The following is a 57,671-nucleotide window of genomic DNA, read 5'->3' on the forward strand; positions in this document are numbered from 1 at the left end:
TGACGGCTCTTTATTCTGTTAATCTCTCTTTAATGGGACGTTCTAATATACCTCTATTAAATAGACCGACTTTTTTTTCATTTTCTATCATACCAGATACAGAACTCAACATATTTCTTATAACAATATTAATCATATCAATACTCATCGTTGGGTTAAATTACCTGTTAAAAAGTGATTTTGGTTTGGCCATGCGCGCAACAGGAAATAATGAATTAATGATCCGATCTTTAGGTGTGAATACAGCGAGTATCAAAATAATAGGGCTGGCGATCACTAATTCTTTAGTAGCTTTTAGTGGCGCTTTGGTAGCGCAATTCCAAGGATTTACAGATATAAATATGGGAATAGGGATTGTAATCAGTGGTTTGGGGGCCGTGATGATTGCTGAAACAGTTATTCGTCTCTTTCGTATTGAGAGTATGGTTCTGAATTTATGTTGCATCATCATTGGCGTATGTTTGTTTCAACTGGTTTTGGCATTCACACTTAGCATCGGAATTGACGCCAATCTGTTAAAGTTATTAACCTCATGTTTTGTTTTATTCATTGTTGCCCTTCCAAATAGTAAATGGTTTAAATTCTTAAACGTTAAGTAAGATGTTGACGCTGCAGAATGTTACGAAAGTGTTTTTTAAAGATAAACCTAATGAAATTATTGCTTTAGATAGTTTTTCTATAACAATGCACCAAGGTGAATTTATAACAGTTGTGGGCGCAAATGGATCGGGGAAAAGTACTTTGCTTAATGTTATATCGGGCAGTGAAATAATAGATGACGGTGAATTATTATTGAATGAAAAATCGATAGAGACCTTACCAGACTATAAGCGTAGTAAATGGATTGCCCGTGTATTTCAAAATCCGCTTCAGGGAACCGCTTCGGAGCTTAGCATTTTGGATAATTTCAGATTAGCTTCTTTAAGAGGTAAATCTAAAACGTTAAAAATTGGCGTTGATGATAAATTTAAATCTCATGTAAAGGAACATCTACTTTTATTGGGTATGGGACTTGAAAACAAGATAAACCAGCCAATGGGTGTACTCAGCGGTGGCCAACGACAGGCATTAACCATGTTAATGACCGTTATGAGCGACGTAAAAGTACTTCTATTAGATGAACCAACAGCAGCGCTAGATCCACGATCTGCTGCTAAGGTAATGGAACTTGCAGATCAACTCATAAACGAATATAGATTGACCGTTGTATTTATAACCCATAATATGAAGGAAGCAACTATTTATGGTGATCGGCTTATACAATTATCACATGGAAAACTAAAACGTGATCTGGGAAAGGACGAAAAAAGGGAGCTAAAACCTCAAGATTTGTATGAGTGGTTCAATGAGGATTAAAGAAAACTTGTATATTCGCTCCCATGTTAAGCGCAAAAGGAATACATAAGTCGTACGGAAGCTTACAGATTTTAAAAGGTGTCGATCTGGAGGTTGAGAAGGGGGAAATTATCAGTATCGTTGGTGCTTCTGGAGCTGGAAAAAGTACCTTTTTGCATATTCTAGGCTCCTTGGATATGCCTGATAACGGAAGTGTTCTGTTAAATGGTACAGATCTAGCTAAACTTTCTACTAATAAATTGAGTGCTTTCAGGAACGAACATATTGGTTTTATATTTCAGTTTCATCATTTGTTGCCAGAGTTCACTGCCCTTGAAAATGTGTGCATTCCTGCGTTTATTGCTGGAAAAGGAAGGTCTGAAAGCGAAAAACGTGCTCAATACTTGCTCGGACTACTTGGATTAAGCAATAGATCACATCATAAGCCATCAGAACTTTCTGGCGGTGAACAGCAGCGCGTCTCTGTAGCTAGAGCACTGATGAATAGTCCTTCAATCGTATTGGCAGACGAACCCTCAGGAAATCTTGATTCTGAAAATGCTAATGCCCTGCATCATCTATTTGTGGAGCTTCGCGAGACCTTAAAACAGACATTTGTTATTGTTACACATAATGAACACCTTGCTGAGATATCTGATAGAACTGTTCATATGAAGGATGGACTTGTGATTTAATGGATTTTTAATGAAGAACATATTAATTACAAGTGGAACACATGCTTTTGCACAACGGGTAGCACGTACACTTTCTCCTGCAGATAGCGTGGTATTTGGTGACTCAAATGCACTCCCGGAAATTATGATTAAAGGTGGTAAGTATTTTAATTTGCCAAAACCTGTCAGCACGTCATTTAGCCACGAGTTACTAAGCTTAGCCTTAGATAATGATTTCGGCATTATCATTCCGTTAAAACTTAGTGAAATCAAACAGCTAGCTGCTTGTCGCGATTTATTTGAAGAATACGGCATACATGTAGCAGTGCCTTCTATTAATACATTGGATGAAATAGATTTCGTTGTAAACCCAGCTAAAGACTTTTTGCCAGCTGTATTTCTAAATGGTAAACCGCTCAGTCAAACAACCGATGAAACAATATCAGATAAGTATTCTGGCGTATGCTTGGTTTCAGATTCAGGTGAAGAAGTATTATTTTGTTGTATAGAGGGGTGATAAGAAGTTTTAAAGCTGGTGATGAGTGATGATCTATGAATGATGAATATCTTACGCGCAAAACTCGCAACTAATAACCCATATTATCTTGATACTCATGTCTTGCTACTTGATACCAACAACTAAGAACCAATAACGAACAACCAATAGTTTATGTTAACATATAAAGATCTAGATAAAACGAAAAAGGCGTTTATTTTTGAATTGGATGATGTGCTATATCCTCAAAAAGATTATTTATTACAAGTTTACTATCTTTTTGCTAATTTTTTGGAATACACTGAAACAGTTCCTCCTGCAAATGAATTGATTTCTTTCTTCAAAAAAGCTTATGAACATCATGGTACTGCAAATATATTTGAAAGAGCAGCTGAAGCCTTTGCGATTGACCTGAAATATCTTGAAAATTTTAACAGAGTGCATGTGAATGCCAAATTGCCGTTAAAGTTATTATTGTTTGAAGAAGTGAAAGAACTATTATATGAAATTGTTAACGACAACAAAGATATTTTTGTGTTAACAAAAGGCAACCCTTTAATGCAATTAAATAAAATAAAACAAATTGAATGGGGAAAACTCGGGCAAAAGGTAAAGGCCTATTTTTACGATGAACTATTTCTTCAGGGGCATGAACAACCCTTAACTTTTCTCTTGCAAGAGAATGATCTAACTTTAAAAGATGTTTTAATTTTTAATCGATCAAACGAATATCAAAAAGAAGAAAAAGAAAGGCAAATAGATTATATTTCTATTGATTTGTTGCTTACAAGTAAATAGCTGTAAAAGAGAAAAAGATTTTGTAAATTGCAGCTGATTAGGAAACAAAGCTATTGGATAATAATTACTGTTTCCCAGTAAAATGGGCTATTTCTCTTTTTGTATATCTCCATTTAGTATCGTCTGTCGATAGGCGTGTGTGCCGTTTTAAAATAAGTTAAAAAATAATTTTTTACGGATGAATAAAAGCAAGCAACCAACTATAAAAGAAATTGCTAAACGATTAAAGATTTCGACTTCTACTGTTTCAAGAGCTCTTAATAACCACCCAAGTATAGGATTAGTAACTACTATGAGGGTGAAAAAATTGGCTGAAGAGCTTAATTATGAGCCGAATAGAACCGCCATTTTTTTTAAACAGCGAAAAACTTTTACGATAGGTGTTATTCTTCCAAGTTTATCTGAGGCATTTTTTTCAGCTGCAATCAGTGAAATAGAAAATTATGCGAACAGTAAAAATTACACAGTAATTCTTGGGCAATCATTAGACGATCCTGAAAGGGAATTGAAAATTATCAATACCATGAAAACTCACCGGGTAGATGGTATTATACTTTCTTCTGCTAAGAATACCCGGGAATTTGACTATATTGATGTGTTAAAAAATGCGGGTATTCCAATAGTATTTTTTGATTGTGTCCCAGATATACCTAATATAAATGCCATTGTAAGTAATCTAAAAACGGGTATGTTACAGGCGATCGATACGTTTGTTTCTTGTGGGCATCAGTCCATTGCCTTTATCAATGGGCCAGGGCACTTGCCGGCAAGTAAAGAACGTGAAGGCGCTTTTATAAAAGGTCTAACTAATAATAATATTCCTATAAATAGAGATTATATCGTTTACACTGATTTATCCGAACAGGGTAACGAAGACGCAATCATAAAACTTGTAAACTTGATTGATAGACCTTCTGCCGTGGTTTCCTTTAATGATTACGTGACATTAGATGCTATGAATGCAGTGAGGAAAAAAGGATTAATCGTTAATCAGGATATCTATTTTATAAGCTACGCGAACTATCCAATATGGAAATATATGGAAAATCCTCCTATGGCATCCATTGAACAATTACCTGGCGAGCAGGGAGCAAAGGCATCTCAAATGCTTTTTGATTTAATAGATATAAATGTAGAAGGAGATAGTGATGATAAAAGTGCAATACAAGGTCAGAAAATAGTACTCGAATCCAAATTAGTAAATCAGCACCTTTAACATAAACAAGCGCTCTATCAAGAATGATATTTTTTTATCTTATGTCTTGATACTTGTGTCTTGCTACCTTACAACTAATAACGAATAACCAACAACTAGTAACGAATAACCAACAACTAGTAACGAATAAGCTAGTAACCAAATAATATGAACCTTGATTTTAATAAAAACGAAGATATCAACAAACAATTAGTTTACGAGCTGAAAAATAAGCTAAAAAAAGTTTTTTTAGGTGGGGGAGAAATTGCTAGGAAGAAGCAACATGAAAGAGGTAAAATGCTTGCACGCGAACGTATTCAATACCTTTTGGATCCAGATACGGAGTGGCTGGAAATAGGGGCATTAACAGCCGACGACTGTTATATAGAACATGGTGGGTGCCCCTCAGCTGGCGTGGTAACGGGAATTGGTAATGTTTCCGGTAGGCAGTGTGTTATTGTTGCTAATGACGCTACAGTCAAAGCCGGCGCATGGTTCCCCTTAACTGCAAAGAAAAACCTCCGTGCGCAAGAGATTGCAATGGAAAATCGTTTGCCTATTGTTTACCTAGTAGATTCTGCGGGGGTTTATCTCCCCTTGCAAGATGAGATTTTTCCCGATAAGGAGCATTTTGGAAGAATATTCAGAAATAACGCACGCATGAGTAGTGAAGGAATTGTGCAGATTGCAGCCATAATGGGGTCCTGTGTAGCAGGAGGCGCTTATTTGCCAATTATGAGTGATGAAGCCATGATTGTCGATGGAACAGGTTCTGTTTTCTTAGCAGGCTCATATTTGGTGAAGTCTGCCATTGGTGAAGAAGTAGATAATGAAACCTTAGGCGGGGCAACTACTCACTGCGAAATTTCGGGAGTTACTGACTATAAACATCCCGATGATAAAAGTTGTTTAGATAGTATTCGCGGAATTTTGGATAAAATAGGAGCACCATTAAATGCAGGATTTAGTAGAATAGCATCCAAGCCACCTAAATTAGATGAAAAGGAAATATATGGTATTTTACCGAGCTCCCGAGAAAAACCCTATGATATGATGGATATAATATCCAGGCTTGTAGACGATTCACTATTTGAAGAATATAAAGCATTGTATGGTAAAAGTATTCTTTGTGGATTGGCAAGAATTGATGGTTGGGCCGTGGGGATCGTAGCAAACCAGCGGAAGATTGTTAAGAACAAAAAAGGGGAAATGCACATAGGGGGCGTAATTTATTCGGATTCGGCAGATAAGGCTACTAGATTTATTATGAACTGTAACCAGAAGAAAATCCCATTGGTGTTCTTACAAGATGTTACGGGTTTCATGGTAGGAAGTAAATCAGAACAGGGGGGAATAATAAAAGACGGTGCTAAAATGGTAAACGCTGTGGCGAACTCAGTTGTGCCTAAGTTTACGATAGTTATAGGTAATTCATATGGAGCTGGCAATTATGCGATGTGTGGCAAGGCCTATGACCCGCGCTTAATTTACGCATGGCCTTCGGCAAAAATAGCCGTTATGGGAGGGGAACAAGCTGCAAAAACATTGCTCCAGATACAAAAGGCAGCTTTAAAAGCGAAAGATGAAAACCTTGATGAACAGCGAGAAACCGTTTTGCTGAATGAAATAATGGATCGTTATAATAAACAGACCACGCCCTATTATGCCGCGGCAAGATTATGGATAGATGGTGTTATCGATCCCTTGGAAACGAGAAAAGTGATTTCGATGGGAATTAAAGCAGCAAATCAAAACCCGATTACGACTCCTTTTAATGTTGGTGTAATACAAACTTAGTTATGAGTTGTGAGTTGCGAGTTTTGAGCATTAAGTTATCCATTCCTATTGAGAATATAAATTTACAAATGGCTAACCTAATACTTTATAAGAATAGTTATTTTTGCATTCAAATTATTTAATACATGGCAGAAGAAATAGAACACGTTAAGTGCTTGATTATAGGGTCTGGACCTGCGGGTTATACAGCAGCGATATATGCTGCTCGGGCAGATTTGAAACCCGTTATGTATACCGGTATTGTTCCCGGTGGACAATTAACCCAAACAACTGATGTAGAAAACTTTCCTGGATATCCTAGCGGAATAATGGGGCCGGAGATGATGGAAGATTTTAGGAAGCAAGCAGAAAGATTTGGTACGGATATTCGTTTTGGTTATGCTACTGGTGTAGACTTTTCAGGACCTGTGCATAAGGTTGTTATTGATGAGATTAAAACTGTTAGTGCCGATACTGTAATAATTGCTACTGGAGCCACAGCAAAATGGCTGGGTTTAGAAAGTGAACAGAAATATAATGGTTTCGGTGTTTCGGCTTGCGCTGTTTGTGACGGTTTTTTCTTTAAAGGACAGGATGTTGCTATAGTTGGTGCTGGAGATACTGCAGCTGAAGAGGCTACTTATCTTGCTAAATTGTGTAGAACGGTTCATATGTTAGTGAGGAGGGATGAATTTAGGGCTTCAAAGGCGATGCAACATCGGGTATTTAATACCCCGAACATTATTATTCATTATAATACAGAAGCTGAAGAAATTTTGGGTGATGGTAAGGTTGTTAACGGTTTGCGTGTATTTAACAATCAAACAAAAGAACACCAAATAGTAGATGTAACAGGCTTTTTTGTTGCAATCGGTCATAAACCAAATACAGAGATCTTTACTAATTGGTTGGAGATGGACGAATCAGGTTATTTAATAACAAAATCTGATAGTACCCAAACTAATGTTGAGGGGGTCTTTGCGGCAGGAGATGTGCAAGATCATATATTTAGGCAAGCCGTAACGGCTGCTGGAAGTGGCTGTATGGCGGCCCTAGAGGCGGAAAGGTATTTAGCTGCTAAGGAGCATGTTATAACATTGGAATCGGAATAAGGCACCATTTGCTAAGGGTCTTTCTAATATCATTGTAGATTAAATTTAAAAAAAGAACGACGTTGATTAAAAACGTCGTTCTTTTTTTATCCTTCTTTCACATTGAGGAGGATTGGTGATGCTATACACTATTTAGAAACCACTTTTAAGCCAATAATCGAGGCTATGAGTGTGAAGATAAAGAATAATCGCAAAAAGTCTGACGGTTCTTTATAAAGGATAATACCAATCAATACTGTTCCTACAGCTCCTATTCCTGTCCATACTGCATAGCCTGTTCCAATGGGGATGTCCTGTATAGCCTTATTTAACAATAAAAAACTAACTGTAATACAAATGAAGAATCCAATGGACCACTTCAAATTCGTAAAATTATTTGATAATTTTAGACATGAAGTAAAACCCACTTCAAATAATCCCGCAATAATTAAATAAATCCAAGCCATAACTTTTTTTTTCACGACAAATATCTGAATTTAATGAGGGTTATTTTTTTACAAATGTTAAAAAATGGTCTTTAGCTATTTATTGTTTGGCTCTTATTCTACTCAAGGTAACTTGACTAATTCCTAAATATGACGCTATATATCCTAATTGAACGCGCTGTACAATGGATGGATTAGAAGAAAGAAGGTCTATATATCGTTCACTGGCTGTTTTAGATTGTACACTTATAAGTCTTTCTTCTGTTTTTACTAATTCTAACCCGATAACTTTATTAAAAAAGTTAGCAATTTTTATGTCTTGCGAACAAAGTTCTTTGATCTTTTTATGACTTATTTTCAATAAGGTACTATTCTCTAAAAGTTCAATATTTTCATAACCGGGCATTTGATTGAAATAACTATTATATGATAAAATGACATCAGTTTCTGCGCAAAAACAAAAAGTTATTTCTTTTTCCGATTTAAGGTATACACGTGCTATCCCTTGTACGATAAAATAAAGGTAATGTTCTTTCCTTCCCGCCTGTATAACATGTTTTCCCTTTTTGAAATCAACTTTTTCTAGGGTACTCCAAAATAGTTCAAATGAATGGTTTGTTAAACCCATTGCAAATATCTTTTCCTGTAATTCCTTGTTATTTGACATAATCAATGGCCAGTATTTTAAAATCCGTTCGTCTATTTTTTTGTTTTCCCTCTTCTGTCTCATTGCTAGCAATCGGCTTGCCTTGTCCATATCCCTTATATTCCATTCTGCCACGTTCAATTCCTTTTGACAAGAGATAACGATAAACAGCAAATGCCCTCTTTTCAGATAATATTTGGTTGTTCTCTTTCTGCCCGGTATTATCTGTATGTCCCGATATCTCTATTTTTACTTTTTTGTTAATATTCATAAAATGAACCAATTCCATTAAATCTGCTTGCGATAAAGGAAGTAAATTATATCCATTTATAGGAAAGAAGATATTATTTAATGTAACCGTATTACCAGGATTCATCTCAGCTAAAGGAATTTCAATCTGGTAAAAGTCCTTCATAGATACGCTATTATTGAATGTAATATGCTGGGTGAAGAAGAGATAGGATGGATGTGATATATGTAAGGCATACTGATTATTCAATGGAAGAGGAGCTAAAAAAGTGCCATCAGTATAATCTGCCACCGTTTTGAATATTATTTGATTATTGTTAAGATTAGTCAAGCTTATTTCGGCAGCCAGCGTTTGTCCCGTGCGCTTATTGTATACCTTTCCTTTTACAAAGCCCATTGGTTTAGGTCTTATTACCCGGGGAAGTTGAAAGGTATAGATATCTAATCCACCAAAACCATTCGATATCTCGGTGGCAAAGAACGCTTCTTGTCCATCCATACTAACTGTTAACGCTCGCTGCTCTAAATGGTTATTTATTGGCGAACCTAAATTTATAGGTGTTATGCGATCGCCTGAGCTGTCTAATTTACTAACAAATAAATCTTTGTTGCCAAAACCGGGCCAGCCATTTGATGAAAAATATAGTGTTTCCTGATCGGCATGAATAAAGGGGGTACCCTCATCATACGGAGTATTAATTTGGGGGCCGAGATTGATAGGAGCAGACCATTTGCCTCCTTCAGTTAGTGTGCTACACCAAATGTCGTTTCCACCATACCCGCCTTTACGATTGCTTACGAAATAAAGCTTATTTCCGTCTGCATTGATAGCCGGTTGTGCCTCCCATCCATTTGTATTAATCGGAGTCCCCAGATTGTGAGGGGTTCCCCATTGATCATCTTCTAAATGTGACACATAAATATCACAACTACCGATACCCTCGGGCTTATTGCACCCCGTAAAAAATAAATACTTGCCGTCTGGCGAGATACAATGCGCACCTTCACTGTAAGAATCAGTATTCACATCACCAGGAATAGGTACGGCCATATTCCAATCATTACGATGGTGCTCACTCATGAAAATATATTCTAGTTTTCCACTCGCCTGCCTTGTAAATAGAATAGCGTTCTTATCTGCCGTTAACATGGGGAAATATTCGTCTGCTGTTGAGTTGACACCTTTTCCCATGTTTACGATTTTGATGTCTTGTTTATCTTTTATTGCCTGTATACTAAAATTACAATCTTTTAAATATTTTTCTACCAATAGTTTTTTTGGCGTATTCTGCGAACTTATTTTTGTTAAATAAACTAGTAAGGCACTTTTCGCTTCTTCATATTTCCCCAGATTCAAAGCACTTTCGCCAAGCCCAAACCATGTTGAAGTGGTTAGATTTGGTGCTAAGGCTGAGACATTTTTATAATATTTTAAGGCTTTATCATACTCTTTTTGGCGTAAATAGATATCCGCCAACTGCTGATGTGCTACAACAAACAAACTGTCGTGCACTAATACTTCCTGCAAAGAAACAATGGCCTGCTTATAATCATTTCTGTCTAAACATCGTTTAGCTGTTTCAAAAGCTTTTCTTGATTTATTGTTGATAGGAGTAAGCTGTTGTGCGGCGGTCTGCAAAAAAAAAGAAGTACCAATTGAGAAACTTAAGTAAAGGAAAAATGCGCGTAGAGCAATAAAGTATTGCGACGGGTAGTACGAGGTTACATTTTTTACTATATACATTTATAATTGAAAAATATCTAAGTAAAGGTTAACATCTTTATACTAAGATAAGAAATTATATATGTATTTTTTTGACACCAATCTTTTTCTTTAAGTAGCAAGACATAAGTATCAAGATTATATTAGTTGTGAGTTGCCAGTTGTGGGTTATGGTAAACTAATATAATTTATGGAATGTTAAGATATTTATGTGTTTGAAGCGATATCTCCCATTTAGGGTTTGCCTTTACATACTCGATAATCAAGGGTGTCATTTGGGCTGCTTTAGACCATTCAGGTTGTAAATACAATTTACGCCCTATGGGAATTTGAGCAGCATATTGTTCAGCCCAATCGAAGTCACTTTTATTAAATACAATAACTTTAAGTTCACCTGCAGCGGCTATAACATCTGGTCTAGCTTCTTTAAATTTTTTAGGAGATAAACAAATCCAGTCCCAAAAACCACTTAACGGATATGCGCCAGACGTTTCCATAAATGTTTTTATGCCGGCTTCTTGCAATCCTTTTGTAAGATAATCGAGATTGTATATTAACGGCTCGCCACCGGTAATAACAACAGTTTTTGCCGGATGCCTAGTGGCATGTTCTATGATCGTATCGGCCTTTGTGAGTGGGTGAAGATCGGCATCCCAGCTCTCTTTTACATCACACCAATGGCACCCCACATCACAGCCCCCTAGCCGAATGAAATAAGCAGCTTTACCTGTGTGATACCCTTCTCCCTGTATTGTATAAAATTCCTCCATTAACGGTAGGAGCGTGCCATCTGCTGGAACCTGATTCGACATAATGGTGCAAAGGTAGCGATTTTTTGATTTTGAGCTGTCACAATGTGGTAAGAAGATAAAAAAGGCTGTGAAGTTTCCCTCACAGCCCAACCAATTATCCAAACACTATGGCCTAGAAGCCACTATCGTCTAATGCGAACACAGCTTTGCGTTCTTTCCATTTTCCATTTGTAAAGTCTGGTATTTCAACCGATTTATTACCTTCTGCTAGAGAAATTGTAGAGAGTGGTGTAATTACACTCATGGTGACAGAATCATATACGTCAATTGGTGTTTGCTTCTGTTGTTTTACCGATTCAATGAAGGCATTAAAAACAAACCAATCCATTCCACCATGACCGGCGCCCGCAGCATCATTTGCATATTTTGCCCATAGCGGGTGATCGTATTTTTTAAACCATTCAGCAGCATCATCCCAAACATGTGGTTTAGCAGATTTGCCTTCTATATAAAGTCCGTTATTAAGATCCATCCATATGCCCTCTGTTCCTTGTACTCTAAAACCTATTGAATAGGGTCTTGGCAAATGAACATCATGCGATAATAAAAGAGTTTCGCCATTCGCACAATTAATTAAGGTGGTGTTAACATCTCCACTCTTATATTTAATCTTTGCATTCGGATGTCCTGGAGAAGTTTTTTCAACGTAGTCAGCTAGGCCTCTTGCTTTGCTAGAAAAAGTGACCATATTTGTTAGTCTATTTCCATGATTAATATTGGCGTAATGCATTAAAGGACCTAAACCATGGGTAGGATATAAATCACCATCCTGATCAATATTGAATTGTGTACGCCATTGTGCCTCACTCATTGCTTTCGGACCGTATTCAACACCTCCGCCATAGGGGTGTTTACCATCGTTGAAGAGTACTTCTCTCAAATCATGTTGATAACCACCTTCTAAATGTATGAGTTCTCCAAACAAATCCTGTCTCACCATATTCAGAACAGCCATCACGTCTCGACGGTAGCAAACGTTTTCAAGTGTCATATAAGGCTTGCCGGTTTGCTCGGATGTTTTTACAACTTCCCAATGGTCCTCAACGGTTAAGCCAGCTATTACTTCACAGCCTACATATAAACCGGCTTTCATAGCGTCTACAGCCTGATCCTTATGAAATTGCCAGGGAGTAGCTATAACTACTGCATCCAGTTTTTCTTTTTCGAGTAATTTTTTATAAGCATCAATACCTCCTGTATATTCCTTAGGTAGCTTTTTATTTGCTTTTTGAAATTGTTTTCTACAACTAGCCAATGGCTCTTCCTGCGTATCGCAAATAGCTACTACATCAATGTCGTCACGTCCAAGAGCTAATGCCACGTGGTTTCTACCACGCAATCCTACCCCTATAAATGCAAGGCGTATCTTTTTCTTTTCTTGCGCAAAAACATTAGAGTTAGGTAGTACGCTAGTTGCCGCAGCAGCTAAAGAACCCGATTTAATGAAATTTCTTCTATTCATTAGGTGTTGTTTTGATTATTAGTAATATGGGATTGAAATACAGAATCAATCCCATCTATTGAAACAAACATATAAAAACAATTTAATAAAAAACTATGCAACCGATTGCCTAATTTTTAAAAAAATTGCGCAATCGGTTGTGTTTTCAATTATGTATGAAATTATTCTTCAATTTTGCATATTGCGAGAAATTATAGAAATTCATATTTTATAAATTTTCTATTGAATTGTCAGCTTAAATTTTATAAGTAATTTTAATGATCGATACAGATAACACCAAGGCAATCGCTTATTTACCTATAGTGGATTTTTTTGCAATAGAGGGCCAACCTTCTAGTATTGAGCCTTTTGGTTCAGGCCATATTAACGATACCTATAAGATTGTTACAAATTTAACAAACCGGCCAAACTATATGTTGCAGCGTATTAATAACAACGTTTTTAAAAACGTTGATTATTTAATGACCAATTTAGCAATCGTTTGCAATCATATTAAAGAGAAATTGGAAACAATGGGAGAAGATAACATAGAAGGCAAAGTGCTCACACCTATCTCTACTCTTGATGGCCAATTATACTACAAGGATGTGCATAATAATTATTGGAGAATGTTTATTCTCATTGAAGGCACCAAAACATATGATATAGTTGAAACTACTCGACAAGCAAAAGAAGGCGGCAAAGCTTTCGGAAGGTTTCAAGCCATGCTGGCCGATTTAAATCCTCATGACATACAGGAAGTTATTCCTAACTTTTTGAATATAGCGAGTCGCTTGCGTGATTTTAAAGAAGCTGTTAGTAGAAATGTCGCCAATAGACTAGAAAAAGTGGGGGCAGAGATTGAGTTTATTCTTGCACGTGAGAATAAAATGAATACGGTGCTCGACATGGCTTCAAAATCACAAATACCGCTTCGTATAACACATAATGATACTAAATTTAATAACGTACTATTAAATAAGGCCGATGAAGCACAGTGTGTTATTGATTTAGATACGGTCATGCCAGGATATGTAGCTTACGATTTTGGTGATGCTATACGCACAATAATCAACGCTGCTGCAGAGGATGAAGAAGATCTAAGTAAAGTAACGCTCAATATACCTTTATTTGAAGCCTACACCGCTGGCTATTTAGAAAGTGCCCATCATTTCTTATATCCCATGGAAGTAAAGTCGCTAGTAGATGGCGTATTGCTTTTACCTTACATGCAGGTGGTGAGATTTTTGACAGATTATCTTAACGGTGATACTTATTATAAAGTTAATCATGCTGAACATAATTTACAGCGTACAAAAGCGCAAATAAAACTGGTGATTGAAATAGAACAATATGAAGACGAATTAAGATCGATAGTTGAGAAAGAAGCGCATACTTATTCTATATAATACAGTGTCTTGAAAAATGAAAAAAATAAAAATAGGATATATTTCTCCAGTTAATGATATCGCTAATCAGCAGTTCGATGCGGCGATGCGGGATATTAAACCCAATTTAATAGATATTGTTAATTGGAAGGAGTATGATTATGTTCCTGAGGCGGTTTTTAAAATTGCTTATACAGACGATGCTATTTTATTGAGATATGCCGTTAAGGAGAAATATATAAGAGCGAACTATTTGTTCCCTAATGATCCGGTATATAAGGATAGTTGTGTCGAATTTTTTATTTCTTTTGATGGGAAAAAGTACTACAATTTTGAATTTAACTGTATAGGTACAACCTTGGCTTCGTATGGCAACTCAAATAAAGAAACAAGAATGCGTCTCTCGGCGGCGTTAATTGATACGATTCAGACAAATAGTAAAATCCAGTGTCAGCGTCTTAACTCTTCTTGGGAGCTATCAGTTAAGATACCAATCAACATTTTTAATGAAACGGGTATTAAATCGTTGAAAGGAATAGAAGCCACGGCAAATTTTTATAAATGTGGCGATGATTTGCCCTTACCGCACTTTCTATCATGGAATGAAATTAATCATCCCTCGCCGAACTTTCATTTGCCAGCATTTTTTGGAGAAATAGTGTTTGATTAGTTGGTTGTCAGTTATTGGTTATTAGTTATTAGCAAGTTTTGATTTTTCTAAATTAGAGATCACTACTCAACTATTTAACCATTTAACTACTCAGCTATTTAACCACTTAAGACATAAGTATCAAGACATCTTCAACTATTTCTCTACTTGACCATTCAACTATTTAACCACTTAACTGCTCACTTATTTTCCGTTTTCCATTTCAAAAACTGAATCAATTTTATGATTGAGTTTGTCTTTACCTGCTTGAACGGCCAATACATCACACCGTTCATTTTCAGGGTGTCCGGCATGTCCTTTCACCCATATAAATTTTACATTATGCAATTTATACACCTGCAAGAAACGTAACCATAAATCTTTATTTTTCTTTCCTGCAAACCCCTTTTTCAGCCATCCGAAAACCCATTTTTTCTCAATTGCATCGATAACATATTTTGAATCTGAATAAATAGTAACCTCATATCCAGGCTTCTTTAATGCTTCTAAAGCTACAATAACTGCAAGTAATTCCATGCGGTTATTAGTGGTTTTACGAAATCCTTCAGAAAGTTCTTTATAATATTTTCCGGCTCGAAGAATAACCCCGTATCCTCCTGGGCCAGGATTGCCGCTGGATGCGCCATCGGTGAATATCTCAATCATCAGGGCAAAGATATAAGCTATTTGCGAAAATTAATGTTCTTTATTAGATTTCTCCCGTTGATGAGCTATCCCGAAAATTGATCTTTTAAATTTTTTAATTTACCAATAAGCTCCTCCAATTTTTCACTTTCCTTCTTAATATATACTTTCATTAAAATGAAATAACATATTAAGAACCAAGCGATAGTGGCTACTGCAAAAATGGCAAGTGCAATAGCTGAAACATAAAACGACATTTCAATCAAATAAAGCCCAATGGCTATGGATAAACAGATTGTATATATTTTATAATTTCGGGTATTCAATTTATATCGATGATGTTTATAAATTGTAAGGTAAGAAATGTATTCTTCTGGCTTATTGAGTAGGTTCTCACTTTTGTTAATAGCCTGGTAATCCTTTATCTGCACAATCATGTAATATATGAGGCATATAATTACAATGAACATAGAAAGTTGCGTAGTCCATGTATAAAATGGAACAGTGACAAAAATGTATAAGGTCATCAACACTATAATAATAATACTGATTACATGCGTTAAGAGCTTACTGGTGTATTTGTTTTTTGTATGTCTAATGGTACTTAGTATAGCATCGTAGCTAACACCTTCGTTTTCTTGCTGCACATGCCAAAGCTGTTTTAATTCATTAAAATCTTTCATGGCGATTATAAATTTCTGTTAGCTTGTTTTTAATTCGATGTATTTTCACTCTTAGGTTACCCTCAGATATACCTGATATTTCTGCTATTTCTTGATAGGGAACTTCATCTAATACCATAGTGATTATAATCCTTTCATTTTCTTCTAATTGTGCGATACATTTATATAGCTGATTTACCTGTTCCTGCTTATCAGAAACTTCATCTGCCTTTGTTTCGATTATTCGCTCGTTTATTTCATCAGTAACTTTTCTCTTTTCTACCCTTAAGTAAGATAGGCAGGTATTTACTGCTATACGATAAATCCATGTGGAAATTTGGGATTGATTTCTGAATTTATCTAGGTTTTGCCAGACTTTTATAAACGTTTCTTGCATTAAGTCATTTGCCGCATCGCTATCGCCCGTATAACCATAACATAGGTGGTATACTTTTCTATTATTTCGATCGAAAATACTTTTGAATAGTGCCTCGTTTTGCGTCATTTCTATTAACCTAGGTTTTAGACAAGCTTTACAGGATGATGTTACAGGTGTTTTGTAATATTAGTTTTCGCGTAAGTGTTATCTCAAACTTAGATAAAATTGTAATGATATGCAATTCAACCTAAAAAATCTGAAATAAGTGATATCAACAAAAAGAAATATTGTAAAAAAGCAGGTATTTGTTGTGAGCTTAAGCTAAATAGTTATTTTTGTAGAATTCGCACTGCACAAAACATTATATGAAGTCAAAGTTTGCTATAATTTTCACGATATCTACGCTTAGCCTTGCTGCTTTATTATACACTTTAGATTTTATTTTCAATATCGTTCCTGAAAATCTCCTCTTTTTTTCTAGATGGCTTGCTGTTGTGGGGCTGATACTATATGGTTTAAGAAAAAGAACGTTAACAACATGGATACTGATATCATTAGTTATTGGTGCTAGTGTAGGACATGACTGGCCACAAGTTGGTATAAGCATGCAAGTGGCAAGTAAGGCCTTCTTAAAACTAATTAAAACAATCGTATCTCCGCTTATATTTGCTACATTAGTTTATGGCATTGCAGGTCACTCTGATATAAAACAAGTTGGAAGGATGGGCTGGAAGTCGCTACTTTATTTTGAAGTGGTTACTACCATTGCGCTTTTTATCGGTTTGGCTGCCATCAATATTAGTAAGGCTGGCATGGGAATTATACCTCCTGCAAATCAGCATGAAGGGCTACCGGATGTTAAACCCCAAACAGCCAGCGATATTATCTTACATATCTTTCCGGAAAACATAGCTAAATCAGTCGCAGAAGGCGAGGTGCTCCAAGTAGTAATCTTTAGTGTTATTTTTGGGCTAGCGCTCATTATGGTGCCCGAAAAGAAGCGTCGTCCGATGGTTAATTTCACCGAAAGTATGTCGGAAACTATGTTTAAGTTTACGAATATTGTTATGTATTTTGCTCCTATTGGAGTGGGTGCGGCAATGGCGTATACCGTTGGACATATGGGATTAGGCGTATTGGTGAACTTGTTTCAGTTATTGGCAACGCTGTATGTCTCTCTTATTGCATTTATTTTATTGGTATTCTTACCTATAGGATTGATCATTGGATTACCAATTAAAAGATTCATCAAGGCGGTTGGAGAGCCTGTTTCCATAGCTTTTGCCACAACGAGTTCCGAGGCAGCGTTACCGCGTGCTATGGAGGCCATGGAAAGCATTGGTGTACCTCGAAAGATAGTTGCCTTTGTGATGCCAACAGGCTATAGTTTTAATTTAGATGGAACTACACTATACCTCTCTTTAGCAAGTGTTTTTGTTGCACAGGCTGCAGGAATTCATTTGTCGTTCGGAGAACAAGTGTTGATGGTTTTTACGTTGATGATTACCAGTAAGGGGGTTGCCGGTATTCCACGCGCATCTTTGGTGATATTAATGGGTACTGCTGCTTCATTCGGGCTCCCTGTATGGCCTATTTTTATTATACTCGGAATAGATGAATTAATGGATATGGCTAGGACCTCCGTTAATGTGTTAGGTAATTGTTTAGCGGCTGTTGTAATAGCTAAGTGGGAAAATGAATTCGATCCAAATGCTGTAAATGAGGAACTATTGAATGCTAAAATTCCAGACAACGAACATCTTCCGAAATAAGATAAAAGCTTTAAATCTTTATTCCCATTAATCTTTTTAATTTTGTATAATAACTTCTTATGAATGAGCGGTCAAAAAAAATCTTCCTCTATGTATGCATTGTTGTTCCCTTTCTAGGCTATTGTATTTTTTATTATAGCAATATGATAAAAAATGCCCCGTTTAGATTTGCTGATTTTGAATCGATTGAATTTAATTACGGAGCAACAGCTAATATGAATAATAAATTTGATTCAAAAACCAGTAAATATCAATACGTTAACAAAAGGGATTCATTGATTCAAACGTCATTAAAGCTTCGAAAAGACGATCTCCTATATCTTCATAGGAAAGCAACCGAGTATGGTTTCTGGAATTTTCCAGATGAGATGATATCAACTGGCGTTGTCGACACTGCAAAAAATAACGTTCGTTTCTTTCTGAAATTCAATTATAAGGAAAAGAGTAAACAGATGTTGTTTGATACCGATTTCAAGGGTGATCCTAAATTATATGACGCGGCAAAGACGATGGTCGCTGAAGTGCAGCGTGTATTAAATGATGCTGAAGATAGGCATTAATTGCCTATCATTTCTACTATTTCAAAAAGAATAGTGGCTGCCAGCTTGGCTGTTCGTTTGTCAATGTCTAATTCGGGGTTTAACTCCGCAATATCAATACTGACAACCTTCTTACTATGGATAAGTAATCTTAGACAATCAAAAAATATGTTGTCAGGTAGAATGCCGTTATAGGCAGGAGCACTTACTCCCGGCGCATACGGCGCAGCAAAGACATCCATATCAATTGTAAGATAAATAGAGTCATTTAATGCTATAAACGATGTCAAGGCATTTTGTAAAGAATTGTTAGTGGTAGCAGAAAAGTCATTTACTGATTGATAGGTTACACCTAAGGAACGAGCAATATTAAAAAGCTGTGCCGTATTGCTGGTTTTCTGTATGCCTAAAGCTAAATAATTAAATGGAATCCCCTCACGTTGACATTCTTGGGCTATCTGCCAAAAGCCTGTTCCTGAGGTGCTCATATTGTTTTCTACCGGCCTAAGATCAAAGTGGGCATCAAAGTTCACGATCCCGACTTTCTTATCTTTAATTGGCTGTAGAAAACTTTTAATCCCTTGGTAATGACCATATGTTATTTCATGTCCACCGCCTAATACGATTGGGAAATTTCCTGACAGAAGTACGTTTTTTACTGCATCTGCCAATTGCATTTGTGCTTCCTCCAATGTTTCATTTATGCAAAGAATGTTCCCGATATCGTATATTTTTTTTGCATAACCAAAAACAGGTAAGTTACTACATGTTTGACGTATGGCTCTAGGAGCTTCTGCCGCACCTATCCTTCCTTTGTTGCGCCTAACCCCCTCATCACAGCAAAATCCTATGAAAACCAATGCGTTGTGCTGTTCAATCACTGTTAGGTTGTCGATATGTAAAAGCTCTATCCATTGATGCCAGCGAAGCTGTTCTTGTTGATCCCCGTCAACTCTACCGCTCCACCACTCTTTTTCTGCTGGTAAATAACCCGTATAACCTTTATACTTGTTGTCCATTTTTCCAAACTTTTTGAGGTTTTAGACTTCCTTGGTAATAAAAAATATCTTTGTAATCTTTCGTATGATAAGCCTGTAAGTCGGCTATGTAACCTTTATCTATTATACCCCTGTCTGCTAAGTTTAATGCTTTTGCCGCTCTATAGGTGAGGGCGGCCAATGTCTCAGCAATGGTAAGCTTTTCATAGGCTCCTAAAATTGAAGCTTGCGTTAAAAGCTGCCCCATAGGGGCCGATCCCGGGTTCCAATCGCTCGCAATAGCAACACAAGCACCATTATCTAACAATTTTCGTGCGGGCGCATAAGCCATTCCTAGCCCGATGGATGCGCCTGGCAAGGCTACTGCGACCGTATCTGAATTTGCTAAGCGATGTATTTCATGATGCGAACTACTCTCCAAATGATCTGCCGATAAAGCACCTACTAACAGGGCCACTTCCGAACCACCCACACTAAATTGATCGGCATGTACCGTAATATCATACCCTAGCTGTTTAATATGCTGTAGATAGTGTAGAGCAGATTTTCTATCAAAGGCCGATTTTTCTATAAATATATCAAATCTACGGGTCAGTTTTTCTTTTTGTATGGTCGGTAATAATTGGGTTATTATGTAGTCCAGGTAGTCGACTTCATTTCCGTTAAAGTCTTTAGGAAGCATATGCGCTGCTAAACAGGTGCTTATTAAGTCGGATGTCGTAAATTGGTTTGCTTTTTTTATCGCGCGAAGCATGCGAAGTTCAGCGGCCGTTTCTAAACCATAACCACTTTTAATTTCAATAGTTGTTATACCGGCATGTAGGTGTTTCTCTGCACGCTTTATTATTTCTTCCATTAAATCATGCTCAGAAGCGAGCCTTGTTTGCCTCACTGTATCCCAGATACCGCCGCCCGACTGGGCGATTTCTAGATAAGTTTTACCCGAAACACGGAGTGCATAATCATTGGCCCTTGAACCGGCAAAGCAAAGATGTGTATGACAGTCTATAAATCCGGGAACAAGTGTGAGCTCATCGTGTATATGCTCAATGGCGGCCGCGGGAAAATTTTTATGAAGTTTATCAAATGTGTCAACAGTCTTCACAATAGCGCCATCTACTAACACGGCTCCATCCACCACAACATCTAAAAGGTTGTCGCTTAAGCTACCTTTAAGTGGCATGCCCCTTAAGGTTACTATTTGGGAAAAAGGTCCTATTATCTTCATCACAATGGTTTATTTAGGCAATCCGTTAATGAGGGGGTAAGTTGTAATTCACTTCTTCTATTCTGATAACCCAATTGTTAAAATAATGTTGACAGATTTGAAAAAAAATTACCACATTTTTAACTTGAAATGCTCGTTCCATTCTTGTGCCTTTTCATATCCTGCATCAAGATGTCGGAAAATACCCATTGCAGGATCGTTATGAAGCACTCTTTTTAAGCATGCTGCTGCATTATCTGTTCCATCCGCAACAATCACCATACCTGCATGTTGAGAGTATCCAATTCCAACCCCTCCACCATGATGAAAAGAAACCCAGGTAGCTCCGCCTGCAGTATTACTCATCAGATTCAAGAGCGGCCAGTCCGAAACAGCATCAGAACCATCGAGCATGCCTTCCGTTTCTCGATTTGGGGAAGCAACAGACCCGCAATCGAGATGGTCACGTCCAATGACAATGGGTGCTTTCACTTTTTTAGTTCGCACAAGCTCATTGAACAATAAACCTGCTTTTTCTCTATCACCCATACCTAACCAGCAAATGCGTGCGGGAAGCCCCTGAAAGGACACTTGTTTTTGCGCTTTCATAAGCCAATTGTGGAGCGCTAAATCGTTTGGAAAAGCTTCCATAAGAGCGCTATCGGTAACATAAATGTCTTCCGGATCGCCAGAAAGCGCCACCCATCGGAAAGGGCCTTTGCCTTCACAAAATAAAGGACGGATAAAGGCGGGTGTAAAACCGGGAAAGTCATAGGCATTTTTTTCACCTCCTACTTTCGCAAACTCCCTAAGATTATTTCCATAGTCAAAAGTAACAGCGCCTTTCTTTTGCATCTCGAGCATAAAGTGAACATGCCTTGCCATGCTTTCATAAGAGCGTTTTTTATAATCAGCTGGGTCTTGCTTCCGTAATGTAATAGCCTCTTCTATACGCAGTCCATTTGGTATATATCCATTGAGCGGGTCATGCGCGGATGTTTGATCCGTGAGTATATCCGGGATAATATTTTTTTCTAATAATTTCTGAAGCATATCGCCGGCATCACTTACCAAACCTATAGATAGTGCCTTCTTTTCAGTTTGCGCTTCCTTGACCCACTGCAATGCTTCTTCAAAAGAATAAGTCATCCTATCTATATATTTAGTGTCCAATCGCTTTTTGATCCTAGAAGCGTCCACGTCTGCCCCAAGAAAAACTGCATCAGCCATTGTTGCTGCCAACGGTTGCGCACCCCCCATGCCCCCTAAACCAGCCGTTACCAATAGTTTTCCAGCTAAATTCCCTCCAAAATGTTGTTTGCCACATGCTACAAATGTTTCATACGTCCCTTGTAATATACCCTGCGTACCGATATAGATCCAACTTCCAGCAGTCATTTGCCCATACATCATTAGGCCCTTACTCTTGAGGTCATTAAAATGATCCCAAGTAGCCCAAGCCGGTACCAAGTTACTATTAGCGATAAGTACCCTTGGCGCTTGTATATGTGTTCTAACAATTCCTACGGGTTTACCTGATTGAATAAGCAATGATTGATCGTTTTCAAGCTCCAATAAAAGGGAGATGATCTGTCGTAAGTCGTCCTGACTGCGTGCCGCTTGTCCGATACCGCCGTAAACTACTAATTCATTAGGATTTTCCGCAACTTCAGCATCTAAATTGTTCAAGAGCATACGTAAAGCGGCTTCCGTTTGCCAATTTTTTGCATGTAAAATGCTACCTCTTGGCGCTTTGTAATTGGGATGCTTAGCGTATTGGCTAAGAAAGTTGGAATGCTTCATATTCTTTACTAGTTAAGTCTATTTGGTTTTCGTCTGCCTTTTTATTAGCAATTTTCACTAACTCACCGTCAGAAATAAATTTTCGCAGTTTATTGATGTCGTAAGAAAATATCCGGTCTTCACTGGCATAAGGAACAACCTTTCGCACTGCACTATGGCATGCTTCTAGGATAGGGGTTGATTGAATAGGATGTCTAAAATCCAGCGCTTGTGTAGCATATAAGAGTTCCACGGCAAGTATATTTTCCAGATTATCAATAATTCTATTTAGTTTCCTTCCACCTATTGAACCCATAGAAACATGATCCTCCTGACCAAGTGATGTGGGTATACTATCTGCACTCGCCGGAAAGCATAAACCTTTGTTTTCTGAAACCAAGGCCGCAGTAGTATATTGTGGTATCATAAAGCCCGAATTAAGCCCTGCATCTTTAATCAATAATTTAGGTAGGCCATACCTTCCTTCTATAATTAGATAGCTTCTTCTGTCTGAAATATTACCCAACTCTGCCGCTGCAACGGATGCATAATCCAGCGGAATGGCTAGCGGTTGGCCATGAAAATTCCCACCGCTTATTGTATCAAGTGAGCCTAAGATGATTGGATTGTCTGTGACGGAATTTAACTCGATTTCAGTAAGTTCCTTGAGGTGTAACCAGGCGGTTCTAGAAGCACCATGTACTTGGGGCATGCATCTTAAGGAATAAGGATCTTGTACACGATTGCAGTTAACATGTGCATGAATAATTTCCGAATCTTTAAGTAAAGTCCATAGCCTATTAGCCACATACTGATTTCCAGGAAATGGTCTTATTTTATGTAATCGTGGGTCAAATGGCGCTGCTGAGCCCATTAAACCCTCCAATGACATGGCGCCAATGATGTCTGCCGCATCCAGGGCATTATGTAAGCGCTGTAGGGCTATTACTGCATGTGCTGCAATAAATTGCGTACCATTAATGAGTGCAAGCCCTTCTTTCGGGCCTAAACATAAGGCTTGTATTTGCTCCTTCTGGAGCACTTCTGCCGTTGGTGTAATGACTCCTTTATAATAAACTTCACCCATGCCTATAAGAGGTAAAAATAGGTGGGAGAGGGGCGCAAGATCTCCAGATGCACCTACCGAACCTTGTTCCGGTACGCAGGGAATAATCTCTTGCTCGATGAACCATAGTATACGCTGGACGGTGGCCGGTCGTATGCCAGAAAAGCCCAAACACAATGCATGAAGTTTAATAATGAGCATTATTTTAGCAATTTCCGGTGAAATAAGGTTACCAACGCCTACTGAATGGCTCATCAGCAAATTGTGCTGGAGTTTTGTCGTATCAGTAGAAGAAATTAATGTGTCACATAAGGGGCCGAACCCAGTATTGATCCCATACACTACTTTCCCTTCGTGTACTATTTCCTCCACGAAGGAACAGCTATTCTGTACTTTTTCCAACGCAGCAGCGTTTATAGTGGCCTTTAATGTTCGGTGTGCAATAGCCAAAACCTTGGCCGTTGTCAGTTTATCTATACCATATTTAAAGTTCATCCTTGTTTTTAGTTAAACTGCACATCACTTTTAGCGAGTAGTTCTAAAATGAGCGTAGATAGTGGTTGCTTTTTAAGTTCTACTTCTAAAGTTGACAAAGTATTTAATAATGGTTCTACAGTTGGATTTTCTTGTTCTATAATGGATAAGCTTTCCCCGATAGCCAACCAAACTGGTTGGATTCTTTCTAAAAGAAATATTCCCTCAGGAGTAAGTTTTACAAGTTGCTTTCTTGCATCGTCTTTCGCTTTAATAGTTTTGACTAATTTTTTTTGCTTAAGATTATTGATCATTTGACTAACAGACGAATGTGATATTTGTAGCCGATTAGATAAATCAACGAGCGAGACCTCTTTTGTAGTGGAAAAAATATAAAAAAAAGGAAACCAACTTGTATCAAAGGGAATATCTAAGGTTTGATATACTTTGTTCAGTTCTCCAATGTAATATTCGCTTAGCCGTCTAAGTCTGCTGCCAAATATGAGGTATCCTAATGATTGATAAAAATCCATAATAAATATATAAGTGCTTATACAATAATAAGTGAATATTTAGTAAAAAGCAAGAGGTATTGTATATTTCCTCTATAACAATAAGCTCCAAATGGCAGAGGAGAGACCAATAAACTGCTTTTATATGCCAGACGATTATATTGCATATAAAAAGCAATTTATCTAAGTTTGATGCGTAGAACATGGAGTTGGTGATGAATGAGTGATGATCGATGAGTGATGAATTATTAATAGATAGTTAAGTAGGGAAGTAGTTGAATAGTCAAGTAGGAAAGCAGTTGAATAGTTAAGTAGGGAAGTAGTTGAATAGTTAAGTAGGGAAGTAGTTGAATAGTCAATAGGAAAGTAGTTGAATAGTCGAATATGTCTTGCTACTAATAATGCTCGTAACTCACAACTGGCAACTCACAACTAATAACCAATAACCAATAACCAATCCCCCTTGCAAGTTTCAAATATAAAGTATATCTTTGCGCTTCATTTTTTAAACAATTTAATTATTTTAAACAATTAACAATGTACGCAATAGTAAATATAGCCGGACAGCAATTTAAAGTTGCAAAAGACCAATATCTTTTTGTACACCGTTTACAGGGAGATGAAGGCGCTAGTATTGAATTTGACAATGTATTGTTAGCAGAAGATGGTGGCAAGTTTACAGTTGGAACTCCAAGTGTAGCTGGTGCTAAAGTTTCGGCTAAAATTTTGTCACATTTAAAGGGAGATAAGGTAATCGTTTTCAAAAAGAAACGTCGTAAAGGATATAAAAAGAAAAACGGACACCGTCAACAATTTTCTAAGATCCAAATTACTGGTATTACTTTATAATTTTGATTTTAAATGAGATAGGTTAGCCTATCATAAACAAGATAAAACATGGCTCATAAAAAAGGTGCGGGTAGTTCTAAAAACGGCCGCGAATCGCATAGCAAAAGATTAGGTGTTAAAATTTTTGGTGGTCAAGAAGCGATTGCTGGAAATATCATAGTACGTCAAAGAGGTACTAAACACCACCCAGATAAAAATGTTGGTTTAGGAAGAGATCACACTTTATTTGCATTAGTTGACGGAAAAGTAGTTTTTCGTAAAAAAGCAGATAATAAGTCGTATGTTTCTGTAGTTCCTGCAGAAGTGAAGGCTTAGAAAATAATATTATGGATTTAAAGCCGCAAATACCGAGTGTATTTGTGGCTTTTTTATTGTCATTTCTTTACAAATGAGCTATCTTACAACGGTAATTGATAGTTATAATACGCTCACCCATCAAATACTGGTGAAATTATGAAATATTTAAGTTTGTTGTTGGTTTCCTTTATAAGTATGCAATATGTAAACGGTCAGGTTACAAAAGATACTAATTTAGAACGTGAACAAGAACACTTTATTTTTTCTGATGCCCCCTTTGAAAGCTGTCATGCGGCAACAATTGAAGATGTAGGAGATGGAGAGCTTTTGACTGCGTGGTTTGGCGGGAAACAGGAGGGAAGCAAAGATGTGTGTATTTGGATAGCTAGGTATAAAGATGGCTGGACGAAACCAACGAAGGTAGCAAGTGGGTATGATGATAAAGGAAACCCAATTGCCTGCTGGAATCCTGTGTTATTTAAAACGAGAGCCGGTACACTGTTTCTACATTATAAGGTTGGCCCGTCTCCCAGAGAATGGTGGGCAGAAGTATTGACATCCCATGACAATGGATTGACTTGGGGAGAACCAGTGAGGCTTCCAACGAACATGTTGGGGCCAATAAAGAACAAACCGATTCAGCTAAAGAATGGCGATATCCTTTATCCATCCAGTACCGAAAGTTTAGATGAGAAAACATGGACAGTCCATTTAGAAAAAAGCGATAGTACTGGTCATAATTGGACGAAGATAGCTATAGATAATGCAGGCTTTGATGCGATCCAGCCGAGTATACTCATGCATGGAAACAATATTCTCCAGCTACTTTGTAGAAGCAGGAACAACAGGATCGTGACTTCCTGGTCTTTTGATGATGGTTCTAACTGGACACCTTTAGAAGCGACAGAACTTCCAAATCCCAACGCTGGATCAGACGCAGTTAGCTTGACGGATGGCAGGCATCTTTTGGTTTACAATCCTCTATTAGCAGGCAAAGAATGGTGGGAGGGGCGTTCGGTTTTGCAGTTAGCAATATCTAATGATGGCAAGAGATGGACGAATATTAATACCCTGGAGGAAAAAAAAGAAGGTGAATACAGCTATCCTGCAATTATTCAGTCGAAAGACGGTTTTATTCATATTGTATATACTTACAAAAGAAAGTGTATTAAGTACATTAAGTTTAAGCTCTGATAAACAATGTTTTGCATACTTTTTTTCTGAATTGCGTGCTTTTATTTCTGAATTAAAACTATATGTTTTTTCAACAAAATGTAATAATCGTTATTAAAATTGTTAAAAAGTCATAAAAACTTTGCAAATATGGAATAATATTTCGTTAATTTGTAAACATTTATAATATTAGATTAAGCTAAAACAAATAAATTTATGTGTGGAATTATTGGTGCATTTGATTTAAAAGTTAAGTCGGAGGATCTGCGTGCCCAAGTATTGGAGATGTCGAAGAAAATCCGTCATCGTGGACCAGATTGGTCCGGCATATATAGCTCAGATAAAGCCATTTTGGCGCATGAGCGTCTGGCGATTGTAGATCCCCAATCGGGGCAACAGCCTTTGTATAGTGAAGATGGTACCGTTGTATTGGCGGTTAATGGGGAGATTTATAATCATCGTGAACTTCGTGAAAAACTGCCAAACTATAATTTTTCCACTAATTCTGACTGCGAAGTAATTCTAGCGCTTTATAAAGAAAAAGGCATCGGTTTCTTAGAAGATCTGAATGGCATTTTTGCATTTGCTCTTTATGACATAGCTAATGATGTATACCTTATTGCCAGAGATCATATAGGTATTATTCCTTTCTATATGGGATGGGACAAAAAGGGGAATTTTTACGTTTCTTCAGAGCTAAAATCTCTGGAAGGTGTATGCAATAGGATTCAGGAGTTTAAACCAGGGCATTATATATACAGTAAGCATGGGCAGGATTTCCAACCATGGTATAAAAGAGAATGGGAAAGCTACGACGAAGTAGCAGATAATATATCTGATATTGGTGCATTGAAAAAAGGATTAGAAGACGCTGTGCATCGTCAAATGATGTCGGATGTTCCATATGGTGTTTTATTGTCCGGTGGACTAGATTCTTCTATTATTGCTGCAATTACCAAGAAATTTTCATCTAAACGCATAGAATCCGGTGATAAAGAGAATGCTTGGTATCCGTCCTTACATTCTTTCGCGGTGGGCCTCAAGGGGTCCCCAGATTTGGCAGCAGCACAAAAGGCGGCAAACCACATAGGCACCATTCATCATGAGATACATTTTACCATTCAAGAGGGACTCGACGCTATAAGAGATGTTATATACCATTTGGAAACATACGATGTAACAACTATCAGGGCGTCTACACCCATGTATTTACTAGCACGGGTTATTAAATCAATGGGAATAAAGATGGTTTTGAGTGGAGAGGGATCCGATGAGCTGTTTGGTGGTTATCTTTATTTTCATAAAGCACCTAACCCGCAAGCCTTCCATGAAGAGACTGTTCGTAAACTTGGAAAGCTTCACCTATACGATTGTCTTCGTGCCAATAAATCTTTAGCAGCATGGGGTATTGAAGGCCGAGTGCCATTTTTGGATAAAGAATTCATGGATATCGCGATGCGACTAAATCCCGCGGATAAAATGGCGGGTGATGGTAAAATGGAAAAATGGATTCTTCGTAAAGCATTTGAAGACTATCTACCGGAAAGCATTGCTTGGCGTCAAAAGGAACAATTCTCAGATGGCGTAGGGTATAACTGGATTGATACTTTAAAGGAACAAGCTACCAAGGCTGTTTCTGATGAAGAACTGGCTAATGCAAGTTATCGTTTTCCAGTCAATCCTCCGATGTCTAAAGAAGAGTATTTATATAGAAGTATTTTTAGCGAACATTTCCCATCAGATTCGGCCGCATCATGCGTTCCTTCTGTCAAATCAGTAGCTTGCAGCACACCTGAGGCATTGGCATGGGATGCTTCTTTTCAAAATCTTAACGATCCTTCTGGAAGAGCCGTATCTAGTGTTCACAACGAAAGTTACGATAAAGAAAAAGAAAAGGTTGTATTATAGTATTAAATAAAAAAAACGGGCAGCATTATTAATAACGCTGCCCGTTTTTTTTTATTTATCTACTCGGCAGTCTCGTAAAGCTCATCAATATTTTTAGCATATATTTTTTCTATTACTTTACGTTTTGCCTTAAGCGTGGGGGTTAGCTCTCCGGTTTCAATACTAAAGGGCTTTCTTTTGATTTTAAATGATCGAATCCGTTCAAATTTTGCTAATTCGTTAGAAAGGCGTTTAATATCTTGTTCTATCCAATCAATAATTGCAATATCGTAGATGAAAGGATCTTCTTGGTTAAAGTAAGTATCCTTGAGATTAAAGGTTTCTTTAAGTAGTTCTTGGTTTGGAATAATAAGCGCTGTCAGATACTCGCGGTTATCCCCAATAAGGAAAATTTGTTCTATCTTCTTACTTTTTAGATAGGTATTTTCAACAGGAGTAGGATATACATTTTTTCCATACGCATTTACGATCATGTTTTTTAAACGATCTGTAATTTTAAGGTTTCCCTTGTAAAATTTGCCGATATCCCCCGTATGAAACCATCCATCTGTATCTATTGCATTCTTTGTCTCTTCAGGTTTATTCCAATATCCTTTCATGATGCAATGCCCACGAATAATGATTTCACCTTCTTCTGTTGTTAAATCGGGATTAAAGCTCTCATGAGTTTGGATAGTATGTATCTTTTGGCTATCAATATCTTGTATAGCTATTTCAATGCCTGGTAAGATTCTTCCAACGGTGCCATATACTTGTCTGTAAAACTCCGTTACGGCTACTACTGGAGATGTTTCCGTTAATCCATATCCCTCTAAAACTTTTAAACCGATGTTTCCGAAAAATTCACCCACATTTTGGGGCAGCGCACCTCCGCCGGAAATCATGAATTTCAATCTTCCTCCGGTTTTTTCTTTTATCTTACTGAAAACTAGTTTTTCTGCTAAATTATGCTGAAAAGTTAGTATAGGCCCCGGTTTTTTACCAGATTCCACCTTCTCTCTGTAGGCCTGTCCCTTTGCTAATGCCCATTTAAATATCTTTGCCTTTGGCCCTCCGTTCTGCGTTGCATTTTTTATAGCTTTATCATGTATCTTTTCTAATAATCTTGGAACGGCGCATATTACAGTTGGTTTTACGTCATACATGTTCTTGGCTAATAGATCAATGCTTTGCGCAAACGCAATTTTCGCGCCTAGTGCTAGACAGACATGATAAGTGGCCGTGCGTTCAAAAACGTGTGATAGCGGTAAAAAAGACAGAAAGGTATCATCCTTGTCAACCACCGGAATCTGATCTAAGCAAGCGCTAACATTTTTTGTCAAGTTTGAGTGTGTTAACATAACGCCCTTTGGAGTACCAGTAGTACCGCTCGTATAGATCAAAGTTGATAGATCAGACATTAAGATGCCTTCGCGAGCACTTATTATATCTTTTGCATACTGTTGAGTTAATTGCTTACCTTCTTCAATAACTTTTGCAAAAGGCACTACTCCAGCCTGTAATGATAAGTTTTCCGAATACTTTTGATAACCATCAAAAGTTGGTATAATTCGTATCAGAGAAGGACAATTGTTTGCTATTTTTAGAATTTTCCTGAACAAAAAGGGTGTATTGACGATAATGATACGGGCACCTGAATCATTTATAATATACTCGGTGTCAGATTCAGGTAAGGTTGGATAAATAGATACATTAATGCCACCAAGCTGTTGTAAACCTTGGTCAAAATATACGTAATCCGGACTGTTCTCAAGCAATAGGGCTGCCCGATCTCCCTTTTTTAGACCGATGGAAAGTAAATAAGAGGAAACGGCATCAATGTTTATCAATGCGTTTTTATAAGATATTTGCTCCCAGCGATTGTTCTGAAAATCAATCAGAAAAGTGTTGGAGTCTGGATGAATATTCTCTAAGACATTCCTCAATAGATCGGGAACGGTCATATCAGTGTGGATCGGATTCATTAGTAATTAGCGCTTTGCTTGTTTAAGCCAACGGTTCTAAATCTTTACAGTGATTATAATTTATTGCCTATTGTTGGTATTTAGCTTTATAACAAGAACGCAATAATACGGAAACTTACACAAATTTAATAATGCGCAAATCTATTTTTTATGTGTCGTATCACAGTTTATTTTATTATAAATAATAGTAAAAGCAGATTTGTCGTCGGTGATTTGCCTGCCATTTTTTGGATCAACAGAAAAGGGTTTCTGTTTCAGCTGCTCGCCTTTTAATAAAAAGACCGTTCTCAACGTATCTTTCATCCCTTCTTGCATAAATTCCCAGACTACGTCAAGGGTATCGCCTTTCTTGGTTCCAGCTATGGAACCTGTTCTACCATCCTTTTCAAAGGGAACCCAGCTATGTTTTCCAACTATCTTGTCACCCAAAATAGAAAGGCTAACAAATGACGAATCTTTGTTATTGCCACTTAAACCCATAAAACATAGCTCTTGTGAGGTATCTTGTACTGCTGTATCACTTTTAAACGCTGTGTCCACCCAATTGGCATGTTTTTTTCGTTGTTCTTGTTGGTTACAAGCATTCAATAATAGACATGCTGCAACAGTTATTAAGACAGATGCAATTGTTCTTTTCATTTGAATATAAATAAGACGAATGCTAATATTAGAAAGCATTACTACAATATTAGTGAATTTTATAAATCAACACGTTGAATTTTATTTTTGTTTGACATTACTTTCTATGTATCCCTATCCCTAACATTTATCTTTGGTCTTTGATAAGGGACAAATGAGAAAGATTAAGCAAATGGCAGACCATCTAGGTACTTTGGTCGCACGTAATAGTGAAGAATTGAGTGCTCCTTTGTTCGATTATTTATTCTATTCCCCTAAACTTCCATTACGTCAACATCAGCAGGGTTTATTAAATTCGGCAAGAAATGAGCAAGTGGAAGTTTTTGATGAGTATTTTGAAAACAAGACGCTTAAAATGAATGTCTTTATTTGGGGTCAAGGCAATGAAATTATCCTACTGACACATGGCTGGGCATCTAAAGCGGCAGATTTTTCTGAGCTAGTTGATAGCCTAATGCAACATACAGTATATACAATAATTGCCTTCGATGCCCCTGGAAATGGTTCCTCCGAAGGTGGTCTAACTAATTTAATGTTATATGTAGGCACCATTTACAAAATTGTTGAAAAATATGGTTATCCAACAACCCTTATTGGGCATTCATTAGGGGCTATGGCAAATATTATAGCGTATAAAAATTTGAAGAAAAAACCGAAGACGCTCATTAGCCTCGCACCATTGATTCAGTTAGATGACTATTTTAGGACTGAGATGACTCAAATAAATATTCCCAATGCTTTTATAGATCAGTTTTTTATCGACTTTTTCCAGTATTTTAATGTAGAAGCGGATGCTTTCGACCTAAATAAATTATATAGTTACACGTGCGAAAACCATTGGTTGTTTTGTGATGATAATGATAAAATTTCTCCATATAAGCTAACGGAAAATTTTTTAGGCCGAAAAAGAGACATAAAGTCGAAATTATTTAAGGATGTAGGCCACCAGCATATGATCAGAAATAAGCAAGTCATTGCCGAAATAATCGAGTTAGTTAAATAAGCATGACTTAGAATGATTCTTCTATTGAAATTTTTAAAATCTGTATCGCTTCAGTTAATTCGTCTATAGTTAAATTTCCAAATCCTAAACGCATAGCCGTAGTCAGCTCATTTTGATAAAGCAGGGTGGATGGTAAATGCAACCGATGCTTTAAACAATTCTTACTAACACGCATGAGGTTCAGCTCTTTTTTCCATGTTGACCATAAGGCTAAGCCCCCTGGGGGAGATTTAAACTTTACATAGTCATCTAGATGCTCTTTTAATAAAGAAGAAAGATGTAAAGAACGCTGTTCATAAATTTTTAATGCTTTTTTAAGATGTCGATGAATCTCTCCGTCCACCAGAAGCTCTCCTAAAGCTTGTTCCATAAGCATATCACTTTGCCTATCAACAATCCGCCTATATCTTCCAATTTCTTCAATCAGGTTTTGAGGCGCCACAATATATCCCGAACGTAGGCCAGGGGCTAAGGTTTTGCAAAATGATCCGATATATACCACCATGCCCATACTGTCGGCACTAGCTAGCGGAAGAACGGGACTACTGGTATAGTGGAAGTCGTAGTCATAGTCATCCTCCAATATAATAAATCCATACTTACTGGAAAGGTTTAGTAATTCTATGCGTCGCTCCGCACTAAGTGTAACAGTGGTAGGATAATGATGGTGAGGGGTAATATATACGATACGTACTTTCTGTTTCTCACAAAGGTTTTTTATTGCTTCTACGGAAATCCCTTCATGATCTACGGGAACAGCATGTATTTGAGCTCCCGCTTGTTGAAAAATCATGTTGGCAATATAATAACTTAGATTGCCTACTACGACTAAGTCTCCGGAAGAAATCAATACACCCGAGGCTAAGAATATGCCCATATGAACGCCTCTTGTGGTGAGTATATTTTTTTTTGAAATATGCAAACCGCGCGTATTATTCAAATAATAAGCCAAACTTTCCCTGTAGAATTCATTGCCTTCGATGTGAGAATACCCTAAGTGCTGGCGGCTGGTCTTTCGTCTTAACACCCCCCCATATATTTTACCTAACTTATCAAGAGGCGCTATCCGAATATCTGGAAGACCGTCGGTAAATGCTAAGCGGTTATCAGATAAAGTTGGCGGATTATCCAAAAGAATGTTTCTTTTAAAATGAAAACCAGCTTTTTCGGGATAACTTGCTAAATAAGTGCTGTCATACTTTAATGGGTCAGGATTCCCTTTATTAGATTGATTAGAAATAAACGTGCCTTTATTCGGTATAATGGATGTCCAGCCCTGTGTGTACAATTCCTCGTAAGCAGCTATGATCGTTTTCCGATGTATTCCTAACTCCTCACTCAATGATCTTGTACCTGGGAGCTGTATCTCTGTCACTAATACTCCTCTTTGTATGGCATTAATCAACTGTCGTGCAATTTGAAGATATAAAGGTGTACTGCTCTGCTTGTTTAAAACAATTAAACTTTTAAAGGGAATTTTTACCGGACTACTCATTAAGTTAAAACTGGACTATATATGTCGTCCGGCAAGATACTACTTTTGGCCCATAAGACTAAAAAAAATAATCTATTATGTATTCACTTCACCATAAAAACGAGGAAAAGCTTTATTCGCTATTTAAAAATATCGTGGCTGACGACAAGATACACGCTAAATTTTTAAATACTTTGTCTTTGTTAGAGAACACCGGAGCACGAAAAATTTCTGCCTCTGAAGATATGGAAGTAGTAACGTTAATGATGCTAAAGCATGCAGCAGAAGAACATCGACATGCGTTTTATTTAAAGAAACAGATCCAAAAATTGCGGGTTGAATCGTGCCAGACTTACACCAAGACGGACCTTTTAGCCCCTCAGTCAAGTTTACAATACTTGAATAGGCTTGACATGCATACTAGTAAATATTTAAAGAACATATTGGGTTTGTCGGGTAGTAAGCTTCGATTTGCAGCTTATTTATTAGTCACCTATGCGATAGAGCTAAGGGCCGATCAATTGTATCCAATTTACCAAAAGGTACTTCATACAGCTTTAAGTAAAGTGAGTGTGAAGTCAATCATTTTTGAAGAACAAGGGCATTTAGAAGAGATGGTTTCACAGCTAAAGGAGTTTTCATCTAATTGGCAGGAGCATGCGGGAAAGATCCAAAAAATTGAAGAAGAACTTTTTTATCAGTGGATAAATCATTTAAACGTTTCTGTAAATGATCGAAATTAATATGCTTTTGGAGGCTAAGGTAAGACAGCGTGAAACGATGGGATCATCGAGGAAACTGATACTTCAGCCAAACTTAGTCGACTTTTCGTCGAATGATTATTTTGGGTGGGCGCGTTCTCCGGAAATGAAGACATACCTAAAGTCAATAACTCAAGAAAACACACATTTAACGGTAGGTTCCACAGGATCTAGATTACTCACCGGAAATAGCGAGCTAGCGCTGGATATTGAAGAAGAAATTGCTGCATATCACCAAGTGGAAGCCGCGCTACTGATGTCTTCAGGTTATTTAGCAAATCAAGGCTTACTAGCTGCTTTGGGGGTAAAAGGGAGCAATATTATTCGAGATGAATACGTGCACGCCTCTTTTATTGATGGTTGCCGCTTAAGTTTTGCCAGAAACCTGCATTTTAAGCACAATGATGTAGCTGATCTTCAGTTTAAATTGGATCAATGTAAAGGCTTATGTTATGTGGTAGTAGAAAGTCTTTACTCTATGGATGGTGATTTTGCTCCATTGACTGATTTGGCCCGTCTGTGCAAAGAAAAAGGTGCTTTGCTGATTGTTGATGAAGCACACGCCTTAGGCGTATACGGTGCAGGAATCGTCCAATCAGGATACCTACAGAGCAATGTCTTTGCCCGTACAATAACCTTTGGTAAGGCTTTAGGCGGCCAAGGCGCCGCTATATTGGGAAGTCGCACATTGAAAAGGTTCCTAATTAATTTCTGTCGCCCTTTAATCTTTAGTACTGCGATGTCTTTCCCCCAATTATTTGCTATAAAAGCAGGATATCATCTGCTAAAGAAGAATAATGAAATAGCAGAACTGCTCCAGCGAAAATGCAACTTGTTTGTTGAAGAGATGGGATTTCCACAACAAAATGTTCTTCTGAGTCCGATACAAGCTGTTAAAATAGCCGGAAATGCGGCAGTTGACCATGCTGCTTCTATCTTGAAAAGTGAAGGTTTTGATGTCAGACCTATAAAGAGTCCTAGTGTTCCCAAAGGTGGAGAACGTTTAAGAATATGCATACATGTATTTAATAGGGATGAAGAAATTATTGCATTGACTAAGCTTCTGCGATCAATTTTATAAAAACAAGCATGCGAGAAAAAAAAAGCATAAAACCATTATTTATCACCGGTATCGGTACCGACGTGGGGAAGACTATTATCTCTGCCATCATTACGGAACAGCTAAAAGGAGATTACTGGAAACCTGTGCAAGCAGGAGACTTAGCTAACAGTGATAGCGACCGAGTGAAATCTTTAATCTCCAACAGTTATTCAAGAGTCCACCCAGAGCAGTTTAAGCTAAAACTGGCGGCTTCACCCCATAAAGCAGCATCTTTGGAGGGGATAGAGATCAAACCAGTAGATTTTATTGTTCCTAAAACGAATAATCGCCTTATCATAGAAGGAGCCGGTGGATTAATGGTACCATTGTCGGCTAATTTTTTTATGATAGATCTTATAAAATTAGTAAATGCCGACGTGGTACTAGTTGTTAGGAATTATTTGGGATGCATCAACCATACACTCTTATCGTATGAGTTGTTACGCATGAAAGGGTGCACGGTTAGGGGCCTGGTTTTTAATGGCCTTATGGACGAAGCTAGTAAATTGGCCATCTGTAATTATGTGTCCGATGAAGTAAAAACGTACTGTATACCCGAAATATCTCCCCTTACGAAACAGACCATTAGTCAACTAAAATTCTTTTTTAATCATATATAAAAAATTACGGTGAATAACATTGAACAAATCCGCAATGATTGGTCGATAGAAGAAATAAAACTATTGTACCATGAACCCCTATTAGAGCTCGTTTATAAAGCAGCAACTGTTCATAGAACTTGGCATAGTTCATCAGCAGTGCAGGTATGTACCTTACTTTCTATAAAGACTGGAGGTTGTACTGAAGATTGTGCTTACTGTGGTCAAGCAGCTCGTTATCATACCAATATAACAGTAAAGGCCTTAATGGATAAAGAGGAAGTACTTTCCATTGCCGCTCGAGCAAAAGCATCGGGGTCGTCACGTTTCTGTATGGCCGCAGCTTGGCGCGAGGTACGTGATAACAAGGACTTTGAACGCGTATTGGAAATGGTAAAAGGAATAAACGCATTAGGTCTAGAGGTTTGTTGCACTCTAGGTATGTTAACGGAAACTCAAGCCGAGCGATTGCAAGCAGCTGGGCTATATGCTTATAACCATAATTTGGATTCTTCTGAACGCTATTATGATGAAATTATTAGTACTCGTATATATGGCGACCGGTTAAATACCTTAAATAATGTTCGTAAGGCCGGTATATCAGTATGTTGTGGTGGTATAATTGGATTAGGAGAAACACATGAAGATAGAATTGGCATGTTACATACCTTATCAAATTTACCTCAACATCCCGAATCTGTGCCTATCAACGCACTGGCAAGAGTGCCTGGAACACCATTGCAAGATTTAACGAAGGTAGATGTTTGGGATATGGTACGAATGATTGCTGTTGCTAGGATTCTAATGCCAAAAGCAATGGTTAGATTAAGTGCAGGTCGGTCAGAAATGAGTACCACGGAACAGGCCTGGTGCTTCATGGCGGGAGCTAATTCTATTTTTACCAGTGAAAGTGAAGAGTTACTGGTGACACCTAATCCGAAGCTGGATGAAGATCGTGCAATGTTTGAATTGTTGGGTTTAACCCCATTAAGTAATAAATAATAATTTCATACTGTTAATTTTCATATGTCAACTAATTTGTCCGAAAGAGACGCCGAGGTAATTTGGCATCCTTATACGCAAATGAAGAATAACATGCCCGCGATTCCTATTGTAAGGGGAGAAGGTGCCTATGTTTATGGCGAGGATGGTCAGCGTTATATCGACGCAATTTCTTCTTGGTGGGTAAATATCCATGGTCATGCTCATCCTTATATTGCAAATAAAGTCTTTGCTCAATTTAAAAAATTGGAACACATGATGTTTGCGGGTTTTACGCATTCACCTGCCGTGGAGCTTGCTGAACGATTGCTAGACCTACTTCCTTCTTCACAAAAGAAAGTGTTTTACTCTGATAATGGCTCTACTGCCGTAGAAGTAGCACTAAAGATGTGTGTACAATATTGGTATAATAAAGGGCAGGCGCGTAAGAAAATCATCGCATTTAAAAATAGCTATCACGGAGATACCTTTGGGGCGATGGCGGTAAGTGGCCGGAGTGTTTGGACTGCACCTTTTGAAGGATTAATGTTCGATGTGCATTATATAGAAACACCAAATAGAAATAATATTACTCAATTACTGGAAGAAATTAGTCAGATACATCAGGAAGTCGCTTGTTTTATTTATGAACCGATTGTTCAGGGTTCGGCAGGCATGCTAAGCTATGAAGCAGCACTCTTAGATAAATTGATGAGTCACTGCAGCACATTAAATGTTTTATTGATACAAGATGAAGTCTTTACCGGCTTTGGGAGAACAGGTAAGTTATTCGCTGCGAATCATCTTCAGCAACAGCCAGATTTTATGTGTTTTTCCAAAGGACTTACAGGTGGCGCTTTACCCTTGGGAATAACTAGCTGTGCACAATATATTTATGATATGTTTCTTTCAGATGATTCCTATAAAACATTATTTCATGGGCATTCTTTCACTGCTAACCCACTTTGCTGCGCCGCAGCGCTGGCAAGTTTAGACCTGCTATTAACAGAAGAAACGCAGCAAAATATACAACGTATTTGTTTACAACATAAAGGGTATATGGAACGGATAAGCTTGCATCCTAAAATAAAGGGGATACGCTGTATAGGAACGATTTTGGCATTAGAATGGGAAACAGGAGAAGAAACTTCTTATTTTAGTAAAAATAGAGATAAACTTTATAAATACTTTATTAACAAAGGTATTATACTTAGACCATTAGGTAATGTTATTTATGTTTTACCACCTTATTGTATCCGCTATGATGATCTTAATTATATCTACGATGTGATAAGTAGTGCACTTGAGAAAATCTGAGTGGAGTAGAATATTGTAAAACTTTCTGTGAATTATGTAAATTCTTCAGGCATCTTTTTTAGAGATTTGGACTACCTTTACAGGAGATTATATGTAATAAGGTAAATTTCTGGATGATATGACTTTATACGTAAAAAATATGGTATGCAACCGTTGTATAATGGTTGTCAAACAAATTTTAGATGAATTAAATATAAGCTATACTTCTGTAGCTCTTGGAGAAATAAATAGGCAGAATGAGTTACCTAAAGCTGTTCATGAGCAATTAAGAGAAAAGTTAGGAGCGGTTGGGTTTGAGTTACTGGATGATCGTAGACATAAATTGGTTGAGAAAGTGAAAAACATTCTGATTGAACGTCTCTACGGAACAGAAGGAATGTCAATAAAAATAAATTTTTCTACCTTCCTGCAGCAGGAATTAAATATCGACTATAATTATTTAAGCAACCTGTTTTCACAAACAGAAGGTGTGACGATAGAGCAGTTCGTTATCATGCAACGTATTGAACGGGCAAAGGAATTGCTTGTGTATGATGAACTTACGTTGAGCGAAATCGCTTACAAATTAGATTATAGCAGTGTACAGCATTTGTCTACACAATTCAAGAAAATAACCGGGCTAACGCCTTCGCATTTCAAATCTATTAAAGAAAAGAAACGGAAACCTATAGATAACCTTCAAGGTTAATAAGGTCACTGCACTTGGGTGCAATATGTTGTATAATTTGTTAAAGTATTGATGTAAATGTTCAAGTATTTCAATACTTTAACAAATTATGTTGATATTACAATGCTGATGATAAGTCTTCATCAGGTAATACGACGACACCATTAAAGGTCAATTCGTCTTCATGAAGCAATAGTTCGTCAATTATCAAAAAATTATCTTCATGTAAAGGAGCATTTGGCCCTTTGCTCTGAAGCTCTTCGACTGGATAATTTGTAATAGCAAAAACTGGCGCATGATTGCGCTCGCTTTTTGGTATTAGGGCTGTGTATCCATGCAATTTGAGCCTTCTAAGTAAATCGATGCTAAGCAATTGTTCCATAACCTAGTTCTTTTACTATATAACCGGAAAACCATTAAAAAGTTTGTAATTTGTGTTGTTATTACTTGATAAAAGATATATCAAATGAGCATGGATAGTTATGAAAATAAAGTCTTTAAGGAAATGGTTCAATGGAATGAAAAAATGCTGCGATCACCTTCTAAGGGCAATCGTTTCACTAAGGGAATCCAGGACCGAATTAATAATATGATACCCGAAAAAGCGCATCAAATAATTACCTTAACTATCGAGAAGATGGTTAAAGCTGTCTTGTTCAGTTCAAAATACATTACTACTCCTTTAAGAAAAGAAGGCTCTTTACAGATCAGAGAGGCTTACATTAAACGTACTATAAGACACTATAAAAATGCAGCCACCGTTGAAGGTGCGATTACAGGTGCGGGTGGTATATTAATGGGATTTGCAGATTTTCCGGCATTTTTGGCCATTAAAATCAAGATGCTGTTTGAAATTGCCGCATTATACGGCTTTAATGTTAAAGACTATAGAGAACGCCTTTTTATTCTTCATATTTTCCAAATTTCCTTTTGCAGTCAACAAAAACGGAATAAACAGGTTGAAAAAATTGAAAATTGGAAGTCCTACAGCGATTCACTTCCTGCCGATGTGGATGATTTTGACTGGCGGAGCTTCCAACAGGAGTATCGAGACTATATAGACCTGGCAAAAATGGCGCAGTTAATACCCGTGATAGGTGCTGTTGTGGGAGCCATAGCCAATAACAAGTTAACTGAACAGTTAGGGCAAACCGCCTTAAACTGCTACCGAAATCGGTATTTTAAGCAAGATAAGCTGGATTAAAGGTATAGGACGATTTATCTTTTATTACTTAACAAATAAGTAATCACACCAATGGCTACTATCCCTATTGCAGATTCAGTAGAGTGAAAGAACATAAGGTAAAGAAGAAAAGATACTCCAAGAAGGAAACAAATAAATAAAACTCCTTTTTTTACCCCCATACCAAAAGCCACAATAAGTGCCATGATATAAATAGGTGCGGCCATTAAATAGACTGTCATGCTGCAATAATACAGACTTCTTGTTAAATCAATGTTAACTTTATGTTAAAAAACCTACTAATAAGGTTTTGTCACTCCCAGGTACACTGATGCTTAACCACCGTAAGTCTACCCTCATCTGTAAGATCCAGGCGAAGAGGGGTCACCGAAATATAATCATTCTCTACTGCCCAGCGGTCTGTCTCTTTTTCAGCAGGCTCTAGTGGGGTTACTGTAAACCAATAATGCTTTCTTCCCATAGGATCGGTGCCTGGAATAATTTTTCCATCGTATAATCGCACGGATTGCCTGGTCCATTTGATGTCTTTCGGTTGACTAGGAAAATTCACATTATATAAACCGAAATCCAATCTATTAATTAATTGATCTAGCACTTTTGACACGTACGGTGTAAGTAAATCGAAATCAGGTTCTGTTTTACCAACGGGTGTGCTAAGGGCGACACCTTTAACACCAAAGAGGACAGCCTGTTTGGCTGCTGCTAAGGTTCCCGAATGCCACATGGAATTACCTAAGTTTAAACCCATATTAATGCCCGACAATACAACGTCAATATGTTTATACAAATGTGTACCCAAAGCAACACAATCTGCTGGCGTACCATTTACTCGATATGCATTAATCCCAGGAAACTCAATAGGTGATTTTTTATAGGCCAAAGGGCGGGAGTGTGTAACCGCATGGCCCATAGATGATTGTTCTACATCGGGCGCTACTACTGTTACCTCTCCAAATTGTGAAGCTATCTTTGCGAGTGAGGCGATACCTGGACTGTATATTCCGTCGTCATTTGTTACCAAAATTCTCATATCAATTTGCTTTATAAGTAAAACATCTTCTTGTATTTTATGTTTTAGTTTTGCGTAATTGACTTGCTGAATGAATAAATTGCCAATGAAAACAATTTTAATATTGCACAATCCAAAAGCGGGTGATGAAGATCACCAGAAAAAAGAGTTAATTGATTCTATTAAATTAAAAGGATATCAATATCAATATGCGTCGGTTCAGAAAGATGATTGGAAGAAAATAGACGGTGATATAGATATCATTTTAGTGGTAGGAGGAGATGGCACTGTTAGAAAAGTTGTTAAATTTCTGTTGCAGAGAACGCTTCTCGATAAAAAAATGCTAATCAGTCTGTTACCTATGGGCACAGCAAATAATATTGCGCTCACGCTTGGATTATCGTATAATTTAGCAAACCTACTCAAACAATGGGATGTTAATAAAACAAGAAAAATGGATGTGGGCGCGGTAAGGGGATCACATTTTAAAAATTTTTTTCTTGAAAGTTTGGGTTACGGTATATTGCCCAAATTGATGAGGACAATGGAAGAAATTGAAACCAGCCATTTGAAAAGGAGTGAAGATGAAATTACTTTTGCACTTCATACTTTACTGGGATTATCTTCCACATATAAAGCCAAACATGCCATTATAAAGGTGGATGGAAAGCAATATGAGGGAAATTTTTTGCTGATAGAAGTTATGAATATTTGTTCGTTAGGACCAAATTTAATATTGGCACCCAATGCCGATATTGCCGACGGAATGTTTGATATTGTACTTCTCCGGGAGGAACAACGTCAAGATTTTATAAGCTATATAGGAAATGTGCTTACAAGCAAAACAAAAAAAGTTCCTTGGCAGTCGATACAGGGAAAACAAATTGAAATCCAATGGGATGGCTCTTGGGTGCATATCGATGATGAATTGGTCCGTTTGGATAAAAGTAATAGCACCCAAATAGAAGCCCGTCCGAATATTTTAGAACTTTTGATATAGATATTGTTGGAAAGAAAATCACGAAATATTTAATGCCATTAGCCGGAGTTTTATCTATTTCCAGATAATGCCAAGTATTATATAGGGTTTTCCGAGAAATTGGCTTGGCCCCGTTTATCTATACTTAGATCAGCATCTCGCAAACGAATCTTTTCACCTTAAATAATCTTATTACCTCACCAATGATGTCTTTATTGTATTCTATCCGGAACACACGGTCTGAATCCTCCAAGTCAAAATTGAATTTCCCATCAGGGAACTGCCTTTTTAATGAATTAATAATAGAATCGGCATCCACCTTACTGGAAACATCTGTTTTAAATACAGAAATCATATAGTAAGGGTTAGCAGAAGATGGAAAATTAATTACAGGTTTGAATTTTTTAAAAGTAATTGCTTTCATTTGTGCACCAATTGTTTTAAATGAGGTTGTGCTGATCTTACTCCCTAGCATCTCTTTACATGCGCTTGTCCTGTTGAATTATTCGGTACCTTAGCTTTTGCGCTAGAGATTTAATAGGTTCAAAATTGAAGGAATTAATTATAATCGACCCCTTCTAAATGGATTTTTATCCCGCCTCGACGGATTTTATTTTAAAAATTTAATTGCAAATTAATTTTAAATTTGATCGATTATACCTTATTTTTATTGACATTTAACATCCTCTGCTGGTATAAAAGAGTATGGTATGGAAGAGATAGAAGCACAACAAATTTGTTTTGAGAAAGGCATTGAATATACAGATATTGAAGATATCTCTGCTAGCATTCTTTATAATGCAGACGGTATAGAGATTTTTGCTGTTAATACGTCGCAGGAACGTGATCTGATTGTTAGGGACTGCCAGTCGGAACCCTACCTTAATATGTATTTTTCCATTCAGGGGCTTTCGAGCGCGAAACCTCTTGATACTGGACAGGAATATACGATTGAAACTAACCAGCACATCGTTGGATATACACCTTCCTTTGAGGGTGATTATTCACTGAGAGGAAGAAAAATAGAAACCTTCGGAATATGTATGCAAGAAGCTTATTTCAATCGTCTTGTGGCTACTGATTTACCTTGCTTACAACGTTTCTGGGAAGATGTACATGCAGGCAAGGAGGCTGATATATCTCGTACACCAATGCCTATAACAAGACAGCAGCGCGCAGTCATTAATGAAATATCAGACTGTGTGTATACTGGACAAATGCGTAAGCTATACATTGAATCAAAGGTTACTGAATTATTTTTTCTTCAAGCACAACAGGCTGATAACTTGCCAGTAGGGGGGTATCTACCAATAAAAGCTGCGGACGAAGAGCGTTTGCGTGCGGCGAAAAAATTTGTTCAACAGCATATTCTCGAACCTTTAACACTTAAACAAATTTCAAGAGAAGTTGGATTAAATGATTTTAAATTAAAAAAGGGCTTTAAGCAACTTTTTGGCAGCACGGTATTTGATTATTTTATACAGTGTAGAATGGAATACGCACGTAAGGTTTTACTGGATACACGAATAACTATTGCTGAGATTGCTTATTCACTAGGATATAGTGACCCTTACAACTTTAGTAAAGCGTTCAGAAAACACTTCGGCTACTTGCCAAGCCAGTTATAAATGGTACCCCTGACTGCTCATTTCAGACACTTTGAACAATGTATATTGTTCGCTTTGCAGTGGATAGTCCCAGCATCCTAAACGATGATAGAGCTCACCTCCAAAACCTGATTTGAATTTAAAGAGGCCGTACATAGGATGTGAAGGATCAGGATTTGGCGATACGCCAAAGAAATCATATTCGATACAACCTTTTTGTTTAGCTATTTGCATAGCTTTCCATTGCAGGGCATAAGTAGCCATATAATTTCTTTGGGTTGTAGCAGATGCACCGTACAAATACGTGCCTCTTTTGTTAGCAATCACTAAAAACATAGCGGCCAAGGGAACCCTGTCTACCTCTGCAATCAGTAAATGTACATCGGCAGGTGATGTACTGTCATTTGCCTGAGCACTCAAAACAGTTCTAAAATACTCGATATTGTTAAGATATAGCTTATTTCGAAAGGCAGTATCTTTATATAAGGCGTACCATATCGGAAGACTATCCATACCAGCATCTCTAACTTGAACCCCTTTTCTGACAGACAAGTTTATATTGTATCTGGTTTTGGGTTTCATTTGCTTTAAAAGGATGGAAGTCTCCTTTTTAAGACTTAAGAAAATAGTATTAGAAGGTAGAATGTCAGAGTTTGCTTTTTGTAAATTCCAATTTTGCGTATTGAAATTTAAACGAAATTCCTGATATTTTTTTTCAGGAGGTCCATGCCAATTACCTTGGCAATCAAAATGCTCCGGTTCTGTTGCCCAATGTGATTGCCAAGCCAGATCATATCTGATCATTATACATTTTGCAGGTAAATGAGGGCGAAGAGATTCTGATAATTCTTCTAAGAATTGCCCTTGATATTCTTCCTCTGGTTCTATTTCCGGCCCGTATGGCACATAAGCGATGGTGTGCTCATTATCAATTCGCTGTAACAATATCAAAATATCTGCAGTGGTATAAGAAGCACTGGCATCGATCGACGAACTGTATAATGCTGTATTGTGAATTTTGAAATCGAAAGCTATTGTTTTAACCCCTTGTTGTTGTTTTACTTCCGACCAAAATGCTGTTTGCTGTATGATAGAGGTCTTAAAAACATGTTTAGTTTCTTTTTTGTCTACTTCCAGTGTCATATTTTTGTGTTTGGCTGCAAAGGAAGGCATTATAAAATACTAAAGAAACGTTCTTATGCCATATTACTGTCAATATGCATAATTGGTATAAGCCTAATCCGCCATCTGATCAATAATAAGTTTAATCTCATTATCAGAAACACTGATAAGCCTTTCTTTATAAAGGGCACCTATGGTCTTTTTAAACGCCTTCTTACTTATTTTAAAAGCTTGATAAATTTCTTCAGGTGTGCTTTTATCGCCAAGAGACAAATGCCCTTTATTTTTTTTCAAAATGTTCAGAATAACATCTTTGGTACTTAGGATATGACCATAACCTTGTTGATGTAAACTTAGGTCTATTTTACCATCTGGATAAATCTTTTTTATCCAACCTTTTCGTTTATTACCGGCCCGTAAATCTTCGAATATTTCATTAAAGTATAGTAAACCTTTGTATTTATTATTAATAATAGCATTATAGCCCAGGTCTGTCTCTTCGTATATTAATAGCTCAACCGCTTCATTTTCATTCAGCAGAATCTCTTCCTTATCAGTGAATTTTTGCAGTTTCGCAGAACCAACCATATGCTTATTAACTTCGTCTAAATAGATATAAACCACATAGCTTTTTCCCTTCACCATAGGCCATCTTTGTTCGCTTTTTGGAACAAAGAGATCTTTCTCTATTCCTAAATCCATAAAAACACCACTTGGATTTTCTGCTACAACTTTTAAATAGGCAAAATGATCAACAAAGGTATAAGGTTTCTTCATCGTAGCTGTAAGCAACCCTTCTTTATTTGTATAAACAAATACCGATAATTCTTCTGAATCTTTCGGGGAGGGTTGAACAACATTTGTATGTGGAAGCGAAATTTGTTGTTGTCCGTCCGAAAGTATATACTGAACATTATCAGCTTGTATTACTTTCAATGTGTTGAGTTTCCCTATTTCTATCATGGTAATGCTAAAGTGCTGTGGTGTATCTTAAGCGTACAAAGATACTAATCTTTACCGGTCTGCAGACTAAAAGAAGCGGATTATATTATAAGCACCTAAGAATTCAAACGAAGGATTTGAACAATGTGTGCGGCTGATTATTCCACTTTAAAGGCCGCAACATGATTTTTGAAAAATGTAGGAAGGTAAAGCACCTTTCGTTCATTATCAAACGCGAAGTCGGCGGTGTTTATCTGCTCATTTTCTGTATCAATTAAATTATTAACCTTACCGTTCTCTTGCACATAATAAATAGCTCCAATCCAACAGCTGACCAAGAAACCATTTCCGAACTGTTGTAGTCCATCGGTAGATTTCTTCATACCGGAAGCTATTTTTGTAATGTGTTTTGCCTTATCTATATTAAAAAGGGACCCGCTGTCTAAAAAATATAAGAGATCGTCAGCTGCTAACAGCCCGTTTGGATTTACTAAACTATCGAGAAAAATGGAAGGTGTTTCATTACTTAATGAATAGATTTTTCCACCTTTTGAGTCGGAGATATAGATAAGGCCATTTTTATCAATAGTCACATCATTTAACATCCCAGCCGCTGGAAATTGAATTTTTTTTAATGTATTGCCCGTTTTTAAATCTATGATAGCAACTTCTTTCAGATCGGCCACGTATAATCGGCCATTGTGGATACCCATTCCTTTTGGTGAGTTTAGGCCTTTTGCCCAACTTGCCGTAATTATTTTACCATTTAAATCTAATATGCCTATACTACCATTCCCGTCTACTGCCGAAGCATTGCCGGTTCCTATTAGGCTGACATACAATTGCTGCTTTTCATGGTCAATAAGTATGGATTCAGGTACAGGTAGTACCGTGTCTGTTTGCCATATTTTTTTCAATACAGGTTGAGCATAGTTAGTTAAAGTGCAACAGATCAATAGGAGTACAGCTATAGAAAATTTTATCATAATAAGTGATTTGGTTTGTAAGTTAACAATTTATATGTTTATAAATGCTATTTATCAGAATGGCCTAGGCTTTTATCAGGACTAACATGATCTCTTATCAGCTGTTTCAACTGTTTGATCTCGGGAAATCCACCCATTAGTTTTCTGTCGAAAATCTCCAAATCATTTATTGAAATTGTATATCGGCCGCTTGTTTCGCTCGGTTTTAACAATACACCATTTACCTCTTCAGAAAAAGTGGTGAGTAGTTCTTGTGCCATATAAGCAGCTCTCAATAACCAGCCGCATTTTGGACAGTATTCTATAGTGATAGTAGGTTTCATCGTACTTAATAACTTAATCAGTAAAAAATAATAAGCGACTAAGATAATAAAAATAGAATTTCAGAGTTTACTATTGATATTGACTGAATACGCTGTTTTAAGATGTGTGTTTGATTTTATTTAGTTGATAATCAATAGTTTATTTGTTTGTTGTTTTAAATGAAAAATTAAACACTTATTTTCGCACAAACTTTAAGGGAGGTGTCTTGCTTAAAGTGGAATGTTCTTACTTGGGGGGATAATGCAGAACTAAACTTTTTGCATTGTAATTGTAAAGAACGATTGTGTATTCTTAAAATAGAAATATGATAGGAAAAAACATTCGAACAATACGTTCAGTCGGATCAAAAGTTCTATTTCTGGTACTTTTATATTCAGGTTGTGTAAACGTAAGTTTCGCGCAAAATAGATATATAAATAATCACAAAACCATTGCTGACTCTCTTTCGAAAGCTTATGGAATACCGTCATCTGTTATTTTAGGTATTGCCATATTGGAGTCGGGTAATGGCACAAGTCGAAACTCTAAATTATTGCACAATCATTTTGGTATTGTAGGATCAAATAAGTTAAAGCAAAGCCACGGCATCAAAAGTAGGTATAAACAGTATAATACTTCGTTAGGATCTTTTATACATTTTTGTAAAGTAATTTCTAACAAATACTTTTATTCCAAGCTGAAAGGTTCAGATGATGCCACTAAATGGGTCGACGCGATAAGCAAGGCAGGATATTCTACTCATCCACAAACATGGAAAACGCGCATTTTAAAGACTATCTCTCGATATAATTTATGATATATTAGGTATGTATGAATGCCAATAAACGTGTATTCTTTTTCATTTTATTTAGCTTAATTTTATATTCATTAGTATCTTATCTCACTTTAGCGTACAAGAAAAGCTGGGATCCATTCACTAGAATTAATCTCTTATCAGACATTATTAGTTCTAAAAAAGTGCCTGGTGATCCTTTGCCTGATTACAAACAAGAACAGGTTGATCTTCCACCAGATATAGATCCTGCAGATACTTTATTAGCAAAAAATCAGGATACTATTGTTCCCGTCAAACCTAAGGCAGATTCAACCATCGTTAATCACCAACCGGTAAACAATGTTCAACTTAGTAAGTTGCCCGAAAATATTTCAAGAAAAGATATTACCCTGCTTACGGAAGATTCGACACAGGTAGCTTTAACTCATTTTGCTGCCAAATTGGCTGAGTTGAAAAAAGGTAAGAAGATAAAGGTGAGGATTGCCTATCTTGGCGATAGTATGATTGAAGGTGATTTGCTGTCGCAAACGCTGCGTACGCTTTTACAACAAGCTTATGGCGGAAAAGGTGTTGGCTTTGTCCCGATCACGTCGCAGGTGGCTCAATTTAGACGTACCGCAGTAGCCACTTTTTCAAATGGCTGGAAAGACCTAAATTTTAAAAACACTAAAAAACAGCATCTTTTTTTATCCGGACATGTGTTTTTCTCGTCTGGTAACGATTGGGTGAGGGTTAAAGATAACACGACAAAAGATACAGTCAGTACCCTGGAAAAATATATTTTTTATGGATCAAGTAATGACAGTTCTTTTGTTTCGGTAAATAAAAAGATATTTCCACTAGAAGGGAAGAGGTTATTTAACCGCGACCTATTGTTAAATGATAAACGAAAATCTATTACCATCTCTACAAGTGATATGAAATTGCCTTTATATGGTCTAAGTTTTGAATCTGAGCATGGTGTAATTGTTGATAATTTCTCTTTTCGAGGAATATCGGGTTTGGAGTTTGCAAGAATCAATGCCGATTTCTTAAGGACAATAGATGAAGAGAACCCATATGATTTGATTATCTTTCAGTATGGGGTAAATGTTATGTATAAACCGGACGACATAAATTTCAACTGGTATAAGAGAGCCGCTACACCGGTAATCAATAAAATGAAAGCCTGCTTTCCAACGGCAGATTTTTTGATTGTTGGAACAGGTGATAGAGCTTTCAGATATCCGGAGGGTTATCGGTCGGCTATAGGTATTGAAGAACTCATCAAAGTTCAGGCATCCCTAGCACTACAAACCAATTGTGCATTTTACAGTTTATACGCAGCTATGGGGGGGAAGAACTCGATGGTCGACTGGGCAACTCAATCGCCAAGCTTGGCCAATAAAGATTATGTCCACCCGAATGCTTTAGGAGCAAAGATTCTCGGTAAGCATTTGTTTGAGGCGCTCCATAAAGATGCTAATAAGTTAGAGGATAACTAAAACATTAAAGATGGAATTGAATTTACCTCCTATAGAAATTGACTTCTCCGCATTATCCAAATCATTTTTGTATGATCCTAAAAATCCTCTTTTATTCAACAACGGATTTTTTGTTTTCTTCTTCGCACTCTTTATTATACTATATTTTCTGTTTAGAAATCATTATGCAATCCGCAGATATATCTTTTGTACCTTTTCACTTTATTTTTTTTATAAGGCTAGCGGATATTTTGTAGGGCTAGTCGTTTTATCAGCTATCGTGAACTACTGGCTGTCACATGCTATTTATAAAAAGAGAAAAAAAGCTTACCGTAACTTTCTTTTGGTCTGTTGCATACTCTTTAATTTAGGCTTATTGTTTTATTTTAAATACACAAATTTCTTTATTTCAATTAGCAACCAATTTCTTCATACACCATTCAATGCACTAAATATACTCCTGCCTATAGGGATTTCTTTTTATACATTTGAGAACTTAAGTTATAATATAGATGTTTTCAGAAGGGATTTTAAGCCTGCAAAAAAATTCACCGAATACCTTTTGTTCCTTTCTTTTTTTCCGAAATTGATGATGGGGCCAATTGTTAGAGCGCACGACTTTGTACCACAGATAAATAAGCCCTATTTTTTGACAAATGTTGATTTTACTAAGGGCTTTTATTTAATTACTTCAGGACTAATAAAAAAATTAATCATTTCAGACTATATCACACTAAACTTTGTTGATTACGTATTTGACGATCCGTCACGTTATACTGGAATTGAAAATCTATTTGCTGTTTACGGATACGCTATTGTGATTTATTGTGATTTTAGTGGCTATAGTGATATAGCAATCGGTATAGCAAAATGGCTCGGATTCACTATTCCACCAAATTTTTTATCGCCATACCAGAGTAAAGACATTACGGAATTTTGGAGGCGATGGCATATCTCACTTTCTTCCTGGTTGCGTGATTATCTTTATATACCATTGGGAGGAAATCGAAATAGTAGCTTCGCTTCCTGGGTGTTTTGCTTACTTTTTTTTGTAGCACTTTTTTTTGGAAGTAAGCACTTGTTAAGTTTTAATGATAAATATGCGGGGATTTTATGTGGAACTGTATTTGTTGTCATGCTTCTCCCTGCGCTTATAAAACGTGAAGTAAAAGGAGTAGCTGCAAATATGAATTTATTAACAACGATGTTATTGGGCGGGTTTTGGCACGGCGCAAGCTTTAATTTTTTAATATGGGGAGCTTTACATGGTTTAGCTCTAGCCTTTCATAAAGTCTGGATGCTCTTAACTGGGAGATGGGCAAATGAAATCAAAAACACGCACATTTATAAGGCATTGGCTGTATTGGTTACTTTCCACTTTGTATGTTTTGGTTGGATTTTCTTCAAGGCCTCAGATTATGATGCAGCCATTATGATGGTTGATAAAATTGTCAATCATTTATCGTTAGATGTTTGGAACGGTTTTTTCGATAATTATAAGACAGTCTTGATGATGATGGTTCTTGCGATAAGTATTCATTTTATACCAGATAGTTTTGCTGATGAAACAATAGAAAGGCTAGGCAAGGTACCTTTAATAGCCTACATAATTGTTTTCTTTTGTTTTTTACTATTATATGGGGTATTTAAATCAGCAGAGCCTGTAATGCCTATTTATTTGCAGTTTTAAGGTCATCAATCGATATGGAAAGGGGCTCGGAAGGTGAAGACTGTTGACTGTCTAAATATTGATTATAACCATTTGCTATCGCGTCAAATAGGAGCGCTCCTTGCATACTATAAGCTTTCCGCTGATAGTGGATTTTATCTGCTTGCATTAAATTACTCTTTAGCCATTCTTTTGACGATCCAGAACCTCCAGTGATTTCAAATAAATCCCAAACAGGTATTCCCATTTTATTACAGTAGAATTTGAGTGCTAAATTTAGTCGCTCAATCATTGGATTTGTTCTTCCATTCTTAAAGGATTCAGCAGTGGTAGTTATTAATATAGAAGCTTTTGAATTTATCGTTTTGATTTTTGTTAATGTCTCTGCAACCTGATTAATATAAAGGTCTTCCGTCATATTATTATAATAAGCCTCATTTGTACCCAATGATAAAATATAAAGATCAGCATTTAAAGCAGGAAGCTGCTTCCAAAACATAGGTTCCTTGTTATATTGCTCATAACGTGCACCATTTACACCAATCGTATGAAGTAACACGCCACTTGCATTCTTTTTCTCTAAAGACGCACCAAAGAAATAAGGACGACTACCTGATGAACGTATATTAAAACCGTTGACTGGTCCATCAAGCGTTATTTCTTTTGTAGTAAAATCTGTAATGGCTGACTGATCTACGCTATAAGAATTTGGCCTAGTTCCTATAGTATTTACGCTCCATTGACCACTGCCTAAAAAAAGCTTTATATAATCAAACGATTGTTCATTCGAGTTAATATCAGGTCTAAGTGATAAGGAGATATTGCCAGCACCATTCAATCTGCTTAACGAAAAACCGGAAATTCCTCTTGCAGATCGAGCATGTAATTGGCTAATGTTGCTTGGTTGCCAGCGTGTTGTTGTAGAGCTTTTGATGTCAAGCGGAGCGTTTGTCCTCGCAATCTGATAGGGGAAAACTAATCCCCTGCCCGCGTCACCAAAAAAATCTTGAAGTCCAGAACGCACTTCTCGCGAAATCAAATCTGGTTGAATATGTGAATCGCCAATTTGTACAATGCTGACCCTTTTAATTTCTCCAGTCTTTAATTCGTATAATTTTTGATAAAAGTGGGCTAGCCCTTTAACGCTACTGATAGCATTTATAGAAGGATTTATGAATGGATAAGAATCATCGTAACGTAGTTCCAATATTCTTCTTACAGCACTTTTACGATGATTGGTATTTAGAACGGACGTTTTAGGGTGTGTGTTTTTTTCTTTTGGATTATTGCCAATATTAAAGGCTCCTGCAGAAATAGATAGAAGGTATAAAAGTAATATATAGTTCATTTATGTTGCTTCATTCTTTTCAATATACCATAACGTTCAATACGGCCTTTTTGGTATACAAAATCAATAATCTTAAAGCGTAATAATAAAATTTCTCGCAAAGGTAATAAAAAAAAATAATATAATATGCTGATTATCAGATTAAAATACAAAAATAGGTTTTTGATAGAGATAACGATTGTGTAGTAGTCTGGAGGAGCAGTGAGAAAACATGGTATATGATAGAAGGAAGAACTTCGATTGTCCACGAAATATTCCGGCTGTACTTTCAGTTTTACTAAAGTAATAATGGGGGAGTATAAATAAATTTTTGTTCCGTTTATGGAAACACGCACATATTTTAATCTTATAGTTATAAACTGATGGTAAAACCTTTTAATTTTTAAGATTATGTTAAACCCTAAATTAAATATAGTATCGACGGTTTGGTTGGACCTTATCTTTGATGGCAGAAATAAATCTTATGGTGCATACGTGCTTCGTAAAAATGCTCATGGTGATTTAACAAAAGCATTATTTATGGGCGTTATATTTTTTATTGCAATGATTTTAATACCTATCATAGCACAAAAGTACCAAGAGGAAATTTTTTCTGAAACGACAGTGGATAACACTACTGTTCTTTTAAAGGATATTCCACTACACAAAAAAGAGGAGCCAATGGTTTTACCAGTAAAAACATATGTAAAATCACATGAGGATAAAATAAAAATGGTTCCGCCAAAAGTGGTTTCCCACCTGCTTGCAACAGAGGAACCCCCAAGTGTAAAGGACTTAGTGAACGCATCTCCTGGTCCGGAGAATATTGTAGGTGATCCTTCCGTACCAATATCAATAGACCTACCGCTAGGAAAAACAGATCAGTTAGAGACGATAACTGAAGGAAAAGGCGCTGCCGATATCTTTGTAGCAGTAGAAGTGGCTCCTTCATTCCCTGGCGGTATGCGTGCTTTTCTTAACTATGTTGCTGATAATTATCAATTTCCGCCTGCTGCTAAAGAGCAAGGAGTAAATGGCAAAGTAATATTGAATTTTATTGTTGAGAAAGACGGAACATTATCAAATATTAAAGTAGTAAGAGACCTAGGTTTTGGAACGGGCTTGGAAGCAGTAAGGATTCTAGAAAAATCACCGATCTGGAAACCCGGTATACAAAATGGTAGGCCTGTAAGAGTAAGTTATAGTCTGCCAATAAATTTACAGATAAAATAATAAGTCATCCTTTACTTACCATGAATATTGTATTGTAAAAGCAATTTATCTAAGTTTGTTGTAAATTAGATTGTTATCCAAATTGACAACGTGCTAAAGATGAATTGCTTTTCTTATAAATTATTTTTATTTCTAACAGTTTGTTTTTTTACTGTTTTTACAGCACGGGCGCAAGATTTCCTTACAAAGATTGATAGCAGTAGAAATGCGTATAAAGAGGCCTTTTTAATTGATGAGCATTCACCTTTAGATACGGCTGACGTCGATCAGCTCGAATTCTATACAGCAGATAGCGCTTTTAGAAGTATAGCAAAAGTTAAGTTTATTCATGACGACCGGCCAATAATGATCCCTACTTACAGTGGGAAAGAAAAGAAATACCTTCGTTATGCTGAACTGAATTTTACAATTAAGGGAAAACCTATAAAGCTCACCTTGTTTAAAAGCATGTCGCTTGCAATGGATCCACAATATGCAGATTACCTCTTCTTACCTTTTACCGATCCAACAAATGACAATGATACTTATGGAGGCGGGAGGTATTTAGATTTACGAAAAAGTGATATAAAGGGTGACGAACTGGAAGTAGACTTTAATATGGCCTACAACCCTTATTGTGCTTACAGTGCTGGATACAATTGTCCGATACCGCCACCTGAAAACGCTATAAATGTACCGATCCAAGCAGGGGAGAAGAGGTTTGCAGGAACATACAAAAAAGAAAGACGTACCTCACAATGATGTTAAAGATATTGACTTAAATCACCTTTTCCCTGTCTTAATATTTCAAATTCACCCATCGTACAATCTACAACAGTAGAAGCTTCATTATCTCCATAACCACCATCAATTACGATATCAACTTGGTTTTCAAATTTTTCATATATCAGCTCTGGATCTGTCGCATATTCTAATATTTCATCGTCATCATGTATAGAAGCAGAAACGATTGGATTGCCCAATTTCTTTACTATCTCTCTTGCAACGTTATTATTGGGAACGCGTATACCTACTGTTTTTTTATTTGAGCTCATGAGTTTAGGAACTTTGCCACTAGCGTTAAAAATAAAGGTAAAAGGGCCTGGAAGCGATTTTTTTAATAAACGGAAAGTAGCTGTATCAATCGGCTTTGTATATTGTGCAATATCTGTTAAATCATAACAGATAAAGGAAAGATTGGCCTTCTCAGGTTTAAGTCCCCGTATTTTACATACGGTCTCGATCGCTTTATGATTCGTAATATCGCAGCCAATACCATAAACAGTATCTGTTGGATAAATAATTATCCCCCCTTTTTTGAGCACGTCTACCACTTGATCTAGCGCACGTTCATTGGGGTTTTCTGGATATATTTTCAATAGCATAGCAGGCGTTATAAGTGTAAATAATACGTTGTATGTTTAAAGATAATACAGTATATAACCTAACGTTGATGAAAAAGTTTTACATCTGAACCTAGTTATAGGTTATAAGTTGGTACTTGAGCAACCTATAACCTATATATTAGTTAAAATTCGGCATTTTTAGGTGTTCTTGGAAACGGAATTACGTCTCGAATGTTGGTCATACCCGTTACAAATAAAACTAATCTTTCAAATCCTAGTCCAAAGCCTGCATGCGGAACAGAACCAAAACGCCTTGTATCCAAAAACCACTCCATCTCTTCAGTTGGTATATGCATTTCCGTCATTCTTTGAGTAAGCAAATCGTATCTTTCTTCCCGCTGTGCTCCACCTACAATTTCGCCAATTCCAGGAAATAGAATATCCATGGCAGCAACCGTTTTACGTCCTTGTTGATCAGGCTCATTCATGCGCATATAAAAGGCCTTAATAGCTGCTGGATAATCTGTTAAAATAACTGGTTTCTTGAAATGTTTTTCAACTAAATACCGCTCATGCTCCGATTGAAGATCAGCCCCCCAGTCTTCAATAATGTATTTGAACTGTTTCTTTTGATTTGGCTTCGAATGTTTAAGTATATCGATCGCCTCGGTGTATGTTAGTCGTTCAAAATCATTATCAAGACAGAAATTTAATTTATCAACAAGATCTAAAGCCGAACGATCATTTTGGGGTTTGCTTTTTTCCTCTTCTAACAGTCTGTTTTTTAAAAATTCGATCTCTTCCGTGCAATTATCAAGTGCATATCGTATAACATATTTTAAAAGCTCTTCCGCTAGGTCCATGTTATCCTTCAGTTCATAAAAAGCCATCTCAGGCTCTATCATCCAGAACTCAGCAAGGTGTCTTGTAGTGTTTGAATTTTCAGCTCTAAAAGTAGGACCAAATGTATAGATATTCCCAAAGGCTAATGCTGCCAGCTCACCTTCCAACTGTCCTGAAACGGTGAGGTTAGTTGGTTTTCCAAAGAAATCCTCTTTGAAATTAATACTACCATCCTCATTTTGTGGAATTTTATCAAAGTCTAATGTGGTCACTTTAAACATTTCACCAGCGCCCTCTGCATCCGATCCAGTAATGATAGGTGTATGTATAAGAACAAATCCTTTCTCATTAAAAAAGCGGTGAATGGCAAATGATAAGGCATTACGTACTTTAAAAACAGCATTGAATGTATTGGTTCGAAAGCGTAAATGAGCAATCTCCCTCAGAAATTCTAAACTATGTTTTTTTGGTTGTAATGGAAATTTTTCCGGATCGCTATCACCTAAAATGGTAATTTGATGCGCTTTTACCTCTACACGTTGTCCTTTGCCAAGCGATGCTATAAATGTACCGGAGATAGCCACTGCCGCCCCAGTAGTTAATCGCTTTAATATACTTTCGTCCGTACTTTCAAAATCAACAACTACTTGAATATTACTTAAACAAGAACCGTCATTAAGGGCTAAAAACTGATTATTTCTAAACGTTTTTATCCATCCTTTTACAATAACTTCTCTACCATATTCGGTGCTGTTTAAAAGTTCCTTTATTCTTGTATGTGTCATATTATAAAATTGAATTTTAATGATTGGGTGCAGCAGATTTTTAACAAGAAACCTCCGAAATTTCTTCCGAAGGTTTCTTGAATGGTTATATACTTTAGTAATAAAAATACTATGAAAGTACCTTTGAAACTAAATCTGCTGCTTCTTTTAATTGAATAGCAGAAAATACCTTTAAACCAGATTCGTCAATAAGTTTCTTAGCCTCTTCAGCATTAGTTCCTTGTAAACGAACGATAATTGGTACCGGAATATTTCCAATTTCATTGTAAGCGTCTATCACTCCTTGAGCTACACGATCACAACGAACAATACCTCCAAAAATGTTGATAAGAATTGCTTTAACGTTAGGATCTTTTAGGATAATATTAAAGCCTGCTTTTACAGTTTCAGCATTTGCCGTACCGCCAACATCTAAAAAGTTGGCAGGTTCACCACCAGCGATTTTAATGATATCCATGGTGGCCATTGCTAAGCCGGCACCGTTTACCATACATCCAACATTCCCGTCTAATTTAACATAATTTAAATTTGAACGACCAGCCTCTACTTCAGTAGGATCTTCTTCGGCCAAATCACGCAATTCAGCATA

General features: G+C 36.9%; 58 protein-coding genes (2 of these 58 only partly in view). 31 read left to right on the forward strand and 27 right to left on the reverse strand.

Features of this window, described 5'->3' with window-relative positions; all coding sequences use genetic code 11:
- From BMY50_RS02040 to trxB, 8 genes are all read left to right on the forward strand, one after another.
- Positions 1 to 599 carry the 3' portion of an ABC transporter permease gene (locus BMY50_RS02040; RefSeq protein WP_093317650.1) on the forward strand. 277 nt of this gene lie to the left of the window's left edge, so 599 of the gene's 876 nt are visible here — the last part of the coding sequence; its start codon lies beyond the left edge, outside the window; the stop codon is at positions 597 to 599.
- Between the two features lies 1 nt (position 600).
- Entirely contained in the window at positions 601 to 1,356 is a 756-nt protein-coding gene (locus BMY50_RS02045) for an ABC transporter ATP-binding protein (RefSeq protein ID WP_093317653.1), read from the forward strand.
- Positions 1,357 to 1,379: 23 nt separating this feature from the next.
- A complete protein-coding gene (locus BMY50_RS02050; RefSeq protein WP_093317655.1) occupies positions 1,380 to 2,030 on the forward strand; it encodes an ABC transporter ATP-binding protein in 651 nt (216 codons plus the stop codon).
- Between the two features lie 10 nt (positions 2,031 to 2,040).
- Positions 2,041 to 2,526, forward strand: coding sequence for an ATP-grasp domain-containing protein (locus BMY50_RS02055; RefSeq protein ID WP_093317658.1), 486 nt, complete (start codon positions 2,041 to 2,043; stop codon positions 2,524 to 2,526).
- Between the two features lie 153 nt (positions 2,527 to 2,679).
- Positions 2,680 to 3,303, forward strand: a complete 624-nt coding sequence (locus tag BMY50_RS02060; protein WP_093317660.1) for an HAD family hydrolase — start codon at positions 2,680 to 2,682, stop codon at positions 3,301 to 3,303.
- A gap of 178 nt (positions 3,304 to 3,481) precedes the next feature.
- Positions 3,482 to 4,519 (forward strand): LacI family DNA-binding transcriptional regulator, encoded by a 1,038-nt coding sequence (locus BMY50_RS02065; RefSeq protein ID WP_093317663.1) that lies wholly within the window; start codon positions 3,482 to 3,484, stop codon positions 4,517 to 4,519.
- Positions 4,520 to 4,666: 147 nt separating this feature from the next.
- Positions 4,667 to 6,295 carry an acyl-CoA carboxylase subunit beta gene (locus BMY50_RS02070; RefSeq protein ID WP_093317668.1) on the forward strand — a complete coding sequence of 543 codons (1,629 nt, stop codon included), beginning with the start codon at positions 4,667 to 4,669 and terminating at the stop codon, positions 6,293 to 6,295.
- A gap of 125 nt (positions 6,296 to 6,420) precedes the next feature.
- Positions 6,421 to 7,386, forward strand: a complete 966-nt coding sequence (gene trxB, locus BMY50_RS02075; protein ID WP_093317673.1) for a thioredoxin-disulfide reductase — start codon at positions 6,421 to 6,423, stop codon at positions 7,384 to 7,386.
- Between the two features lie 128 nt (positions 7,387 to 7,514).
- Here the strand turns inward: trxB and BMY50_RS02080 are convergent, their stop codons facing one another.
- The 5 genes from BMY50_RS02080 to BMY50_RS02100 all read right to left on the reverse strand — a co-directional run bounded on the left by BMY50_RS02080 (position 7,515) and on the right by BMY50_RS02100 (position 12,703).
- Complete coding sequence (locus BMY50_RS02080) at positions 7,515 to 7,832, reverse strand: DMT family transporter (RefSeq protein ID WP_093317675.1); 318 nt, start codon at positions 7,830 to 7,832, stop codon at positions 7,515 to 7,517.
- Positions 7,833 to 7,911: 79 nt separating this feature from the next.
- Complete coding sequence (locus tag BMY50_RS02085; protein WP_162276510.1) at positions 7,912 to 8,478, reverse strand: Crp/Fnr family transcriptional regulator; 567 nt, start codon at positions 8,476 to 8,478, stop codon at positions 7,912 to 7,914.
- Entirely contained in the window at positions 8,468 to 10,450 is a 1,983-nt protein-coding gene (locus tag BMY50_RS02090) for an OmpA family protein (protein ID WP_093317678.1), read from the reverse strand. The genes BMY50_RS02085 and BMY50_RS02090 overlap by 11 nt, the downstream gene beginning before the upstream one ends.
- 167 nt (positions 10,451 to 10,617) lie before the next feature.
- Positions 10,618 to 11,241, reverse strand: coding sequence for a 7-carboxy-7-deazaguanine synthase QueE (locus BMY50_RS02095; RefSeq protein WP_093317680.1), 624 nt, complete (start codon positions 11,239 to 11,241; stop codon positions 10,618 to 10,620).
- 112 nt (positions 11,242 to 11,353) lie between these two features.
- Positions 11,354 to 12,703 carry a Gfo/Idh/MocA family protein gene (locus BMY50_RS02100; RefSeq protein ID WP_093317683.1) on the reverse strand — a complete coding sequence of 450 codons (1,350 nt, stop codon included), beginning with the start codon at positions 12,701 to 12,703 and terminating at the stop codon, positions 11,354 to 11,356.
- Positions 12,704 to 12,960: 257 nt separating this feature from the next.
- Here BMY50_RS02100 and BMY50_RS02105 point away from each other — a divergent pair, with 257 nt between their 5' ends.
- Together BMY50_RS02105 and BMY50_RS02110 are read left to right on the forward strand one after the other, a co-directional pair.
- Positions 12,961 to 14,091: a phosphotransferase enzyme family protein gene (locus BMY50_RS02105; RefSeq protein WP_093317686.1), complete on the forward strand. Its 1,131-nt coding sequence runs from the start codon at positions 12,961 to 12,963 to the stop codon at positions 14,089 to 14,091.
- A gap of 16 nt (positions 14,092 to 14,107) precedes the next feature.
- Positions 14,108 to 14,740 (forward strand): carbohydrate-binding family 9-like protein, encoded by a 633-nt coding sequence (locus BMY50_RS02110; protein WP_093317689.1) that lies wholly within the window; start codon positions 14,108 to 14,110, stop codon positions 14,738 to 14,740.
- A 183-nt stretch (positions 14,741 to 14,923) separates the two neighbouring features.
- On the opposite strand, the gene rnhA is transcribed toward BMY50_RS02110, so the two are convergent.
- The 3 genes from rnhA to BMY50_RS02125 all read right to left on the reverse strand — a co-directional run bounded on the left by rnhA (position 14,924) and on the right by BMY50_RS02125 (position 16,531).
- Positions 14,924 to 15,385 (reverse strand): ribonuclease HI, encoded by a 462-nt coding sequence (gene rnhA / locus BMY50_RS02115; RefSeq protein WP_093317692.1) that lies wholly within the window; start codon positions 15,383 to 15,385, stop codon positions 14,924 to 14,926.
- A gap of 65 nt (positions 15,386 to 15,450) precedes the next feature.
- Entirely contained in the window at positions 15,451 to 16,047 is a 597-nt protein-coding gene (locus tag BMY50_RS02120; RefSeq protein WP_093317695.1) for a hypothetical protein, read from the reverse strand.
- Entirely contained in the window at positions 16,034 to 16,531 is a 498-nt protein-coding gene (locus BMY50_RS02125) for an RNA polymerase sigma factor (RefSeq protein ID WP_093317697.1), read from the reverse strand. Before BMY50_RS02125 ends, BMY50_RS02120 begins: the two co-directional genes overlap by 14 nt.
- A gap of 239 nt (positions 16,532 to 16,770) precedes the next feature.
- On the opposite strand from BMY50_RS02125, the gene BMY50_RS02130 reads away from it, so the two are divergent.
- Positions 16,771 to 18,177 (forward strand): dicarboxylate/amino acid:cation symporter, encoded by a 1,407-nt coding sequence (locus BMY50_RS02130; RefSeq protein ID WP_093317699.1) that lies wholly within the window; start codon positions 16,771 to 16,773, stop codon positions 18,175 to 18,177.
- A 143-nt stretch (positions 18,178 to 18,320) separates the two neighbouring features.
- Positions 18,321 to 18,737 carry a hypothetical protein gene (locus BMY50_RS02135; RefSeq protein ID WP_093317702.1) on the forward strand — a complete coding sequence of 139 codons (417 nt, stop codon included), beginning with the start codon at positions 18,321 to 18,323 and terminating at the stop codon, positions 18,735 to 18,737.
- Here the strand turns inward: BMY50_RS02135 and hutG are convergent.
- From hutG to BMY50_RS02160, 5 genes are all read right to left on the reverse strand, one after another.
- Positions 18,734 to 19,735 carry a formimidoylglutamase gene (hutG, locus tag BMY50_RS02140; protein WP_093317705.1) on the reverse strand — a complete coding sequence of 334 codons (1,002 nt, stop codon included), beginning with the start codon at positions 19,733 to 19,735 and terminating at the stop codon, positions 18,734 to 18,736. The two genes, BMY50_RS02135 and hutG, sit on opposite strands and share 4 nt — an antisense overlap.
- Entirely contained in the window at positions 19,719 to 20,942 is a 1,224-nt protein-coding gene (hutI, locus tag BMY50_RS02145; protein WP_093317706.1) for an imidazolonepropionase, read from the reverse strand. The genes hutG and hutI overlap by 17 nt, the downstream gene beginning before the upstream one ends.
- A gap of 108 nt (positions 20,943 to 21,050) precedes the next feature.
- On the reverse strand, positions 21,051 to 22,724 hold the full coding sequence (gene hutU, locus BMY50_RS02150) for a urocanate hydratase (RefSeq protein WP_093317707.1): 1,674 nt from the start codon (positions 22,722 to 22,724) through the stop codon (positions 21,051 to 21,053).
- Positions 22,702 to 24,264 carry a histidine ammonia-lyase gene (gene hutH, locus BMY50_RS02155; protein WP_093317708.1) on the reverse strand — a complete coding sequence of 521 codons (1,563 nt, stop codon included), beginning with the start codon at positions 24,262 to 24,264 and terminating at the stop codon, positions 22,702 to 22,704. Before hutH ends, hutU begins: the two co-directional genes overlap by 23 nt.
- 8 nt (positions 24,265 to 24,272) lie before the next feature.
- Positions 24,273 to 24,776 (reverse strand): MarR family winged helix-turn-helix transcriptional regulator, encoded by a 504-nt coding sequence (locus tag BMY50_RS02160; RefSeq protein WP_093317709.1) that lies wholly within the window; start codon positions 24,774 to 24,776, stop codon positions 24,273 to 24,275.
- Between the two features lie 516 nt (positions 24,777 to 25,292).
- Here BMY50_RS02160 and rplU point away from each other — a divergent pair.
- The 4 genes from rplU to asnB all read left to right on the forward strand — a co-directional run bounded on the left by rplU (position 25,293) and on the right by asnB (position 28,982).
- Complete coding sequence (gene rplU / locus BMY50_RS02165; protein ID WP_093317710.1) at positions 25,293 to 25,604, forward strand: 50S ribosomal protein L21; 312 nt, start codon at positions 25,293 to 25,295, stop codon at positions 25,602 to 25,604.
- Between the two features lie 48 nt (positions 25,605 to 25,652).
- Positions 25,653 to 25,919, forward strand: a complete 267-nt coding sequence (gene rpmA / locus BMY50_RS02170) for a 50S ribosomal protein L27 (protein ID WP_093317712.1) — start codon at positions 25,653 to 25,655, stop codon at positions 25,917 to 25,919.
- 138 nt (positions 25,920 to 26,057) lie between these two features.
- Entirely contained in the window at positions 26,058 to 27,095 is a 1,038-nt protein-coding gene (locus BMY50_RS02175; RefSeq protein WP_093317715.1) for a sialidase family protein, read from the forward strand.
- Positions 27,096 to 27,290: 195 nt separating this feature from the next.
- Positions 27,291 to 28,982 (forward strand): asparagine synthase B, encoded by a 1,692-nt coding sequence (gene asnB / locus BMY50_RS02180; protein WP_093317718.1) that lies wholly within the window; start codon positions 27,291 to 27,293, stop codon positions 28,980 to 28,982.
- Between the two features lie 59 nt (positions 28,983 to 29,041).
- Here asnB and BMY50_RS02185 read toward each other — a convergent pair whose 3' ends face one another.
- Both BMY50_RS02185 and BMY50_RS02190 read right to left on the reverse strand, forming a co-directional pair.
- Complete coding sequence (locus tag BMY50_RS02185; RefSeq protein WP_093317720.1) at positions 29,042 to 30,946, reverse strand: AMP-dependent synthetase/ligase; 1,905 nt, start codon at positions 30,944 to 30,946, stop codon at positions 29,042 to 29,044.
- A 141-nt stretch (positions 30,947 to 31,087) separates the two neighbouring features.
- A complete protein-coding gene (locus tag BMY50_RS02190; protein ID WP_139202166.1) occupies positions 31,088 to 31,585 on the reverse strand; it encodes a hypothetical protein in 498 nt (165 codons plus the stop codon).
- Between the two features lie 154 nt (positions 31,586 to 31,739).
- Here BMY50_RS02190 and BMY50_RS02195 point away from each other — a divergent pair, with 154 nt between their 5' ends.
- Positions 31,740 to 32,588, forward strand: coding sequence for an alpha/beta hydrolase (locus tag BMY50_RS02195; protein ID WP_093317731.1), 849 nt, complete (start codon positions 31,740 to 31,742; stop codon positions 32,586 to 32,588).
- A gap of 7 nt (positions 32,589 to 32,595) precedes the next feature.
- Here the strand turns inward: BMY50_RS02195 and BMY50_RS02200 are convergent, their stop codons facing one another.
- Positions 32,596 to 34,083: an aminotransferase-like domain-containing protein gene (locus tag BMY50_RS02200; RefSeq protein WP_093317732.1), complete on the reverse strand. Its 1,488-nt coding sequence runs from the start codon at positions 34,081 to 34,083 to the stop codon at positions 32,596 to 32,598.
- A gap of 77 nt (positions 34,084 to 34,160) precedes the next feature.
- Between BMY50_RS02200 and BMY50_RS02205 the strand changes: the two genes are divergently transcribed.
- From BMY50_RS02205 to BMY50_RS02230, 6 genes are all read left to right on the forward strand, one after another.
- On the forward strand, positions 34,161 to 34,805 hold the full coding sequence (locus BMY50_RS02205; protein WP_093317733.1) for a hypothetical protein: 645 nt from the start codon (positions 34,161 to 34,163) through the stop codon (positions 34,803 to 34,805).
- On the forward strand, positions 34,792 to 35,904 hold the full coding sequence (locus tag BMY50_RS02210) for an aminotransferase class I/II-fold pyridoxal phosphate-dependent enzyme (RefSeq protein WP_093317734.1): 1,113 nt from the start codon (positions 34,792 to 34,794) through the stop codon (positions 35,902 to 35,904). The genes BMY50_RS02205 and BMY50_RS02210 overlap by 14 nt, the downstream gene beginning before the upstream one ends.
- A gap of 8 nt (positions 35,905 to 35,912) precedes the next feature.
- Positions 35,913 to 36,545: a dethiobiotin synthase gene (bioD, locus tag BMY50_RS02215; protein ID WP_093317735.1), complete on the forward strand. Its 633-nt coding sequence runs from the start codon at positions 35,913 to 35,915 to the stop codon at positions 36,543 to 36,545.
- Positions 36,546 to 36,563: 18 nt separating this feature from the next.
- The gene (gene bioB, locus BMY50_RS02220; protein ID WP_202907796.1) at positions 36,564 to 37,526 is read left to right on the forward strand and encodes a biotin synthase BioB; all 963 of its coding nucleotides are present in this window, start codon (positions 36,564 to 36,566) and stop codon (positions 37,524 to 37,526) included.
- Positions 37,527 to 37,550: 24 nt separating this feature from the next.
- A complete protein-coding gene (gene bioA, locus BMY50_RS02225; protein WP_093317739.1) occupies positions 37,551 to 38,822 on the forward strand; it encodes an adenosylmethionine--8-amino-7-oxononanoate transaminase in 1,272 nt (423 codons plus the stop codon).
- A gap of 160 nt (positions 38,823 to 38,982) precedes the next feature.
- Positions 38,983 to 39,510 (forward strand): helix-turn-helix domain-containing protein, encoded by a 528-nt coding sequence (locus BMY50_RS02230; RefSeq protein WP_238383648.1) that lies wholly within the window; start codon positions 38,983 to 38,985, stop codon positions 39,508 to 39,510.
- A 97-nt stretch (positions 39,511 to 39,607) separates the two neighbouring features.
- Here BMY50_RS02230 and BMY50_RS02235 read toward each other — a convergent pair whose 3' ends face one another.
- Positions 39,608 to 39,871, reverse strand: coding sequence for a hypothetical protein (locus BMY50_RS02235; RefSeq protein WP_093317745.1), 264 nt, complete (start codon positions 39,869 to 39,871; stop codon positions 39,608 to 39,610).
- 84 nt (positions 39,872 to 39,955) lie between these two features.
- Here BMY50_RS02235 and BMY50_RS02240 point away from each other — a divergent pair, with 84 nt between their 5' ends.
- The gene (locus BMY50_RS02240; protein ID WP_238383649.1) at positions 39,956 to 40,693 is read left to right on the forward strand and encodes an EcsC family protein; all 738 of its coding nucleotides are present in this window, start codon (positions 39,956 to 39,958) and stop codon (positions 40,691 to 40,693) included.
- A 292-nt stretch (positions 40,694 to 40,985) separates the two neighbouring features.
- Here the strand turns inward: BMY50_RS02240 and surE are convergent, their stop codons facing one another.
- Entirely contained in the window at positions 40,986 to 41,723 is a 738-nt protein-coding gene (surE, locus tag BMY50_RS02250; RefSeq protein ID WP_093323486.1) for a 5'/3'-nucleotidase SurE, read from the reverse strand.
- Between the two features lie 85 nt (positions 41,724 to 41,808).
- Between surE and BMY50_RS02255 the strand changes: the two genes are divergently transcribed.
- The gene (locus BMY50_RS02255; RefSeq protein ID WP_162276511.1) at positions 41,809 to 42,702 is read left to right on the forward strand and encodes a diacylglycerol/lipid kinase family protein; all 894 of its coding nucleotides are present in this window, start codon (positions 41,809 to 41,811) and stop codon (positions 42,700 to 42,702) included.
- Between the two features lie 124 nt (positions 42,703 to 42,826).
- Here the strand turns inward: BMY50_RS02255 and BMY50_RS02260 are convergent, their stop codons facing one another.
- The gene (locus tag BMY50_RS02260; protein WP_139202167.1) at positions 42,827 to 43,105 is read right to left on the reverse strand and encodes a hypothetical protein; all 279 of its coding nucleotides are present in this window, start codon (positions 43,103 to 43,105) and stop codon (positions 42,827 to 42,829) included.
- Positions 43,106 to 43,391: 286 nt separating this feature from the next.
- On the opposite strand from BMY50_RS02260, the gene BMY50_RS02265 reads away from it, so the two are divergent.
- Complete coding sequence (locus BMY50_RS02265) at positions 43,392 to 44,309, forward strand: helix-turn-helix transcriptional regulator (RefSeq protein ID WP_093317758.1); 918 nt, start codon at positions 43,392 to 43,394, stop codon at positions 44,307 to 44,309.
- Here BMY50_RS02265 and BMY50_RS02270 read toward each other — a convergent pair.
- The 4 genes from BMY50_RS02270 to BMY50_RS02285 form a co-directional block, all read right to left on the reverse strand.
- The gene (locus BMY50_RS02270; RefSeq protein ID WP_093323489.1) at positions 44,304 to 45,431 is read right to left on the reverse strand and encodes a lipid II:glycine glycyltransferase FemX; all 1,128 of its coding nucleotides are present in this window, start codon (positions 45,429 to 45,431) and stop codon (positions 44,304 to 44,306) included. The two genes, BMY50_RS02265 and BMY50_RS02270, sit on opposite strands and share 6 nt — an antisense overlap.
- A 93-nt stretch (positions 45,432 to 45,524) precedes the next feature.
- The gene (locus BMY50_RS02275; protein ID WP_093317761.1) at positions 45,525 to 46,373 is read right to left on the reverse strand and encodes a CvfB family protein; all 849 of its coding nucleotides are present in this window, start codon (positions 46,371 to 46,373) and stop codon (positions 45,525 to 45,527) included.
- Between the two features lie 137 nt (positions 46,374 to 46,510).
- The gene (locus BMY50_RS02280; protein WP_093317763.1) at positions 46,511 to 47,338 is read right to left on the reverse strand and encodes an SMP-30/gluconolactonase/LRE family protein; all 828 of its coding nucleotides are present in this window, start codon (positions 47,336 to 47,338) and stop codon (positions 46,511 to 46,513) included.
- Positions 47,339 to 47,385: 47 nt separating this feature from the next.
- On the reverse strand, positions 47,386 to 47,661 hold the full coding sequence (locus BMY50_RS02285; protein WP_093317765.1) for a SelT/SelW/SelH family protein: 276 nt from the start codon (positions 47,659 to 47,661) through the stop codon (positions 47,386 to 47,388).
- A gap of 305 nt (positions 47,662 to 47,966) precedes the next feature.
- Between BMY50_RS02285 and BMY50_RS02290 the strand changes: the two genes are divergently transcribed.
- Genes BMY50_RS02290 through BMY50_RS02300 form a run of 3 tightly spaced genes read left to right on the forward strand, consistent with a single transcriptional unit; the run spans position 47,967 to position 51,590 of the window.
- A complete protein-coding gene (locus BMY50_RS02290) occupies positions 47,967 to 48,458 on the forward strand; it encodes a glucosaminidase domain-containing protein (RefSeq protein ID WP_093317767.1) in 492 nt (163 codons plus the stop codon).
- Positions 48,459 to 48,472: 14 nt separating this feature from the next.
- Positions 48,473 to 49,921: an SGNH/GDSL hydrolase family protein gene (locus BMY50_RS02295; protein WP_093317770.1), complete on the forward strand. Its 1,449-nt coding sequence runs from the start codon at positions 48,473 to 48,475 to the stop codon at positions 49,919 to 49,921.
- A gap of 10 nt (positions 49,922 to 49,931) precedes the next feature.
- On the forward strand, positions 49,932 to 51,590 hold the full coding sequence (locus BMY50_RS02300) for an MBOAT family O-acyltransferase (protein ID WP_093317771.1): 1,659 nt from the start codon (positions 49,932 to 49,934) through the stop codon (positions 51,588 to 51,590).
- Here BMY50_RS02300 and BMY50_RS02305 read toward each other — a convergent pair.
- Positions 51,571 to 52,917, reverse strand: a complete 1,347-nt coding sequence (locus BMY50_RS02305; protein ID WP_093317772.1) for a GDSL-type esterase/lipase family protein — start codon at positions 52,915 to 52,917, stop codon at positions 51,571 to 51,573. The genes BMY50_RS02300 and BMY50_RS02305 overlap by 20 nt on opposite strands.
- Before the next feature lie 390 nt (positions 52,918 to 53,307).
- Here BMY50_RS02305 and BMY50_RS02315 point away from each other — a divergent pair, with 390 nt between their 5' ends.
- Positions 53,308 to 54,129, forward strand: a complete 822-nt coding sequence (locus BMY50_RS02315) for an energy transducer TonB (RefSeq protein ID WP_093317782.1) — start codon at positions 53,308 to 53,310, stop codon at positions 54,127 to 54,129.
- 99 nt (positions 54,130 to 54,228) lie between these two features.
- Positions 54,229 to 54,870, forward strand: coding sequence for a DUF1684 domain-containing protein (locus tag BMY50_RS02320; protein ID WP_093317784.1), 642 nt, complete (start codon positions 54,229 to 54,231; stop codon positions 54,868 to 54,870).
- Between the two features lie 2 nt (positions 54,871 to 54,872).
- Here BMY50_RS02320 and BMY50_RS02325 read toward each other — a convergent pair whose 3' ends face one another.
- From BMY50_RS02325 to sucC, 3 genes are all read right to left on the reverse strand, one after another.
- Complete coding sequence (locus BMY50_RS02325; RefSeq protein ID WP_093317785.1) at positions 54,873 to 55,493, reverse strand: L-threonylcarbamoyladenylate synthase; 621 nt, start codon at positions 55,491 to 55,493, stop codon at positions 54,873 to 54,875.
- A 143-nt stretch (positions 55,494 to 55,636) separates the two neighbouring features.
- On the reverse strand, positions 55,637 to 57,082 hold the full coding sequence (gene asnS, locus BMY50_RS02330) for an asparagine--tRNA ligase (RefSeq protein ID WP_093317786.1): 1,446 nt from the start codon (positions 57,080 to 57,082) through the stop codon (positions 55,637 to 55,639).
- 109 nt (positions 57,083 to 57,191) lie between these two features.
- Positions 57,192 to 57,671, reverse strand: partial view of an ADP-forming succinate--CoA ligase subunit beta gene (sucC, locus tag BMY50_RS02335; protein ID WP_093317787.1) — the 3' end only. The gene runs 711 nt beyond the window's last position; the window shows 480 of its 1,191 coding nt (coding positions 712–1,191); the start codon falls outside the window, past its right edge — the gene reads right to left on this strand; its stop codon occupies positions 57,192 to 57,194.

Origin of the sequence: Olivibacter domesticus (assembly GCF_900109575.1) — a bacterium.
GTDB classification, from domain to species: Bacteria; Bacteroidota; Bacteroidia; order Sphingobacteriales; family Sphingobacteriaceae; genus Olivibacter; species Olivibacter domesticus.

Bases quoted from the DNA above. Each gene is read 5' to 3' on its own strand.
- BMY50_RS02290 (WP_093317767.1), top strand. From the start codon at position 47,967: ATGATAGGAAAAAACATTCGAACAATACGTTCAGTCGGATCAAAAGTT.
- BMY50_RS02190 (WP_139202166.1), bottom strand. From the start codon at position 31,585: ATGAAAAGAACAATTGCATCTGTCTTAATAACTGTTGCAGCATGTCTA.
- BMY50_RS02260 (WP_139202167.1), bottom strand. From the start codon at position 43,105: ATGAAAGCAATTACTTTTAAAAAATTCAAACCTGTAATTAATTTTCCA.
- rpmA (WP_093317712.1), top strand. From the start codon at position 25,653: ATGGCTCATAAAAAAGGTGCGGGTAGTTCTAAAAACGGCCGCGAATCG.
- BMY50_RS02045 (WP_093317653.1), top strand. From the start codon at position 601: ATGTTGACGCTGCAGAATGTTACGAAAGTGTTTTTTAAAGATAAACCT.
- BMY50_RS02305 (WP_093317772.1), bottom strand. From the start codon at position 52,917: ATGAACTATATATTACTTTTATACCTTCTATCTATTTCTGCAGGAGCC.
- bioD (WP_093317735.1), top strand. From the start codon at position 35,913: ATGCGAGAAAAAAAAAGCATAAAACCATTATTTATCACCGGTATCGGT.
- BMY50_RS02280 (WP_093317763.1), bottom strand. From the start codon at position 47,338: ATGATAAAATTTTCTATAGCTGTACTCCTATTGATCTGTTGCACTTTA.
- BMY50_RS02210 (WP_093317734.1), top strand. From the start codon at position 34,792: ATGATCGAAATTAATATGCTTTTGGAGGCTAAGGTAAGACAGCGTGAA.
- BMY50_RS02185 (WP_093317720.1), bottom strand. From the start codon at position 30,946: ATGAATCCGATCCACACTGATATGACCGTTCCCGATCTATTGAGGAAT.
- BMY50_RS02230 (WP_238383648.1), top strand. From the start codon at position 38,983: ATGGTTGTCAAACAAATTTTAGATGAATTAAATATAAGCTATACTTCT.
- BMY50_RS02295 (WP_093317770.1), top strand. From the start codon at position 48,473: ATGAATGCCAATAAACGTGTATTCTTTTTCATTTTATTTAGCTTAATT.
- hutI (WP_093317706.1), bottom strand. From the start codon at position 20,942: ATGAAGATAATAGGACCTTTTTCCCAAATAGTAACCTTAAGGGGCATG.
- BMY50_RS02255 (WP_162276511.1), top strand. From the start codon at position 41,809: ATGAAAACAATTTTAATATTGCACAATCCAAAAGCGGGTGATGAAGAT.
- hutU (WP_093317707.1), bottom strand. From the start codon at position 22,724: ATGAAGCATTCCAACTTTCTTAGCCAATACGCTAAGCATCCCAATTAC.
- BMY50_RS02200 (WP_093317732.1), bottom strand. From the start codon at position 34,083: ATGAGTAGTCCGGTAAAAATTCCCTTTAAAAGTTTAATTGTTTTAAAC.
- BMY50_RS02080 (WP_093317675.1), bottom strand. From the start codon at position 7,832: ATGGCTTGGATTTATTTAATTATTGCGGGATTATTTGAAGTGGGTTTT.
- BMY50_RS02090 (WP_093317678.1), bottom strand. From the start codon at position 10,450: ATGTATATAGTAAAAAATGTAACCTCGTACTACCCGTCGCAATACTTT.
- BMY50_RS02265 (WP_093317758.1), top strand. From the start codon at position 43,392: ATGGAAGAGATAGAAGCACAACAAATTTGTTTTGAGAAAGGCATTGAA.
- BMY50_RS02095 (WP_093317680.1), bottom strand. From the start codon at position 11,241: ATGTCGAATCAGGTTCCAGCAGATGGCACGCTCCTACCGTTAATGGAG.
- BMY50_RS02205 (WP_093317733.1), top strand. From the start codon at position 34,161: ATGTATTCACTTCACCATAAAAACGAGGAAAAGCTTTATTCGCTATTT.
- BMY50_RS02130 (WP_093317699.1), top strand. From the start codon at position 16,771: ATGAAGTCAAAGTTTGCTATAATTTTCACGATATCTACGCTTAGCCTT.
- rplU (WP_093317710.1), top strand. From the start codon at position 25,293: ATGTACGCAATAGTAAATATAGCCGGACAGCAATTTAAAGTTGCAAAA.
- hutG (WP_093317705.1), bottom strand. From the start codon at position 19,735: ATGGACAACAAGTATAAAGGTTATACGGGTTATTTACCAGCAGAAAAA.
- BMY50_RS02285 (WP_093317765.1), bottom strand. From the start codon at position 47,661: ATGAAACCTACTATCACTATAGAATACTGTCCAAAATGCGGCTGGTTA.
- BMY50_RS02100 (WP_093317683.1), bottom strand. From the start codon at position 12,703: ATGAATAGAAGAAATTTCATTAAATCGGGTTCTTTAGCTGCTGCGGCA.
- hutH (WP_093317708.1), bottom strand. From the start codon at position 24,264: ATGAACTTTAAATATGGTATAGATAAACTGACAACGGCCAAGGTTTTG.
- BMY50_RS02175 (WP_093317715.1), top strand. From the start codon at position 26,058: ATGAAATATTTAAGTTTGTTGTTGGTTTCCTTTATAAGTATGCAATAT.
- BMY50_RS02325 (WP_093317785.1), bottom strand. From the start codon at position 55,493: ATGCTATTGAAAATATATCCAGAAAACCCCAATGAACGTGCGCTAGAT.
- BMY50_RS02085 (WP_162276510.1), bottom strand. From the start codon at position 8,478: ATGTCAAATAACAAGGAATTACAGGAAAAGATATTTGCAATGGGTTTA.
- BMY50_RS02120 (WP_093317695.1), bottom strand. From the start codon at position 16,047: ATGAAAGATTTTAATGAATTAAAACAGCTTTGGCATGTGCAGCAAGAA.
- BMY50_RS02240 (WP_238383649.1), top strand. From the start codon at position 39,956: ATGAGCATGGATAGTTATGAAAATAAAGTCTTTAAGGAAATGGTTCAA.
- BMY50_RS02160 (WP_093317709.1), bottom strand. From the start codon at position 24,776: ATGGATTTTTATCAATCATTAGGATACCTCATATTTGGCAGCAGACTT.
- BMY50_RS02235 (WP_093317745.1), bottom strand. From the start codon at position 39,871: ATGGAACAATTGCTTAGCATCGATTTACTTAGAAGGCTCAAATTGCAT.
- rnhA (WP_093317692.1), bottom strand. From the start codon at position 15,385: ATGATTGAGATATTCACCGATGGCGCATCCAGCGGCAATCCTGGCCCA.
- asnB (WP_093317718.1), top strand. From the start codon at position 27,291: ATGTGTGGAATTATTGGTGCATTTGATTTAAAAGTTAAGTCGGAGGAT.
- BMY50_RS02195 (WP_093317731.1), top strand. From the start codon at position 31,740: ATGAGAAAGATTAAGCAAATGGCAGACCATCTAGGTACTTTGGTCGCA.
- BMY50_RS02055 (WP_093317658.1), top strand. From the start codon at position 2,041: ATGAAGAACATATTAATTACAAGTGGAACACATGCTTTTGCACAACGG.
- surE (WP_093323486.1), bottom strand. From the start codon at position 41,723: ATGAGAATTTTGGTAACAAATGACGACGGAATATACAGTCCAGGTATC.
- BMY50_RS02050 (WP_093317655.1), top strand. From the start codon at position 1,380: ATGTTAAGCGCAAAAGGAATACATAAGTCGTACGGAAGCTTACAGATT.
- BMY50_RS02275 (WP_093317761.1), bottom strand. From the start codon at position 46,373: ATGATAGAAATAGGGAAACTCAACACATTGAAAGTAATACAAGCTGAT.
- BMY50_RS02110 (WP_093317689.1), top strand. From the start codon at position 14,108: ATGAAAAAAATAAAAATAGGATATATTTCTCCAGTTAATGATATCGCT.
- asnS (WP_093317786.1), bottom strand. From the start codon at position 57,082: ATGACACATACAAGAATAAAGGAACTTTTAAACAGCACCGAATATGGT.
- BMY50_RS02105 (WP_093317686.1), top strand. From the start codon at position 12,961: ATGATCGATACAGATAACACCAAGGCAATCGCTTATTTACCTATAGTG.
- BMY50_RS02065 (WP_093317663.1), top strand. From the start codon at position 3,482: ATGAATAAAAGCAAGCAACCAACTATAAAAGAAATTGCTAAACGATTA.
- BMY50_RS02300 (WP_093317771.1), top strand. From the start codon at position 49,932: ATGGAATTGAATTTACCTCCTATAGAAATTGACTTCTCCGCATTATCC.
- BMY50_RS02270 (WP_093323489.1), bottom strand. From the start codon at position 45,431: ATGACACTGGAAGTAGACAAAAAAGAAACTAAACATGTTTTTAAGACC.
- bioA (WP_093317739.1), top strand. From the start codon at position 37,551: ATGTCAACTAATTTGTCCGAAAGAGACGCCGAGGTAATTTGGCATCCT.
- BMY50_RS02315 (WP_093317782.1), top strand. From the start codon at position 53,308: ATGTTAAACCCTAAATTAAATATAGTATCGACGGTTTGGTTGGACCTT.
- BMY50_RS02320 (WP_093317784.1), top strand. From the start codon at position 54,229: ATGAATTGCTTTTCTTATAAATTATTTTTATTTCTAACAGTTTGTTTT.
- BMY50_RS02070 (WP_093317668.1), top strand. From the start codon at position 4,667: ATGAACCTTGATTTTAATAAAAACGAAGATATCAACAAACAATTAGTT.
- BMY50_RS02125 (WP_093317697.1), bottom strand. From the start codon at position 16,531: ATGACGCAAAACGAGGCACTATTCAAAAGTATTTTCGATCGAAATAAT.
- BMY50_RS02060 (WP_093317660.1), top strand. From the start codon at position 2,680: ATGTTAACATATAAAGATCTAGATAAAACGAAAAAGGCGTTTATTTTT.
- BMY50_RS02135 (WP_093317702.1), top strand. From the start codon at position 18,321: ATGATAAAAAATGCCCCGTTTAGATTTGCTGATTTTGAATCGATTGAA.
- trxB (WP_093317673.1), top strand. From the start codon at position 6,421: ATGGCAGAAGAAATAGAACACGTTAAGTGCTTGATTATAGGGTCTGGA.